The organism is Pseudomonas farsensis (genome assembly GCF_014268805.2).
Taxonomy (GTDB): Bacteria; Pseudomonadota; Gammaproteobacteria; order Pseudomonadales; family Pseudomonadaceae; genus Aquipseudomonas; species Aquipseudomonas farsensis.
This window is the reverse complement of sequence record NZ_JABWRF020000002.1, coordinates 683,331-739,245: the sequence shown is the minus strand read 5'-3', so window position 1 is coordinate 739,245 and position 55,915 is coordinate 683,331. Positions and strand designations below refer to the sequence as shown.

Here is a 55,915-nt window from a genome sequence, read left to right as displayed (position 1 = left end):
GCTTGAGCCGCAGTCGATGGGCATCGTCGCCAGCATCAGCGACCCGATCCCCACCGGTAACCGCCTTGAGCTGTTCCTGGGCGCGGCGATTGGGGCAATCACCTTCTCCGGCTCGGTCATCGCCTTTGGCAAGCTGTCGGGCAAGTACAAGTTCCGCCTGTTCCAAGGCGCACCGGTACAGTTTGCCGGCCAGCATAAGCTGAACCTGATCCTGGGCCTGGCCACTATCGCCTTGGGCTTGCTGTTCACCTTCACCGGCCACTACAGCGCCTTCACCCTGATGCTGGCCCTGGCCTTCGTCATGGGCGTGCTGATCATCATCCCCATCGGCGGGGCCGACATGCCGGTGGTGGTATCGATGCTCAACAGCTATTCGGGCTGGGCGGCAGCCGGTATCGGCTTCTCGCTGAACAACTCGATGCTGATCATTGCCGGCTCCCTGGTGGGCTCCAGCGGCGCGATCCTCTCGTACATCATGTGCAAGGCGATGAACCGTTCGTTCTTCAACGTGATCCTCGGCGGCTTCGGCGGCGACACCGAGGTGTCTGCCAATCAAGGTTCCAAGGAGCAGCGCCCGGTGAAGTCCGGTTCCGCCGACGACGCCACCTTCCTGCTGAGCAACGCCGACAGCGTGATCATCGTGCCTGGCTATGGCCTGGCCGTGGCCCGCGCCCAGCACGCGCTCAAGGAACTGACCGAGAAGCTGACCCACAACGGGGTGACCGTAAAGTATGCGATCCACCCGGTGGCAGGGCGCATGCCCGGGCACATGAACGTGCTGCTGGCTGAAGCCGAAGTGCCGTATGACCAGGTGTTCGAGATGGAAGACATCAATGCCGAGTTCGGCCAGGCCGATGTGGTGCTGGTGCTGGGCGCCAACGACGTGGTCAACCCGGCAGCGAAGAACGACCCCAAGTCGCCGATTGCCGGCATGCCGATCCTCGAAGCCTTCAAGGCCAAGACCATCATCGTCAACAAGCGCTCCATGGCCAGTGGCTATGCAGGGCTGGACAACGAACTGTTCTACCTGGACAAAACCATGATGGTGTTCGGTGACGCCAAGAAGGTCATCGAAGACATGGTCAAGGCCGTGGAATAACCGCGTCTCTATATATAGAAGCGCATAAAGCCCTCGGGGGTTATTCCCGGGGGCTTTTTCGTCTGCTTGATCCAGATCAACGGCTCTACATCCGGCCCTGGCCTACGACCATGGTCGCGGGACGCCACGGGGGTAAATCTCTAGACTGCGCTCCCAGTAGCTTCAGTAGCCTGAGATAACAATCCATGTACCGTGATCGTATCCGCTTGTCCTCCCTGCACAGCAAGGTAATGAGTGCGGCCGATGCCGCTGGCCTGATCGAGGACGGCATGACCGTCGGCATGAGCGGGTTCACCCGTGCCGGCGAAGCCAAGGCAGTGCCCCACGCACTGGCCGAGCGTGCCAAGCTTTCCCCCCTGAAGATCAGCCTGATGACCGGCGCAAGCCTGGGCAACGACCTCGACAAACAGCTGACCGAGGCCGGTGTACTGGCCCGCCGCATGCCGTTTCAGGTCGACAGCACCCTGCGCAAGGCCATCAACGAAGGCAAGGTGATGTTCATTGACCAGCACCTGTCCGAAACCGTCGAGCAACTGCGCAACAAACAGCTGACCCTGCCGGACATCGCTGTCATCGAAGCGGTGGCGATCACCGAACAAGGCCACATTGTGCCGACCACCTCGGTGGGCAACTCGGCAAGCTTCGCGATCTTCGCCAAGCAAGTCATCGTCGAGATCAACCTGTCGCACAACGCCAACCTCGAAGGCCTGCACGACATCTATATCCCGACCTACCGCCCAACCCGCACGCCGATCCCGCTGGTGAAGGTCGATGACCGCATCGGCAGCACCGCCATCCCGATCGACCCGGCCAAAATCGTCGGCATCGTCATCAGCGACCAGCCCGATTCGCCATCGACCGTACTGGCGCCGGACCACGAAACCCAAGGGATTGCCGACCACCTGATCACCTTCCTGAAAGGTGAAGTGCAGGCCGGGCGCATGACCAACAAGCTCGGCCCGCTGCAGGCCGGCATCGGCAACATCGCCAATGCGGTGATGTGCGGCCTGATTGACTCGCCGTTCGAAGACCTGACCATGTACTCCGAAGTGCTGCAGGACTCGACCTTCGACCTGATCGACGCCGGCAAGCTGAGCTTTGCCTCGGGCAGCTCGATCACCCTGTCGAGCCGGCGCAACGCCGACGTGTTCGGCAACCTTGAGCGCTACAAGGACAAACTGGTGCTGCGCCCGCAGGAAATCTCCAACCACCCGGAAGTGGTGCGGCGCCTGGGTATCATCGGCATCAACACTGCGCTTGAGTTCGACATCTACGGCAACGTCAACTCGACCCACGTGTGCGGCACGCGGATGATGAACGGCATCGGCGGCTCGGGCGACTTTGCCCGCAACGCCCACCTGGCCATCTTCGTCACCAAGTCGATTGCCAAGGCCGGCGCGATCTCCAGCGTGGTGCCGATGGTCAGCCACGTTGACCACACCGAGCACGACGTCGACATTCTTGTCACCGAGCAGGGCCTGGCCGACCTGCGCGGCCTGGCGCCCCGCGAGCGGGCCCGGGTGATCATCGACAACTGTGTGCACCCGGATTACCGCGCAGCGCTGAACGATTACTTCGAGCGTGCCTGCGAGCGCGGCGGGCATACCCCGCACATCCTGCGTGAGGCCTTGAGCTGGCACGAAAACCTGGAAGAAACCGGGCGCATGCTGGCCTGATCCAACCGTCGCCCCCATCGCGGGGCAAGCCCGCTCCCACGAAGCCTGGTCTGGCCTTGTGGGAGCGGGCTTCGTGGGAGCGGGCTTGCCCCGCGATGGATTAGAAGTCCCACCACCGCCTGAAAAACTGTACTACTGTACTGGTAAGCACCACCCTCCCGCCTGAACCCCGCCCCGCAAAAACGTCAAAACGCACCATTTAAGTGCGGACCAGTACAGTTGCGCTAATTTCGGGTGCAACAGTGCCGTTACACAGTTAACTGATCACTCACATTACTACTGAACTGTATCTACTGTTATGGACAGCAGGGGAGGAAGATGGGCACCAGTTAAATCACTATCTAATCCCGCCATAAGCGGAAGGACGACACATCATGGAACGTACACTCAGTTCCGGTCTGGTTTTCGAAAGCAACGCCCAAGCTTCCGGCACTTCGCTGCCACTGCGCGCTCTGTCCACCCTGCTGTTGTGGCAGCGCCGCATGTCCAGCCGCCGCCAACTGGCTCGCCTGGACGCGCGTCTGCTGGCCGACGCCGGTATCAGCGAGTCGCAGCGTTATGAAGAGCTCAGCAAGCCGTTCTGGCGCTAAGCTCCGGTAGCCGGCCCAAACCGGCACCGCGAATTCTCAAGAACCCGTCGCAGGCAACTGCGACGGGTTTTTTATGTCTGCGCCGCGCACTAGAGCGCCTGTGCCCACAAACCATAACAGTTTGACAGAATCGCAAAACAAATAGGTACAGTTACGAATTGTGATGCTTACCCGCTCCAGGCGGGCGAACCGAGGCGTGTTACGCTTGTCCTACACGCCTGGCAGATAAAGTAACGTGACGAGCCAAGCGAGCGTCCGATAACCAGAACCAACCCCGACCCTGTACAGGAGTGCAGCAAAATGTCCCGTTATCATCTGTTTGGCGCCGCGTTGCTGCTGTCGCTCGCCGGAGCCGCCCAAGCCACCAGCTTTGTAGTCACCACCGACGCCGTGGTGGGCGCAGTTGCCGCCTCCACCGACGCCACCTCCGATGTGTCCTCGTCGCTGCGCGACGACAAGATCGTCCAGGCCGCCCGTGACGACGCCGCAAGCTATGTCGGCAGCGAAGGCGCCATCCGCGGCGCCAAGCTTGAAAGCGCGTTCATGCATATCCGCCAGCAACAACCGGCGCTGCAAGCCAGCGACGACCAACTGGCCCGCGCCATCCTGGCGCTCTGATACACGCGTTCCGCCCCGGGTGCACTGGCCCAGGCCTGTGCATCCGCGGTAGCCTTCGCCGCCCGAAACCACTGCCACCCGAGAGCCCATGCGTTATTTGCCCTTGCTGTTCGCCCTCGCCGGTGTGGGAAGCGCCCATGCCATGGATGTCACCACCCAGAGCCTCGTCATCACCGGCTATGTCACAAGCCAGGTGACCACTGCGCCGTTCGACCGCAAGGTAGTCGCAGCAGCCCGGGACGACGCCGCCGCCTTCGTTGCCACTGATGGCCAGATACGCGGCGCGCGGTTGCAGGCTGCGCTGGTTTCGCTACGTGAAACACCCGCCTGCCATTCTGTCGGCGACCTTGAACTGGCCGAGGCGATTCTCGTCCAATGATCACTTCTGACTCCTTTGTATCTTCCGGAGATGCTCCATGCGTAAACCGCTGATCGCCGCTACCCTCGGCCTGCTGATGCTGGCCGACCTGGCCCAGGCCCACACCCTCGTGGCCACCAGCAACATCATCGTGCGTGCCTCGGGCCGTTCGATCGATTTCACCTCCGACACCACCACCTCGATTCGCGATTCGAAAGTGGTGCGTGATGCCCACGACGACGCTGCAAGCTTCGTGGCCAGCAACGGCGATATCCGTGGCGCCCAGCTTGAAGCCGCGTTCGGCGCCCTGCGCACTCAATTGCCAGAAGCGCGTGACGCCAGCGACCAGGCCTTGGCCGAAGCTATCCTCGCTCTGTGAAGCGCGCGCGTGCCTGGCTGCTCGGCTGCGTCCTGACGCTGCTGGGCACGCCCGCCCTGGCCGACCTGCAGCTGGTGCTGCAGGCGGACGGCCTTGACCCTTCACAACAGCAAGCCACCCAGGCCCTGCTCGACGAAGCCATGGCCAAGCTGCCACCGCGCTTCAAACAGCAGCTCGACCGCCAGGTGCTGGTGAGCTGGACCGACCAGATGCCCGAGGACGCCTATGGCCAGGCCTCGCCGGTATCGACCCTGGACCTCAACCGCCGCCTGTTGCCCGGGCTGGTAGACGGCAGCGCCGCTCGCGAAAAGACCAACCGCCCGCATGGCACGGTCCGCGAAGAGCTGCTGGCCACGGTCCTGCACGAAACCACCCATATTTACGACCGAGCCCGCCTGTGGCCCGCTGCCGAGCGCCAGCTGATTACCCGCTGCAAGCGCCAGCAGGGCGCACTGGGCAAGGTCGGCCTGCCCGAAGACTGCCGTGGCCAGGCCGAACGCCGTTTCACCCTCAGCGATGACCCGCGCCTGCTCGACCTGGCCGGCTGGGCGCAATACGTCGGCCGGCGCGGCGAGCGCGAGCAGCACAACGGCCAGCTGGTACGCAGCCCGGACAGCTACGAGCTGAGCAGCCCGAAGGAATTCATCGCGGTCAACATGGAGTATTTTCTCCTCGACCCCAGCTATGGCTGCCGCCGCCCGGCGCTGAACAACTACCTGCGCAAGCACTTCGGCTGGGCGCCGCAACAAAACGCCTGCGAAAAAAGCCTGCCGTTCCTCAACGCCGGCAATGACTTCGCCCGCCAGCCGCTGGGCGAAATCGACCCAGAGCGGGTCTATGAGGTTGACTACCTGTTGGCCGAAGCCAACCAGAACTGGGTCAGCCGCTGGGGCCACAGCATGCTGCGCCTGGTGATCTGCGCCCCCGGCCGACCACGTGGCCCGGACTGCCGCCTGGACCTCGACCAGAGCCTGGTTTTGTCGTACCGCGCCTTCGTCAACGACGTACAACTGTCGAGCTGGGACGGCCTGACCGGTGCCTACCCATCCCGCCTGTTCGTGCTGCCGCTGGGCCAGGTCATCGACGAGTACACCAAGACGGAACTGCGCAGCCTGGCCTCGGTGCCGCTCAAGCTCAGCCGCGACGAAATCGAAAACCTGGTGCGCCAGGCCGCCGAGATGCACTGGAGCTACGACGGTAACTATTACTTCCTGTCCAACAACTGTGCGGTGGAGTCGCTCAAACTACTGCGCAGCGGCACCGGCAACCCGCGCCTGAACGACCTCGACGCGATCATGCCCAATGGCTTGCTTGAGGTGCTCAAAGGCCGTGGGCTGGCCGACACCAGCGTGCTCGACGACCCGCGCGAGGCATTGCGCCTGGGCTACCGCTTCGATTCCTACCGCGACCGCTACCAAGCCATGTTCGATGTGCTGAAAAAGCAGTTGCCCATCCAGCAGGGTGCGGTGGAAGACTGGTTGTCGTTACCCGCCGAAGAGCGCCGCCCGTGGTTCGAGCGCGCCGACCTGCGCACCAGCGCCGCCTTGCTGCTGCTGGAGCAAGCCGGCCTGCGCCGCCAGCTGCTGCTGGCCCAGGACGAGGTCAAGCAGCGCTACCTGAACGAGCGTGCGGTGAAGGACGGCAGCTTCGACAAGGCCAACGAAACCTTGCAGGCGATGCTGGCCAACAGCGGCTTCCTCAGCCGCCCGGCCGAGTTGCTCGGCGCGGGCGGCTATGGCCTGCCGCAGCCCGAGGAGCGCAAGCAGCTGGAGCAGGCAAGCAGCGAGCGCCAGGCGCAAATGCTGAGCTTGAGCACCACGCTGGACCAGCAGGTGAGGGCGCTGCTGGGGCCTGAGCGCGGCAAGCAGATCAAGGCCGTGGAAGCCAACATCAAGCAGGTGGGCGAGCACCTGCGCAAACTGCACAAGGCCGCGGGCGGGTTGCAGTTGCCATAGCGCCCCGCCGATCACCGCCGAGTGTAGGAGCGGCCTTGTGCCGCGAAAGGGCTGCGCAGCAGCCCCGGCGATTTTTGCATGAAGCACGGATCTTGGGGCCGCTTTGCGGCCCTTTCGCGACACAAGGCCGCTCCTACAGTGCCCCGTGTAGCGGCATGCCACCTACAAGCACTCCTCATTTTCCTGCGCCAGCCCATCATCCACCGGTATCCACGGCAACCGGCTGCCTACCCAGATATGCCGATTGGGCTGCACCCGCCCTGGGTGATCAAGCGTCGCGACGGTCACATCGATGCTCTGCGGGCTGTGCTCGGTAACCAGCGCCACATGCGCACCGCATGCCCCGCAGAAATACCGGCTGCAACTGGCCGGCGCCACATAGCGCTGCGCCGAGCCCGCCAACCACTCGAACCCCTCCAACGGCAAGGTCAGCCAGGTGACCAACGTCCCGCCGCTGACCCGCCGGCAAATCGAGCAATGGCAATGCGCAACATCGCCCAAGTGCCCGCGCAAGCGGTAGCGCAGAGCGCCGCAATGGCACCCGCCTTCCATAATTTCAGACATCCCGATGACCTCCCGTCGCCTCGCCACAGCCGAAAGCTGGCTGAAAGCTTGCCCGCATAGGATAGCGCCACTACCGGCACAAGACCGGTCAGCCAGGGCCTGCGGATACGTCCGCGCCCGGCGCTATCAACAACTACAAAAACAATGGTGATCCAGATGTCTTCGTGTACCCGCCTTTTCGCAGCAGCCCCCCCTTTGCTCCTCGCGCAGCGCCCGACGCGCTGACCCGCCCGAATCGTCCCTACTTTCGCGCCACGCCTGGAGTACCGCCATGCTGACCTTCCTCGGCTTTGCCATGGTCATCACCTTCATGTACCTGATCATGACCAAGCGCCTGTCGGCCTTGATCGCGTTGATTCTGGTACCGATCCTGTTCGCCCTGTTCGGCGGCTTCTACAGCGACATCGGCCCGATGATGCTGCAAGGCATCAGCAAGCTCGCGCCCACCGGCGTCATGCTGATGTTCGCCATTCTGTATTTCGCCCTGATGATCGACTCCGGCCTGTTCGACCCGGCCGTGCGCAAGATCCTCAAGCTGGTCAAAGGCGACCCGCTGAAAGTCTCGGTAGGCACCGCCGTGCTGGCCCTGGTGGTCTCGCTCGACGGTGACGGCGCCACCACCTACATGATCTGCTGCGCGGCCATGTTGCCGATGTACAGCCGCCTGGGCATGAGCCCACGGATCATGGCCGGCCTGATCATCCTGGCTGGCGGGGTAATGAACATGACCCCGTGGGGCGGCCCGACCGCTCGCGCCGCCAGCGCCCTGCACGTCGACCCCTCGGACATCTTCGTGCCGATGATCCCGGCCATGGCCTTCGGCGTGCTGGCGATCCTCGCCATCGCCTACTGGTACGGCAAGCGTGAGCGCGCCCGCCTGGGTGAGCTGCACCTGCCCACCGATGACACCGACCACAGCGCGATCAGCGTCTCGCAGTTCCCTGAAGCCCGTCGCCCCAAACTGATCTGGTTCAACGGCGCCCTGACCGCCGCCCTGATGGTGGCGCTGATTGCCGGTGTACTGCCGCTGCCGGTGCTGTTCATGATCGCCTTCAGTATTGCCATGATCGTCAACTACCCCTGCCTGCAACAGCAGAAAGACCGCATCGCCGCCCACGCTTCCAGCGTGCTGGCCGTCAGCGGGCTGATCTTCGCCGCCGGCATCTTCACCGGCATCCTGTCTGGCACCGGCATGGTCGAGGCCATGTCCAAAAGCCTGCTGGCAGTGATCCCCGAGGCGTTTGGCCCGTACATGGCGGTCATCACCGCGCTGGTGAGCATGCCGTTCACCTTCTTCATGTCCAACGACGCCTTCTACTACGGCGTGCTGCCGGTGCTGGCCGACTTCGCCAGCCACTACGGCGTCACCCCGGTAGAAATGGCCCGCGCCTCGATCGTTGGCCAGCCGGTGCACCTGCTCAGCCCGCTGGTGCCCTCGACTTACCTGCTGGTTGCCCTGGCCGGCATTGAGTTCGGCGACCACCAGCGCTTCACCCTCAAATGGGCCGTGCTGGTGTGCCTGTGCATCATGGTTGCAGCACTGGTGCTGGGCACGTTCCCGCTGTTCAGCAGCCTCTGATACAGACGCATCACCCCACCGCCAGGCCCCCAGCGTGGGGAGCCTGGCCTTTAATCGTTCGAAGGAATACACATGGAATGGCTCACCAACCCGGAAATCTGGGTTGCCTTTTTCACCCTGACTGCCCTTGAGATCGTGCTCGGGATCGACAACATCATCATGATCTCGATCCTGGTCAGCCGCATGCCCAAGCACATGCAGCCGCGCACGCGGATATTCGGCCTGGCGCTGGCGATGGTCACGCGGATCATGCTGCTGCTGTCGATCACCTGGGTCATGCGCCTGACGGCCGACCTGTTCCAGGTCTTCGGCCAAGGCATTTCGGGCCGCGACCTGATTCTGTTCTTCGGCGGGCTGTTCCTGCTGTGGAAAAGCTCGCAGGAAATCTACCAAGGCCTGGAAGGCGAAGAAGAAGCCAGCGACGACCCGAAAGGGGCGGGCGGGCAGTTCCTGTACACCATCATCCAGATCGCCATCATCGACATCGTGTTCTCCCTGGACTCGGTGATCACAGCGGTCGGCATGGTGTCGCACGTACCCGTGATGGTCGCCGCGATCATCGTCGCGGTACTGGTGATGATGCTCTGCGCCGGCGCCATCAGCGACTTCATCGACAAGCACCCATCGCTGAAGATGCTCGCGCTTTCGTTCCTGATGGTCGTCGGTACGGTGCTGATCGCCGAAGCTTTCGATGTGCATGTGCCCAAGGGCTATGTGTACTTCGCCATGGCGTTCTCGCTGGCCGTCGAAGCCATCAACATCCGCATGCGCACCGCCCGTGCGCGCAAGGACGAGGCACAGCCCTAGGCCAATCGTGTAGGAGCGGCCTTGTGTCGCGAAGGGCTGCGCAGCAGCCCCGGCGATTTTGCATGAGGCCGAAATCCTGGGGCCGCTTCGCAGCCCTTTCGCGGCACAAGGCCGCTTCTACAGTTGCCCTATCAGCGTGCGGCCAATGTTTCAAATATGTGTCAGGCATGCCAAGCTGGCAGCAACCGCGTAAAGCAACTAAAGCTTCAATGAGCCCTGTAAAAAACCAAAGCCCACCCCCGGGCCAGGCTCACCGCGTGACCCATTGGCCCTGCACAGGGGCATAGCATCAGGGGGCCTGACCATGCTGACCTTGCTCAACCTGCTTTCCGCCGTGGCGCTGCTGGTGTGGGGTACGCACATCGTGCGTACCGGCATCTTGCGCGTGTACGGCTCCAACCTGCGCCGCGTGCTCAGCCAGAACATGGACAAGCGCCCGCTGGCGTTCCTCGCCGGTATCGTCGTTACCGCCGTGGTGCAAAGCAGCAACGCCACCGCCATGCTGGTCACCTCGTTCGTCGGCCAGGGCCTCATGGCCATGACCCCAGCCCTGGCGATCATGCTTGGCGCCGATGTCGGCACGGCGCTGATGGCCCGCGTGCTGACCTTCGACCTGTCGTGGCTGTCGCCGCTGCTGCTGTTCCTCGGGGTAATCTTCTTTCTTTCACGCAAGCAGACCCGCGTCGGCCAGATGGGCCGGGTGGCCATTGGCCTTGGGCTGATCATCCTGGCACTTGAGCTGATCGTGCAGGCAGCGGCGCCGATCACCCACGCCCAGGGCGTTAAAGTGCTGTTCGCCTCGCTGACCGGCGACATCCTGCTCGATGCCTTGGTCGGCGCGTTGTTTGCCATGATCACTTATTCAAGCCTGGCCGCCGTGCTGCTGACCGCCACCCTGGCCGGCGCCGAGGTCATCAGCTTGCCGGTGGCCATTGGCCTGGTGGTCGGCGCCAACATTGGCAGCGGCTTGCTGGCCTTCATCAGCACCAGCATGCAGAACACCGCCGGGCGCCGGGTGGCGCTGGGCAGCCTGCTGTACAAGCTGATCGGCCTGGTGCTGATCATCCCGGTGCTGCACCCGCTGGTGGCGTGGATGGACAGCCTGAACTTCAGCCCGCAAGAGCTGGTGATCGGCTTCCACCTGCTCTACAACACCCTGCGCTGCCTGATCATGCTGCCCACCGTTCGCTACATGGGCCGCCTGTGCAACACGCTGCTGCCCGAGCGCGACCACGGCAACGGCCAGATCAAGCCGCGCCACCTCGACCCCTCGGCGCTGACCACGCCAAGCCTGGCCTTGGCCAACGCCGCGCGCGAAACCCTGCGCCTGGGCGACATCATCGACAACCTGCTCGACGCCATGCTCGGTGCCTTGCGCGGTACGCAAACCGCGCTGCCGCAACAGGTGCGCACCTTGGTGGAAGATGCCGAAGCGCTGTACAGCGCGATCAAGCTGTACCTGGCGCAAATGCCCCGCGAAGACCTCAGCGAAGCCGAAAACCGGCGCTGGGCAGAAATCATCGAGCTGGCGATCAACCTCAAGCTGTCCAGCGACCTGATCGAGCGCATGCTGCGCAAGGTGCAGCAGCAAAAAACCTCGCAGCGGCGCAACTTCTCCGAAATCGGCCTCGAAGAATTGACCGGCCTGCAAGAGCAATTGTCGTCCAACCTGCGCCTGGGCCTGTCGGTGTTTCTCAGCGCCGACCCCGAAAGCGCACAGCTGCTGCTGCGCGAAAAACGCCGTTTCCGCGCCCAGGAACGGCGCATGGCCCATGCCCATGTCAGCCGTCTGCAACGCAAAGTGATGCAGAGTATCGAAACCAGTTCGCTACACTTGGAGCTGATCGCCGACATGAAGCGGTTGAACTCTTTGTTCTGTAGCAGTGCCTATGTGGTACTGGGCGGGACCGACACCGGAGGGCTGATGCTCGACAGCGTGCCGGACGAAGCCCGCCAGCCGTAACCCCACGCACCCGGAGACCGAAGCTCGCTTATGCGTTGCCTGATGTTCGTTTGCCTGCTGATCTGCAGCTTGCCCAGCCTTGCCCTCGACCGTTCGCGGGTGGAGGGCTACCTGTTGCCCAACGGCCTGCAGGTGATCCTCAAGTCCGGCTACGAGCGCGACCATGTGTCGATCCGCCTGGTGGTAGGCGTGGGCCTGGACGACTTCGGCTGCAGCCAGCGGGAGCTTCCGCACCTGCTCGAACACCTGATGTTCAGCGGCGTCGACGAAACCGGCGAAGGCGGCCTTGAAGAGCGCCTGCAAGCCCTGGGCGGCGAATGGAACGCCTTCACCAGCAGCGCCGACACCACGTTCGTGATCGAAGCCCCGGCGCGCAACCAGCGCAAAGTGCTCGACCTGCTGCTGGCCGTGCTGCGCGAGGCTCACATCGATGACAAGGCGCTGGCCAATGCCAAGCGCATCATCGAGCGCGAGGACGGCGGCCACTACGGCCACCTGCAACGTTGGCTGGACCGCCAGCAGGTCGGCCACCCGGCCAGCGACCAACTGGCCACCGAACTCGGCCTCAAGTGCAAGGAGCGCTCCGACCTCGACGACATGACCCTGGCCCAGGTGCAGCAGTTGCGCGAGCGCTGGTACGCCGCCAACAACATGACCCTGATCATGGTCGGCGGCCTCGACCGCCTGCTGCCGGCCTACCTTGAGCGCACCTATGGCGAGCTGCCGGCCAGCGAGCCCGAAGAGCGGCGCAACCTGGAGACCATCAGCCAGCAGGCCGAGCAACGTCGCGACCTCACCCGCGGCTGGCTGGGTGACAGCGTCAAGCTGCACTGGCTGTTCATCGAACCCACCCTCGAAGACGGTAACGACCAGACCCTCGAGCTGCTGTCGCGCTACCTGGACTGGGCGCTGTACGACCAGTTGCGCCTGCGCCACGGCCTGTCGTACGGCCCCTCGGTGCAGCGCGAGAGCTTTGGCGACAGCGGCCTGATGAGCCTGCATGCCGACCTTGAGCGCGATGACCTCGACAAGGCGGTGAAGGTGCTTGAAGACCTGTTCGAGCACCTGCGCAAGAACGGCCTCGACCCTGACACCTTCGCCCGCATCAAGGACGCCGCCGTCGCCCGCGAAAGCTGGACCACCCAGGGCAATACGGCACTTGCCGATTATTACTGGGGCGCACTCACCGACTACGACAACGGCCGCTTCACGGACCCGGCGCGCAAACTGCGCCAGGTCAGCCTCAAGCAGGCCGATGCGGCGCTGCAAGCGCTGCTCAAGGAGCCGGGCTACCTGCGCATCGAAAAACCCTTGCTGGGCTATGACGAGTTCTACGGGCTGGTGGCGCTGGGCTTGGGGCTGATTCTCGCCGTCGGGCTGATCGGCTGGCGGCGCAAGCCGGCTGCCAAGCCCAGCGGTGCTACACGCCAGCAGTGATTCGGCGGTATCCTGTGGGCCATTTGCCAAGCCCGCTCCCACGGTTAACCGGGGGCGGGCGACGCCAACTCAGCCCCTGTTGCAGACCCATGCCGCCTATTCCCACTTTTGTCCTGCGCGTAATCGAGCTTCTCAAGCGCTACCCCGGCGTGATCGCCCTGGGTGGCTTCCTGTCCGGTATCGGCAGCTTCATCCTGGTCGACCGCCAGGCCGGCCTTGCCAGCTGGATCGCCATCCTGATGCTGGTCAGCTGGGTGTGGCTGATGCTCGAAAACACCCTCACCGGGCTGTTTGCGCGCACCTTCAAGCGCGAGATCCCACAGCCGCTGCTGCGTTATGCCACGCAGATGATCCACCAGGAGAGCCTGTTCTTCGTCCTGCCGTTCTTCTTCATCACCACCACCTGGAACAGCGGGCAACTGGTGTTTACCGGCCTGCTGGCGGCGGCGGGGCTGGTGTCGATCGTTGACCCGCTGTACTACCGCTGGCTAGCACCTCGGCGCTGGCTATTCCTCGCCCTGCACACCCTGACCCTGTTCGCGGCGATGTTGACCGCGCTGCCGATCATCCTGCACCTGACCACCGCGCAAAGCTTCAAGCTGGCGCTGGTGGCGGCCATGGTGCTGTCGTTCCCAAGCCTTGCCAGCAGCTTCCCGATCCGCACCTGGCGGCGGGCTGTGGCGCTGGTGCTGGTGACGCTGGCGGTGGGCGGTGGCGGCTGGCTGCTGCGCTCGTGGGTGCCGCCGGCGACGCTGTGGCTGACCGATGTGGCGGTGAGCACCGAGGTGATCAACCGCAAGCCGGGCGAATCGCTGGACGAAATCTCCGCCAGCCGCATCCGCAGTGGCGGGCTGTATGCCTACACCGCAATCAACGCGCCACGCGGGCTGGATGAGCGCATCTACCATGTGTGGCAGTTCAACGGCAAAGAGGTCGACCGCATCGCCCTGGATATCCATGGCGGGCGCAAGGAAGGCTACCGGGCCTGGACCCGCAAGCAGAACTTCCCGCCCAACCCGGTGGGCAAGTGGCAGGTGCGGGTATTGACCGAAGATGGCCAGGTGATCGGCGTGCTGCGTTTCAAGGTGGTCGACGAACCCCCAGCCTCCGCGCAACCCCTGTAGGAGCGACCTTGTGTCGCGAAAGGGCTGCGCAGCAGCCCCGGCCATTTTGCATGAGGCCGAAATCCTGGGGCTGCTACGCCCTTTCGCGACACAAGGCCGCTCCTACAGAGGGGGCCAGTCTGCTGATCGAGCACATTTTCAACAAACCCCACCCACCCCGCTGCGCTATGATCAGCCTCTGTGCCCACCGTCAGATGCATGGAGCCTATGACCGCCCCGAGCGCAACCCTGGATCACCAGCAGCCCTCTAGCCTGCGCATTGCCGGCGACTGGACCCTGGCCCACTACGCCAGCCTCAAGCGCACCTGCGAGCAACTGCGCAACCAGTACTCGCCAGACACCGCAGTCGACCTCAGCCAGCTCGGCAGGCTCGATACGGCCGGCGCCTCGCTGCTGGCCGAGCTGCTCGGCGCCGAGCGCCTGGAACGCTGCACCAGCACCCTCAGCGAAGCCAACCGCGCCTTGCTGCAGACCGTCTACCGTTCGGTACAAAACTACTGCATACCGGTCAAACAACCCGAGCGCCCGGTGCTGATCCAGTTGCTCAGCCGCATCGGCCGTGCGGTGGATGCGCTTTGGCAGGACACCCTGCAAGTGCTCGGCTTCATCGGCCTGATCCTGCAAACCCTGCTGCTGCGCCTGTTCCAGCCCCAGCGCTGGCGCTTGACACCGCTGGTTGCCCACCTTGAGCAAACCGGCCTGGATGCCGCCCCCATCGTTGCCTTGCTGACATTTCTGGTCGGGGCCGTGGTGGCATTTCTCGGGGCCACGGTGCTGGCCGCCTTTGGCGCGACAATCTTTACCGTCGACCTGGTTGCCTTCTCGTTCCTGCGCGAATTTGCCGTGCTGCTGACCGCCATCCTCATGGCCGGGCGCACCGCCAGCGCCTTTACCGCGCAAATCGGCTCGATGAAGGCCAACGAAGAAATCGACGCCATCCGCACCCTGGGCCTGAACCCCATCGAACTGCTGGTGGTGCCGCGGGTGCTGGCGCTGTTGATCGCACTGCCGCTGCTGACCTTTGTCGCGATGATCTGCGGCATGGTCGGCGGGGCGGTGGTCTGCGCGTTGTCGCTGGGCATCTCCCCGGCGATGTTCCTGTCGCTGCTGCAAACCGATATCGGTGTGCAGCATTTTCTGGTGGGCCTGGCCAAGGCGCCGTTCTTCGCCTTCCTGATCGCGGCCATTGGCTGCCTTGAAGGCTTCAAAGTCAGCGGCAGCGCCGAATCGGTCGGTGCCCACACCACCTCGGCGGTGGTGCAATCGATCTTCGTGGTGATCGTGCTGGATGCGATCGCCGCGCTGTTCTTCATGGAGATGGGCTGGTGACGGAGGCGGTGATCCAAGCCCGGGGCCTGTGCAATCGCTTCGGCAGCCAGACGGTGCACGAGAACCTCGACCTGGACCTGTATCGCGGCGAGATCCTCGCCGTGGTCGGCGGCTCGGGCAGCGGCAAGTCGGTGCTGCTGCGCAGCATCATTGGCCTGCGCCAGGCCAACGAGGGCAGGGTGACGGTGTTCGGCCAGGACCTGGCCGGCCTCGATGAACGCCAACGCTCGCAGGTCGAGCGGCGCTTCGGCGTGTTGTTCCAGAAGGGCGCGCTGTTCTCGTCGCTGACGGTGACCGAAAACGTCGCCTTGCCACTGATCGAACACGCCGGCCTGTCACGCGCCGACGCCGAGCACTTGGCCGGAGTCAAGCTGGCGCTGGCCGGGCTGCCGATCAGCGCCGCCGACAAATACCCCGCCTCGCTGTCAGGCGGCATGATCAAGCGCGCAGCGCTGGCCCGCGCCCTGGCGCTGGACCCAGACATCCTGTTCCTCGACGAACCCACCGCCGGCCTCGACCCCATCGGCGCCGCCGACTTCGACCAACTCATCCTCACCCTGCGCGATGCCCTGGGGCTGTCGGTGTTTTTGATTACCCACGACCTCGACACGCTGTACACCATCACCGACCGCGTGGCGGTGCTGGCGCAGAAAAAGGTGCTGGTCGCCGGCCCGCTGAGCAGCGTGGCGCAGGCCGATGACCCGTGGATTCACGACTATTTTCACGGCCCGCGTGGCCGGGCGGCCGACGATGCCGCCCTGCGCGCCCGCCAGGAGCGCTGAACGATGGAAACCCGAGCTCATCATGTCCTGATCGGCCTGATCACCGTGCTGGTGGTGGCCGGCGCCATGCTGTTCGGCCTGTGGCTGACCAAGTCCAGCGTCGACGACGCCTTCAAGGACTACGAAGTGGTGTTCAACGAGGCGGTGTCGGGGCTGTCGCGCGGCAGCCCGGTGCAATACAACGGCATCAAGGTCGGCGATGTCAGCACCCTGCGCCTCGACCCGCAGGACCCGCGCCGGGTGCTGGCGCGGGTGCGCCTGAGCGGCGACACGCCGGTCAAGGAAGACACCCAGGCCAAGCTGACCCTGGCCGGGGTGACCGGTAATGCCTTCATCCAGCTCAGCGGCGGCACCCCGCAAAGCCCCGAACTCAAGGGCAAGGACGGCAAGCTGCCGATCATCATCGCCTCGCCCTCGCCCATTTCACGCCTGCTCAACGACAGCAGCGACCTGGTCACCAACATCAACCTGCTGCTGCACAACGCCAACCAGATGTTCTCCGAGCGCAACGTCGAGCATTTGAGCAACACCCTGGCCAACCTCGACCAGACCACCGGCGCCTTCGCCAGCAAAAAGGGCGGCATCGCCGACACCCTGGCCCAGCTTGCCGAAGTGGGCCGCCAGGCCAACGCCACCCTGGCCGAAACCCAGGCGCTGATGCGCAACGCCAACGGCCTGCTCGGCACCCAGGGCAAGCAAGCCATCGGCAGCGCCGAACAGGCCATGCAGTCGCTGGCCGAGACCAGCGCCACCCTCAACCGCCTGTTGCAGGACAACCGCCAGGCCATCGACGATGGCGCCCAGGGCCTGAACCAGGTTGCCCCGGCCATTCGCGAGCTGCGCGAGACCCTCAATTCGCTCAAAGGCATCTCCCGGCGCCTGGAAGCCGACCCCAGCGGCTACCTGCTGGGCCGCGACAACAACAAGGAGTTCCAGCCATGATCGCGTCGCTGCGCCTGCTCGCCCTCAGCGCTTCAATGAGCCTGCTCACCGCCTGCTCGATCCTGCCGCAGAGCGCGCCTGTGGATATCTACCGCTTGCCCGTTGGCCAAGGCAGCGCAAGCCCGGCAGCGCTGGGCTGGTCATTGCGGGTGAACAAGCCGCTGGCCAGCGAAACACTCTCGGGGCCGCGCATCGCGGTGATACCGCAGGGTGATGTGCTCAGCAGCTACAAGGGCGCCCGCTGGAGCGACCCGGTGCCGCTGCTGGTGCGCAACCGCCTGCTGGATGGTTTCCAGCGCGATGGCCGGGTGCAGCGCCTGAGCGCCGATGACAGCAACCTGCAGGCCGACTACGAGCTGGGCGGCGAGCTACAGGCGTTTCAGAGCGAATACCGCTACTGGCGCGTGGTGGAAGTGGTGATCCGCTATGACGCGCGGCTGATCGATGGGCGAACCCAACGTATTCTGGCCAGCAAACGCTTCGAAGTCCGCGAGCACCTCGACCACACCGATGTGCCGCGAGTGGTGCGCGGCTTCGGTACCGCCAGCGACCAGATGACGCGCCAGGTGATCGACTGGACCGTGGCTCAGGCGAAGAACCAGTAGCAGACGAAGATCGCCGCGACCACCCCGGAGAACTCGGCCAGCAGCGCACAGCCCACGGCGTGGCGCACACGCTGGATGCCCACCGCACCGAAGTACACCGCCAGCACGTAGAAGGTGGTTTCGGTGCTGCCCTGAATAGTCGCCGCCACCAGCGCCGGGAAGCTGTCGACACCGTGGGTCTGCATGGTCTCGATCAGCATGGCCCGCGCCGCGCTGCCGGAGAATGGCTTGACCAGCGCGGTCGGCAGGCCCTCGACAAAGCGGGTGTCCAGGCCCAGCCAACTGACGGCGTGGCGAATGCCGTCCAGGGCCAGCTCCAAGGCGCCTGAGGCGCGTAGCACGCCGACTGCCACCAGCATGGCGACCAGATACGGCAACAGCGCCTTGGCCACGTCAAAGCCTTCCTTGGCGCCCTCGACGAACGCCTCGTACACCTTCACGCGCTTGAGCGCGCCAACCAGCACGAACAGCATGATCACCCCGAACAGCGTGAGGTTGCCGAGGATCGACGAAAGCCCGGCCAGCGCCGCTGCCGACAAGGTGCCCAGAAACGCCATGAAGCACCCCAGCAGCAACGCACCGGGGATCAGGTAGGCGAGCACCACCGGGTCCCACAGGCGCAAGCGCTGCATCACCGCCACCGACAGCAGGCCGACCAGGGTCGACACGCTGGTGGCCAGCAGGATCGGCAGGAACACCAAGGTGGGGTCCATGGCCCCTTGCTGGGCGCGGTACATGAAGATGGTCACCGGCAGCAGCGTCAGCGACGAGGCGTTGAGCACCAGAAACAGGATCTGCGCATTGCTTGCCGTGGTGCTGCTGGGGTTGAGCTCCTGCAGCGCCCGCATGGCCTTGAGGCCGATGGGGGTGGCGGCGTTGTCCAGGCCCAGGCCGTTGGCGGCGAAGTTCATGGTGATCAGCCCCAGGGCCGGGTGCCCGCGTGGCACTTCCGGCATCAGCCGGGCGAACAGCGGCCCGAGGACCTTGGCCAGCCATTCGACGATGCCGGCTTTTTCGGCGATTTTGAGAAAGCCCAGCCACAGCGTCAGGGTGCCGAACAGCAGGACCATGACCTCCACCGAAAGCTTGGCCATGGCAAAGATGCTCTCGACCATGGCGGCGAAGATACCGGCGTTGCCGCCCACCAGCCATTGCGCCAGGGCGGAGATGGCCGCCACCACGAAGAAGCCAAGCCAAAGGCCGTTGAGCATCCCGGAATTCCCCTGTGTAAAATGCCCGAATGATAGCGCAATCGGCCTGTAGGAGCGGCCTTGCGTCGCGAAAGGGCTGCGAAGCAGCCCCGGCGGCCTTGCATGAAGCCGAGATCCTGGGGCCGCTGCGCGCCCCTTTCGCGACACAAGGCCGCTCCTACGCACCACACTGCGTCGCTTTGGCCACAAACACAAAAAAGCCCCGACGAGTCGGGGCTTTCTGGTTCAGCGCAAAGGCTTACTGGTTAACAGGCTCGCCTGCTACAACAGCGTCTTTCTTGCCTTTGGCAACCACCGAGTTGTAGTACGCCTCGCCTTTGGCGCTGTCGTACATACCCTGCCACTTGGCGATAACCACGGCGGCCAGGGCGTTGCCCACCACGTTCAGCGCGGTACGGGCCATGTCCATGATGCGGTCGACGCCAGCGATGAATGCCAGGCCTTCCAGCGGAATGCCAACGCTGCCCAAGGTAGCCAGCAGCACCACGAACGACACGCCCGGCACGCCGGCGATACCTTTGGATGTGACCATCAGGGTCAGCACCAGCATCAGCTGCTGGCCGATCGACAGGTCGATGCCGTACAGCTGGGCGATGAAGATAGCCGCGATGCTCTGGTACAGGGTCGAGCCGTCGAGGTTGAACGAGTAGCCGGTCGGCACCACGAACGAGCAGATCGACTTCGGCGCGCCGTACTTTTCCATCTTCTCGATCACGCGCGGCAGCACGGTTTCGGAGCTGGAGGTGGAGTAGGCGAGGATCAGCTCATCTTTCATGATGCGCATGATCTTGATCACCGAGAAGCCAAACACCCGTGCCACCAGGCCCAGCACCATGAAGGCGAAGAAGGCGATGGCGAAGTACACCAGCACGACCAGCTTGGCCAGCGGCAGCAGCGAGGCGAAGCCGAAGTTGGCCACGGTCACGGCGATCAGGGCGAATACGCCGATCGGGGCGTAGTTCATGATCATGTGGGTGACCTTGAACATGGTCTCCGACACGCCCTGGAACGTGCGCACCAGCGGCTCGCGCAGGTCGGCGTTGAGGGTCGAAAGGCCCATGCCGAACATCACCGAGAAGAAGATGATCGGCAGCATTTCGCCACGCATCAGCGCTGCGAAGATATTCGACGGGATCAGGTTGAGCAGGGTTTCGATGAACGCGTGCTCATGCTGCACCTCGGCGGCGGTCGCCTGGTACTTGGAGATATCGACGGTACCCAGGGTGCTCATGTCGATGCCGGCGCCCGGGTGGAAGACGTTGGCCAGCACCAGGCCGACGACGATGGCAATGGTGGTCACCACCTCGAAGTAGAGGATGGTCTTGAGGCCAATACTGCCAAGTTTCTTCGCATCGCCAACCCCGGCAATACCCACGATCAGCGACGAGATCACGATCGGGACAACGATCATCTTGATCAGACGAATGAAGATGTCGCCAGCGGGCTGGAGGATGTTGCTGATCCACCATGCCTTTTCTGCACTGAAATGATTCAGTAGCGCGCCGACTGCAACGCCCAGCAACAAACCGATCACGATTTGCCAGGCGAGGCTCAGTTTTGCCTTCTTCATGTCATTACCCTTTGTTGTAGTGGTCACAGGCATCCGGCGTCAAACCCGCGTTGCAGAGCTGTTTAAAGCATTGCTGCAACCCTTTGCTTGCGCCCGGCGACCCCATGAAAGGTCACCGCGAGCACGCCGAAGACGCACTCGGGCCGGGGAAAAAGGCGGCAACTATTGCGATGGTGAAGGTGCCAGTCTAATGCCGGAAACGACTACCCCATGCCGAATCGGCATGAGGCGAGACCCTCAAATCGGGCGTCGGCAAGCCCTTGATTTTCAACGTTCGGAAACCCGAACAAGACCGAACCGCCAGATTTCGGCAGATTTGGCGGCTAATGCAGAAGGATAGGAATGGCATGTTCGACAATCCGAATGGCTGAAATGCCACCTGACCTGACCGGTCGGACAGTCGAAAAAAAAGCGATGTACGGTCACGACAAAATGTGTCTTACAGACAAGCCGTGCCTATATAAGGAAGGAATGCTGCATCAGGCGCTTCGGAAGCCAGACCGGCCTGCGGCCGATCTGCAACTTCCGATGCCACCCTCTCCTGACCCGGCCCATAAAGGAGGTACTCCCTGTACCCCTAGGCCACTCCGATCCTGTAGCAATCAGAACAGCCCGGCCCCCTGGTCATGCGCTGCGTCTCATCGATGCGGCGCATCATAGAAGCCAGAACGATAGATGGGTTCAGCTTCTATTTCGTTACAGTGCGTGCCCTGATACAAAAAACCTCAGTACCAGTTGGGGTCACGCTTGAGCTGCTCCTGCAGCATGGCCTTCATGCCGTCATCGGGCTTGCCGAGCCAGCGGTAATCCGCGTGGCGGGTCGGCGACTTGTCCGCGGGCAAACCTTCGGGCACCTCCACGAGCATCCCGTAGGCATCGTCCTTGTCCCAGCTGAAAGCAACGATCAGCCGTTTGTGGGTGCAGTTGTTGTCGGACTCGCAAAGAGGGCCAACCAGATACTGGTCACCATCCTCGGTCACTGCCGACATCTGTAGCGGCGAGCTGCCGCTCAGGTTGATCACCCACTCGGGCAGGCGTTCCTCGCCCTTGATCGCGTCCTGCCAGGTTTCCCGGTATTCGGGGTCCGTGCTCAACACTTGGTTGGCACGCACCTGGCCGTCATTGGCCGCCATGGCCGTGGTGACGACGCCCAGTAGCAGGGCGCCGGCCAGCATCCTGTTCATGGGTCAGCCCCTGCGACGTCCGAAGATGAAGGACGCCACGAACAGCACCAGGAAGACAATGAACAGAATCTTCGCGATACCAGTAGCCGCGCCCGCGATACCACCGAAGCCCAGTACGGCAGCGACAATGGCGATGATCAGGAAAGTGATAGCCCAGCTCAGCATGATGTTTCTCCTTTCTTGTGCGTAATCGAGTGCGTAAAAAGCCCTGCCGAAGTGTCAGAACACCCAGCGTTCTTGCGGTTGAACCGTTTCAAGTACAGCAGGGGCAGCTGTGTCACTGACCGGCATTGGCTCGGCCGCTCGGACCAAGGTGCTGGCACGGGTCGCCTTCATCTGCGTCAACAGCGCGGTTTGCGCCGCTACCTGGTCGGCCAGGCGTGCGGTCTGCCAGCTGTAGTAGAACAGGCCGGCTGCCAAGGTGAGCAACACGGCCATGCCGAGAATCAACGCCTGGCGAACTGGCAAAACGGCGGATTGCGTGCGGTTGACGTTTGGGCGGTTCATGCCAGCTCCTCCTGCTTACTGCGTACTTGTTTTATGAAACCTGAACAAGACATTGCAGCCTGCATGCCAGCTTTTAGCCGATATAAAAATCCTTATAAATCAACTAGTTACGCAATTTCTCAAAAAGTTCAAGGACGTATCCTGCACGATGCACGCTGTGGCGCCGTGCGTTTTGCACGATTCAACCTTCGACCTTTCTGGCCACCTTGAGCAAATCGGCGTCCACGCCGCGCACGCCGACGATCTGCCGCGCCACGTCCACGGCAATGGTGCGCTGTTCGCTGCTGACCACCTCGCCAGACAACCGCACCATGCCGTCGGCACTGGCCACCTTGATATTCAGGCCGTCCAGGTTGCGGCTGAAGCGGTAGCTGGTCTGGATCTTGTCGATGATCCAGCTGTCGCTGGGCGCATCCACCGGTTTTTCCCGGGCCTTGGCCAGGGCAGTGCTGTCCAGGCTTACCAAATTGTTGACCAGGTGCACGCCGTCAGTGGTGCGTGCCAGCACCCCGGCCAGTTCCTTGGCCTCGGGGCTGTCGACCTTGCCGCGCAAGGTGACTACGCCATCGCGGCTTTGTACTTCGATGGGCGACTTCTCGGTGACCCGGCTCCACAGCAGGCGGGCGCGCACCACGGCGCCGAGGGTGGCGTCCTCCAGGCGTTGGGCATAGGCACGCGGCTCCAGCGGGTGTTCGATCAATGCCGGGTTGATACGCAACTGGTTGTCCACTTGTTCGATGCCACGGGTGGCCAACGCCACATGCTCGGCCAGGTCGCGCTCGACGGGGTTTTCCACTTCACCGCTCAGGCGCGCCTGCGCGCCGTCCACTTCAACCTTGATCGGGAAGGGGTTGAGCAGGCGGTTGAGGGACAACGCCGTCTGCAATGAGCCTTCCAGGCGGGCGTCCTGGACGGGGTCGGCCAGCGCGGCGGTCATAATTGGCAACAAACTGCAGGCCATCACCAGGGTTCGAAGGGGGAATCGCATCGTGTTTACCTCCTGACAGATACATCAACCTGTGACCGTCGCAACCGCCATGCCAGCCCACAGGCACTTAATAACTTCACTGTTTTCAACGACTTGGCCATCATGGCGGCTAAGAGCTAGCATGCATGGCGCGGAATCAATCAGAATCAACCATGCAACTTGCCCGATTTTTCCGACACTAACTGAGATCAATCCCAAAGGAGCGTAGGAAAATGGAGCCAGTCCAGGACAAGCAAGGCCGCATTCTGCTGGTGGATGACGAGTCCGCGATCCTGCGCACCTTCCGCTATTGCCTCGAAGACGAGGGCTATAGCGTCGCCACCGCCAACAGTGCCGCCCAGGCTGAGACCCTGCTGCAACGCCAGGTGTTCGACCTGTGCTTTCTCGATTTGCGCCTGGGCGAGGACAACGGCCTCGATGTGCTGGCCCAGATGCGCATCCAGGCACCCTGGATGCGCGTGGTCATCGTCACTGCCCACTCGGCGATCGACACCGCCGTAGACGCCATTCAGGCCGGCGCTGCCGATTACCTGGTCAAACCGTGCAGCCCCGACCAGTTGCGCCTGGCCACGGCCAAGCAACTGGAAGTGCGCCAGCTCTCGGCACGCCTTGAAGCCTTGGAAGGCGAGGTGCGCAAACCCAAGGACGGCCTGGATTCCCACAGCCCGGCCATGATGGTGGTGCTGGAAACGGCCCGCCAGGTGGCAACCACCGATGCCAACATCCTTATTCTGGGCGAGTCGGGCACCGGTAAAGGCGAGCTGGCCCGTGCCATCCACGGCTGGAGCAAGCGCGCGCGCAAGTCGTGCGTGACCATCAACTGCCCGTCGCTGAACGCCGAGCTGATGGAAAGCGAACTGTTCGGTCACACCCGCGGCGCCTTTACCGGTGCCAGCGAGAGCACCCTTGGGCGGGTTAGCCAGGCCGACGGCGGCACCCTGTTCCTCGACGAAATCGGCGACTTCCCGCTGAGCCTGCAGCCCAAGCTGCTGCGTTTTATCCAGGACAAGGAGTACGAGCGCGTCGGCGACCCAGTGACGCGCCGCGCCGATGTGCGGATTCTGGCCGCGACCAACCTCAACCTTGAGGAGATGGTCCGCGAAGGGCGGTTCCGTGAAGACCTGCTGTACCGCCTGAACGTGATCACCCTGCACCTGCCGCCGCTACGCGAACGCAGCGAGGACGTGCTGACCCTGGCCGACCGCTTCCTGGCCCGCTTCGTCAAAGAGTACTCGCGCCCCGCCCGTGGGTTCAGCGACGAAGCCCGCGCCGCGCTGCTCAACTACCGCTGGCCGGGCAACATCCGCGAGCTGCGCAACGTGGTGGAACGGGCCAGCATCATCTGCCCGCAGGAGCGTGTCGAGGTGACCCACCTGGGCATGGGCGAACAGCCCACCAGCAGCGCCCCGCGTGTTGGCGCGGCGCTGAGCCTGGATGAGCTGGAACGGGCGCACATCGGTGCGGTGCTGGCCGCCAGCGACACCCTCGACCAGGCCGCGAAAACCCTCGGCATCGATGCCTCGACGCTGTACCGCAAGCGCAAGCAGTACAACTTATGAAGTGGTCGATGAAGCTGCGCACGCGGCTCTTTCTAAGTATTTCGGCGCTGGTCACAGTCGCGTTGCTGGGCCTGCTGTTGGGGCTGTTCAGTGTGCTGCAGATGGCAACCATGCAGCAACGTTTGGTGCAGGACACTACGCACACGCTGTCGCTGGGCCTGCAATTGCGGCAGAACCTGGGCGAACAGCTGAACCTGATTCTGGACCCGGACACCGTCCCGGAAAACCTGCTGGCATTACAAAGCCGTTTTCAGACCTTGCTCAGCCAAGGCCTGGAGGAGGGCGTGCCCAACGCAGGCTTCAACCAGGCCAAAAGCAACTACCAGGCGTTTCTCGAGGCCTACCGGCAAAGCCCGGCGCCGTCGCGCAGCATGGGCATCGACCAACCGCTGGGGTCGGCCTTCAACCAGGTGCGCAATGACCTGATCGACTCGCACAAGCAAACCCTTGAGCAGATCATCCACGCCGAAGAGTATTCCCGCGACCGCGCACTGCTGATCAGCGGCATGCTCGGCATGATGGGGCTGACGGTACTGGTGCTGGGGTTCATGACCGCGCACAACATTGCCCGGCGCTTCGGCCAACCCATCGAGGCGCTGGCCAAGGCTGCCGACCAGGTAGGCCAAGGCAATTTCGATGTGACCTTGCCGGTGACCAAGGGCAGCGAACTGAGCTTGCTGACCCGCCGTTTCGGGCTGATGGCCGATGCCCTGCGCAAACACCAGGCCACGAATGTCGACGAACTGCTGGCCGGCCAGCAGCGCCTGCAAGCTGTGCTCGACAGCATCGACGATGGCTTGCTGATCATCGACCGCCAAGGCCGCCTGGAGCACCTCAACCCGGTGGCTCAGCGCCAATTGGGCTGGGACCCGAGCCGCATCGGCGTGAGCCTGGCCGAAGCCTTGCAACGCCCGGAGTTGGAACAGCAGATGCACCTGGTGCTGCGCGGCGGCAGCCTGGACCGCCCGCCAGAAGACCTGAGCCTGGAAGTGGACGACGAAACCCGCCTGCTGACCTACAGCCTGACCCCGGTCAGCCACCCGCAAGGGCCGATCCTGGGGGCGGTGATGGTGCTGCACGACGTGACCGAGCAGCGTGCCTTCGAGCGTGTGCGCAGCGAGTTCGTGCTGCGCGCCTCCCACGAGCTGCGCACCCCGGTCACCGGCATGCACATGGCATTTGGCCTGCTGCGTGAGCGCATCAGCTTCCCGCCCGAGGCGCGTGAGAACGACCTGCTCGACACCATCGGCGAAGAAATGCAGCGCCTGACGCAATTGATCAACGACCTGCTCAACTTCTCGCGCTACCAGAGCGGGCTGCAAAAGCTTGAACTGGCGCCGTGCGCCCTGGATGAACTGTTCGAGCGCGCCGTTGCGCGCTTTGCCGAGCAGGCTGCAGCCAAGCAGATAGAGCTGGTGTGTGAGTTGGAGCCGCCACTGCCACGCATCCAGGCGGACATCGCGCAGATCGAGCGGGTGCTCGACAATCTGCTGCACAATGCCATCCGCCATACCGCCAGCGGCGGGCGTATCCGCCTGCATGCGCGGCGCCATGCCGAACGGGTGATCATCAGCGTCGAAGACAACGGCGAAGGGATTGCCTACGGCCAGCAGGGGCGGATTTTCGAGCCGTTCGTACAGGTTGGCCGCAAGAAAGGCGGCGCCGGGCTGGGCTTGGCGTTGTGCAAGGAGATCGTGCAGTTGCACGGCGGGCGCATGGGTGTGTTTTCACGGCCGGGGCAGGGCACGCAGTTCTACATGGCGTTGCCGGTGTAATACGCGGCACTGGCTAGCGTGGGCCAACGGTTGTCGGGCTCACTGGTGTAGGAGCGGCCTTGTGTCGCGAAAGGGGTGCGCAGCACCCCCAGGAATTGTGCAGAACGCTGATATCCCTGGGGCTGCTTCGCAGCCCTTTCGCGGCACAAGGCCGCTCCTACAAGGGTCAGAACGCTGGTACTACGGCGCCTTTGTACTTCTCGGTGATGAACTGCTTCACCTCAGGCGAGTGCAGCGCAGCGGCCAGCTTTTTCATGGCGTCCGAGTCTTTGTTGTCCGGGCGGGCAACCAAGATGTTCACATAAGGCGAATCGCTGCCTTCGATGGCCAGCGCGTCTTTCTCTGGGTTGAGCTTGGCTTCCAGCGCGTAGTTGGTGTTGATCAGGGCGGCATCGACCTGGGTCAGCACGCGCGGAATGGTGGCCGCTTCCAGCTCACGGAACTTCACGTTTTTCGGGTTACCGGTAACGTCTTTCACGGTGGACAGGATGTTCTTGTTGTCCTTGAGCGTGATCACGCCAGCCTTGGCCAGCAGCAGCAGCGCGCGGCCGCCGTTGGTGGCATCGTTGGGGATGACCACGGTGGCGCCGGTAGGCAGCTCGTCGAGTTTCTTGATCTTGGACGAGTACACGCCCAGCGGCTCGATGTGCACGCCGGCAACGCTCACCAGGTGAGTGCCCTTGGCCTTGTTGAACTCATCCAGGTACGGCTGGTGTTGGAAGAAGTTGGCGTCCAGGCGCTTTTCGGCAACCTGTACGTTGGGCTGGATGTAGTCGGTGAATTCCTTGACCTTCAGTTCCACGCCTTCCTTGGCCAGTTGTGGCTTCACGAAGTTGAGGATCTCGGCGTGCGGCACCGGGGTGGCGGCAACGGTCAGGGTCTCGGCGTGGGCCGAGAAGGCCGCAACAGCGGCGACAACAGCAAGCAGCTTCTTCATTGATCACTCCTTGTGAGGGCCGCGACGGCCCCCGAACGGGTCGGCCAGGCCGACCCCATTGGGGTTACTTACGGGAAAAATGCACGACCAGTTTGTCGCCGACACTCTGCAGAACTTGAACCAGCAGCAACAGCAGCACCACGGTGACCACCATGACGTCGGTCTGGAAGCGCTGGTAGCCAAAGCGGATGGCCAGGTCGCCCAGCCCGCCTGCGCCGACCACACCGGCCATGGCGGTGTACGACACCAGGGTAATGGCGGTGACGGTAATGGCCGCGAAGATGCCCGGGCGGGCTTCTGGTAGCAGCGCGTTGGTGATGATCTGGCGGGTGGTCGCGCCCATCGACTGGGTGGCTTCGATGATGCCGCGGTCCACCTCACGCAGGGCGGTTTCGACCAGGCGGGCGAAGAACGGCGTAGCACCGACCACCAGCGGCGGAATGGCACCGGCCACGCCCAGCGAGGTGCCGGTGATCAGCACGGTAATCGGGATCATCACGATCAGCAGGATGATGAACGGCAGCGAGCGCAGCACGTTGACCACCAGCGACAGCAGCGCATACAGGCCTTTTTGCTCGAACATCTGCCGTGGCCCGCACAGGAACAGCAGCACGCCCAGCGGCAGGCCCAGCAGCACAGTGAAGAACAGCGAGCCGAACAGCATGATCATGGTGTCGATGGTGGCGAGCCAGATTTCGGCCCAGTCGACGTTGGCGAAGAAATTCAGGGCGTCCATCAACGCAGTACCTCCATATGTACATCAGCTGCCTTGAAGCGGGCGAACGCCGCGTCCATGTCGCCACCGATCAGGGCGAGGGTGAGCTGGCCATAGGGGACATCCTTGATACGGTCGATACGCCCGGCCAGGATGCTGTAGTCAACGCCGGTTTCGCGGGCCACGGTGCCCAGCAGCGGCGCGTAGGTGGCGTCGCCCTGGAAGGTCAGGCGCACGATGCGGCCTGGCACATGGGCAAAGTCGTCGCGCTGCTCGCCTTCGTTGACCTGCTCGTCTTCCTGGACAAAGCGCTTGGTGGTGGCGTGCTGCGGGTGCAGGAACACCTCGGCCACCGGGCCGTGCTCGACGATATGCCCGGCATCCATGACCGCAACACGGTCACAGACGCGGCGGATCACGTCCATTTCATGGGTGATCAGCACGATGGTCAGCTTCAGCTCGCGGTTGATCTCGGCCAGCAGTTGCAGCACCGATGCGGTGGTTTGCGGGTCGAGGGCGCTGGTGGCTTCGTCGCACAGCAGGATTTTCGGGTTGGTCGACAAGGCGCGGGCAATGCCGACGCGCTGCTTTTGCCCGCCCGACAACTGCGCCGGGTATTTTTTCGCGTGGTCGAGCAGGCCGACGCGGTGCAGCAGCTCCTTGACCCGGCCGTTGATCTGGTCGCGGGACAGTTCACCGGCCAGCACCAACGGCAACGCGACGTTGTCGGCCACGGTCTTGGACGCCAGCAGGTTGAAGTGCTGGAAGATCATCCCGACCTGCTGGCGGAAACGCCGCAGCTGGTAGGCATCGAACGCGGTGACGTCTTCGCCATCGACGATGATCTTGCCGCCGCTCGGCGCTTCGAGGCGGTTGATCAGGCGCAGCATGGTGCTCTTGCCGGCACCGGAGTGGCCAATCAGGCCGAACACCTGGCCATCTTCGATGGTCAGGCTGGTCGGGTTCAGGGCCGGTATATCCCTACCGGCGACGCGGTAGGTCTTGTGGACATTTTGAAACTCGATCACTGAGCGAACCTTGTGGGGCGCATGGAATATGGAGCCAGCGGTTGGCCGGGGTCGCGCATTTTAGCCTTTTCCATACGCTGTTCTTAGCATTTATTTCCTCGCCACCCTATCGAAAGGGCATAACGCGACAACCGGTAATCCTGATTGAACGCTCGGGCTCGCCCCCCAGTCACTACTTGAACAAGCCCAACGGGCAGCCTGAAGACTGATGAGGAGAGCCGCACATGGCCAGCAAGAAAGCGCCGGAACCACGGCAAAGCCAGCTCGCCGGTACCGATACCCCTGACCGCGCCAATACCAATGCCAAGCTGCAGAGCCTGGAGGCAGCGCGCAGCGATGCCACGGGCCAGGCGCTGCGCACCAACCAGGGGGTCAAGGTTGCCGACAATCAGAACAGCCTCAAGGCTGGCGCACGCGGGCCATCGCTGCTTGAAGACTTCATCATGCGCGAGAAGATCACCCACTTTGACCACGAGCGCATCCCGGAGCGGATCGTTCACGCCCGCGGCACCGGCGCCCATGGTTACTTCCAGAGCTACGGCAACCACGCCGAGCTGACCAAGGCCGGTTTCCTGCAAGACCCGGAAAAAATCACCCCGGTGTTCGTGCGTTTTTCAACCGTGCAGGGCCCGCGGGGTTCGGGCGACACCGTGCGCGATGTGCGCGGCTTTGCGGTCAAGTTCTACACCGACGAAGGCAACTTCGACTTGGTGGGCAACAACATGCCGGTGTTCTTCATTCAGGACGCGATCAAGTTCCCTGACTTTGTGCACGCCGTGAAGCCCGAGCCGCACAACGAGATCCCCACCGGGGGCTCGGCCCATGACACCTTCTGGGACTTCGTCTCGCTGGTACCGGAATCGGCGCACATGGTCATCTGGGCCATGTCCGACCGCGCCATCCCGCGCAGCCTGCGCATGATGGAAGGCTTTGGCGTGCATACCTTCCGCCTGATCAACGCCCAGGGCGTGGCCAGCTTCGTCAAATTCCACTGGAAACCGCGCCAAGGCGTGCACTCTGTGCTGTGGGACGAGGCGCAAAAGCTTGCAGGCAAAGACACCGACTACCATCGCCGCGACCTGTGGGAAGCCATCGAGACCGGGCACTACCCGGAATGGGAGCTGGGCGTACAGATCGTGCCGGAGGCCGACGAGCACAAGTTCGACTTCGACCTGCTCGACCCGACCAAGATCATCCCTGAAGAACTGGTGCCGGTAACGCCGCTGGGCAAGATGGTGCTCAACCGCAACCCGGACAACTTCTTCGCCGAAGTGGAGCAGGTCGCCTTCTGCCCAGGGCATATCGTGCCGGGCATCGACTTCACCAATGACCCCCTGCTGCAGGGCCGGCTGTTCTCCTACACCGACACGCAGATCAGCCGCCTGGGTGGGCCGAACTTCCATGAAATCCCGATCAACCGCCCGGTGGCGCCCAACCACAACGGCCAACGCGACGGCATGCACCGCATGACCATCGACCGTGGCCGCGCCGCCTACGAGCCCAACTCGATTGACGGCGGCTGGCCCAAAGAAACCCCACCGGCAGCGCAGGATGGCGGCTTCGAGAGCTATCAGGAACGCATCGAGGCGCACAAGGTTCGCGAGCGCAGCGAGTCGTTCGGCGACCACTTCTCCCAGGCGCGGCTGTTCTTTCACAGCATGAGCCCGAACGAGCAGCAGCACATCATCAAGGCCTACAGCTTCGAGCTGGGCAAGGTCGAGCGCGAGGCCATCCGGGCGCGGCAAGTGAACGAAATCCTCGCCAACATCGACCTCAAGCTGGCCGCCGCAGTGGCCGCCAACCTTGGCCTGCCGGCGCCCAAGGCGGGCACGGTGCAGGTCAAAGGCAGCCAACTGGCGCAGTCGCCAGCGCTGAGCCAGATGAACCACCCCGGCACCATTGGCATCAGTGGGCGCAAGATCGCCATTCTGCTGGCCGATGGCGTGGATGCAGGCAGTGTCGACAAGGTGGTCAAGGCGCTCGAAGCGCAGAGCGCACGGCCAATGCTGCTGGGGCCGACCTCGGCACCGGTGAAAGCGGCGGACGGCACGGCGCTGGCGGTGGATGCCTCGATGGAGGGCATGCCTTCAGTGATGTTCGATGGGCTGTGGGTGCCGGCGGGCAAGGCGTCGCTGGAAGCGCTGGAAGGTAGCGGGGTGGCCAAGCACTTCCTGCTCGAAGCCTACAAGCATCTGAAACCCATGGGCCTGAGCGTCGAGGCCAAGCTGCTGCTGAACAAGCTGGGCCTCAAGGAGGATGCTGGTTTGCTGCTGGGCGATGATCAGAAAGCGTTCGATGCGTTCTTCAAGGCAGTGCAAGGGCATCGGGTGTGGGCACGTGAAGCGGCCGCTGAGGCGATTCCCGCCTGAAGCATCGCGGGGCAAGCCCGCTCCCACAGGATCCTGCGCCAGGCCTCGATTACGGCTGTGCGCAACCCTGTGGGAGCGGGCTTGCCCCGCGATTTGGTCCGGTCAGCGCTGATGCGGAACCAACACCACCTGCGCCGGCAGCGCACGCTGAATCTGGTGTTTCTGCTTCAACTCAAAACCACTGTCGAGCTTGTGCACACGCTTGTGCAGCAAGGTCTTGAGCCAAGGCGCATCCTGCGTACGCGGCACCTGGAACACCACCTCGCAGTTGTAACTCACCACATCGGCAGCAATGTCATCGAGCTGGCGACGCAGCGCGCGGCTGTCAGTGGTCTTGAGCGCAATCACCGTGCTCGGCGCCGACGGGTCGATCACCCGCGCCTGCGGCTTGGCTTCAGCTGCCTTCAATGCCGCCTCGGCCTTTTCAAGCTCGGCCTTGCGGGCATGGGCCATGGTGTCGCCGCCAGTCACGGCAGGGGCCTGTGGCATCAGCGCGCGGGCGCGGGCCAAGGCCGTGGCCGCTGCATTGACGTCGCCCTTCTGCAGCACGATCTGGCTGCGTTGCAGGTAGGCTTCGGCCAACTGCCGCTGGTGGGGCTCGACACGCGGGTCATCCGGCGTCTGGGCTTGCAGGGCGGTCAGTTGGTCTTCAGCGGTGGCCAGCTCATTGCTGGCGATGCTTTGTTCCAACTGCTGCCAGGGATCTGCCTGGGCAGGCGCAGCCGGCTGTTCGACCGGCGCGCTGGAACACGCGGCCAGGCACAGCGAAAACGCGGCAACAAGCAGATAACGGGGGGCGAACAGCTTCATTCCTGCGACTCTCTATTTGCGCAAAAAGCGAGCAAGTCTACACCCAGGTGCGCACGCTCGAAAACAGGTCTTACAGACCCTTTACCCTGGAAATGGTTGCGTGGCACCGCGTTTTTTCAGCGTTTTGGCAGCGCCAGGCTCAACAAGAATAGCACTGCCGCGCAGACCACGATCGACGGGCCGGCGGGCGTATCCTTGAACCACGACATGGCCAGGCCCGCACAGACGGCAAGCACACCCAGCAGGCTGGCGCCCAGTGCCATCTGCTCTGGCGAGCGGGCATGACGCTGCGCCGCAGCCGCCGGGATGATCAGCAGCGAGGTGATCAACAACACGCCGACGATCTTCATCGCCACCGCAATCACCACGGCAATCAGCAGCATCAGCGCCAGGCGCAGGCCGGCCACTGGCAGGCCTTCGACCCGCGCCAGCTCTTCATGCACGGTCACCGCCAGCAGCGGCCGCCAGAACACTGCCAGCAGCACCAGCACCAGCGCGCTGCCGCCCAGAATCCAGGCAAGGTCGCTGGGGCTGATCGCCAGCAGGTCGCCGAACAGATACGCCATCAGGTCGATGCGCACGTCATGCATGAAGCTCAGCACCACCAGACCCAGCGACAGCGTGCTGGGCGCGAGGATGCCGAGCAGCGTGTCCGAGGCCAGCGGCTGGCGCTGTTGCAGGGTCACCAGCAGGATCGCCAGCAGCAGGCAGCCGACGGTCACCGCCAATGCCGGGCTGACATCCAGGACGAAGCCCAGCGCCACGCCAAGCAAGGCTGCGTGCGACAAGGTGTCGCCGAAATAAGCCATGCGCCGCCACACCACGAACGAACCCAGGGGGCCTGCAACCACCGCCAACGACAGGCCAGCAAGCAAGGCGTAAAGAAGAAAATCAGCCATGCTTGCAGTGCTCTCCGTGAACATGGGCGCCAGGGGCGACGACCGAGCCGTGCAGGTCGTGGCTGTGGTCGTGGTGATGGTGGTAAACCGCAAGGCTTGGGGCGTTCTGGCCGAACAGCTCGACGAACGCCGGGTCGTTGCTGACCTGCTCGGGGTGGCCGGAGCAACACACATGGCGGTTCAGGCAGACCACCTGGTCGGTCGCGCTCATTACCAGGTGCAGGTCGTGGCTGACCATAAGCACGCCGCAGCCATGGCGGTCGCGCAGGCGGGTAATGAGGTTGTACAGCTCGGTCTGGCCGACCACATCGACCCCTTGCACCGGCTCGTCGAGCACCAGCAGTTCAGGGGCGCGCAGCAGGGCGCGGGCCAGCAGCACGCGCTGCATTTCACCGCCCGATACAGTCTGGATAGGGCTGTCGATGACCTGTTCGGCGCCCACTTCCTGCAATGCTGCCAAGGCTGCCGGGCGGTCTACACCGGGCACCAGGCGCAAAAAGCGCAGCACCGACAGCGGCAACGTCGGGTCGACCTGGATTTTTTGCGGCATGTAGCCGATGCGCAGCTTGGGCTTGCGCCACACCGTGCCTTGGTGCGGCTTGAGCAAGCCCAGCACGGCGCGCACCAAAGTGGTCTTGCCGGCGCCGTTGGGGCCGATCAGCGTGACGATCTGGCGCGGCGCCACGGCCAGGTCGATGCTGTCGAGCACCGCTTCGCCGCCAAAGCTGACGCCCACTTGCTGAAGACGGATCAGCGCATCGCTCATGCCTTGCCCCGGCAGTTGCCGCACAGCCCGACCACTTCGACGGTTTGCGTCTCGACCGTAAAGCTGACCGCCTTGGCGCTGCTGACAATGGCGTCGCTGATGCTGGCCTGTTCCAGCTCGATGGCCACATGGCACTCGCGGCAGATGAGGAACTGGCCCTGGTGCACGTGCTCGGGGTGGCTGCAGCCGATGAAGGCGTTGAGCGAGGCGATGCGGTGCACCAGACCATTGTCGAGGAGGAAATCCAAGGCGCGATACACAGTCGGCGGCGCGGCGCGGCGGCCGTCCTGCTCGCTGAGCACGGCGAGGATGTCGTAGGCGCCCAGTGGCTTGTGGCTTTGCCACACCAGCTCCAGCACACGCCGGCGCAAGGCCGTCAGGCGCAGGCCTTGGCGGGTGCACAGCGCGTCAGCCTCAGCCAGCGCGCTATGGACGCAATGGGAGTGATCGTGGGGACGGTGGGCCAGCAGCGTGATGGACATGGGCAGCGACGGTTCTGGATGGAGACGTTATTATGTTACCTGTTTCTGACGAGCCGAGTAGCCACCGTGTCCCGATTCCTTGCTCTCTTTGTCGCTTTCATCGCCTGTTCGGCGCACGCCGAGGTGCGTGTGCTGACCAGCATCAAGCCCCTGCAACAAATTGCCGCTGCGGTGCAGGACGGTGTCGGCAGCCCCGACGTACTGCTGCCGCCTGGCGCTTCGCCGCACCATTACGCGCTACGCCCCTCTGACGTGCGCAAAGTGGGCGATGCCGACCTGCTGTACTGGATCGGCCCGGACATGGAGAACTTCCTGCCCCGCGTGCTCGGCGCGCGCAGCAAGCCGAGCGTGGCAGTGCAGTCGCTGGCCGGCATGCAACTGCGCCATTTCGGCGAGGACAGCCACTCCCATGACGAAGCCGGGCACGACGACGACCACGACGAGCATGACCACGATCACCGCCCAGGCAGCCTTGATGCGCACCTGTGGCTGTCTTCGGTCAATGCCCGGGTGATCGCAGCGAAGATGGCCGCAGACCTCGCCGCTGCCGACCCGGCCAACGCCGCCCGCTACCAGGGCAACCTCAAGGCTTTCGTCGGCCGCCTGGACGCCTTGGATGCACGGCTCAAGCAGCGCGTGGCGGGCATCGCCGGCAAGCCTTACTTCGTGTTCCACGAGGCCTTCGATTATTTCGAGGCGGCCTATGGCCTGAAGCACACCGGCGTGTTCAGCGTCGCCTCTGAGGTGCAGCCTGGCGCGCAGCATGTGGCCGCCATGCGCAAGCGCTTGCAGGAAGTGGGCAAAACCTGTGTATTCAGCGAGCCACCGCTGCGCCCGCGCCTGGCCGAAACCCTGACCGCCGGCCTGCCGGTGCGGCTGGCCGAGCTGGATGCGCTTGGCGGCAACGACCCGGTGGACAGCAAAGGCTATGAGCGCCTGCTGGAGAAGCTGGGCGGCGAGCTGGTGGGCTGTCTGGAGCAGTTGTAGCAGCTAGATTCTGTGGTTTCGTGCAGGCTTGCGGTGGCCTCATCGCAGGCTATCGCCAGCTCCCACAGGATCTCGCTCAAACCTCGCCATCACGGCCCGACGCGGTACTTGTGGGAGATTCTATAGTTTTGTACAAGCCTGTTCTCGCCAGACACATCTCCTTGTGGCGAGCGGGCTTGCCCCGCGTTGGGCTGCGCAGCAGCCCCTGAAAGCCCAAGGGTAAACCTCAGGACTGCTGCGCAGCCCAACGCGGGACAAGCCCGCTCGCCACAACTGTCCATCATTTCCCACAGGATTGGGTCCAACCAGCAATGTTGCGGTTGAGCACGGTCACTGTGGGAGCTGGCGCCAGCCTGCGATGAGGCCGGTGCAGGGGGCAAGCCCGCCCCACGTCACAAGGCAAACGGCAACTTCAACGCCACCTGCTGACGCTGCGCCAACCGCACTTCGAACTCGCTCGGGTCATGGATCATCACATCCATCCCGGCGAACGCCTGGGCGGCGATCAGGCGCGACAGCCAGAAGCGCACGCAGCCAACCCGCAACATCACCGGCCACAGCTCGGCCTCGGCGGCAGTGAACGGCCGCAGCGCCGCATAGGCACCCAGCAGCGCCTGCGCGCGGGGCAGGTCGATGCCATCGTGCTCATCGAGGCACCAATCGTTCACGGTAATGGCGATGTCATACAGCATCGGCCCGGAACAGGCGTTGTAGAAGTCGATCAGCCCGGTCAGGTGGGCCCCTTCGAACATCACGTTGTCGCGGAACAGGTCGGCATGCAGGTTGGCCTGGGGCAGGGCGAGGATCTGCGCCTTGTGCGCGCTGATCTCGGCCAGCGCCGGGGTCAGCAGCGCCGCCTGCTCGGCAGTCAGGCCCGGCAGCAGCTCCGCGCCAGACTGCAGCATCCAGTCGATCCCCCGGTCGGTGCGGCGCTCGATGATGCGCTCGCGGGTGGCCAGGTGAATGTGCGCCAGCAACTCGCCGACCTGCGCGCAATGGGTCTTGTTCGGCGCCTTGATGTGCTTGCCAGAAAGCCGCGGCTGCAACAGCGCCGGCTTGCCGCACAGTTCGCGCAGGCCATGGCCGTTGCGGTCGCGCACCGCGTAGGGCACGGGCATGTCGGCGTCATGCAGCACGTCGAGCAGGTCGATGAAGAACGGCATGTCCTCAGCCGGCCCACGCTCGATCAGCGTCAGCACGAACTCCCCCTGTTCGAGGCTTACGAAGAAATTGCTGTTCTCGGTACCGGCGGCAATGCCTTGGAAATCGAGCAAACGGCCCAGCTGGTAGGGCGCCAGAAAGGTTTCCAGCTCAGGCCGGGACACAGGGGTGAAAACTGACATGGTGAAAAAATGCCCATACGGGCACTTCCGCCGGGAAGTGCCTGGTTGATATGAACGGTACGCGCCGCTACTTCCACTCGAAGATTTTCCAGGACGGAATCAACATGTCCGGCTGGTCGGAACGAATGAAGTTGGCGTCGGTGCCATCGGCACGTACCAGGAAATATGGCTTGCCACCTTTCGGGGTGACCTTGATTGCATACAGGAAGCCGTTCTGACGGTATTCCTGAATGGTTTTATCGCCTTCCGTGCGAATGGTGACATCGGGATCGGCCGATGGCGCGTCGTCCGCCGCCTGGGAGACAACCGGCATGGTGGCCAGCAGACCGAGCAGTAACAGGCGATTGAGTGTACGCATGATAACCTAGTCCTTTTGTCGTCATTGATCCGGCTATTCTAGCGCCGGACCCGCCGAAAAGGTTGATTCTCCTCATGAGCCAAGCACCCCTCGTCCTGGTGGACGGTTCGTCCTACCTCTACCGCGCCTTCCACGCGCTGCCACCGCTGACCACCTCCAAAGGCATGCCCACCGGTGCGGTCAAGGGCGTGCTGAACATGCTCAAGAGCCTGCGCAAGCAATACCCGGACAGCCTGTTCGCAGTGGTCTTCGATGCCAAGGGCGGCACCTTCCGCGATGCCATGTTCGCCGAGTACAAAGCCAACCGGCCAAGCATGCCCGACGACCTGCGGGTGCAGGTCGAGCCGCTGCACGCCAGCGTTCGCGCCCTGGGCTACCCGTTGCTGTGCGTCGAAGGCGTCGAGGCGGACGATGTGATCGGCACCCTGGCGCGCAGCAGCGCGACCGCCGGTCGCCCAGTCATCATCTCGACCGGCGACAAGGACATGGCCCAATTGGTCGACGGCCACGTCACCTTGGTCAACACCATGACCGGCAGCGTGATGGACGTTGCTGGCGTGCACGAAAAATTCGGCGTAGGCCCGGAACACATCATCGACTTCCTGGCCCTCATGGGCGACAAGGTCGATAACATTCCCGGCGTGCCGGGCGTGGGCGAGAAAACCGCTGTGGGCCTGCTGACCGGTATCGGCGGTGGCCTGCACGACCTGTACGAGAACCTCGACAAGGTCCCAGGCCTTGCCATCCGTGGCGCCAAGACCTTACCTGCCAAGCTGCTGGAACACCGCGACTCGGCGTTCCTGTCCTACGAGCTGGCCACCATCAAGTGCGACGTGCCGCTGGATGTCGAGGTGGACGCCCTGGTGTGCGGCGAGCCGGACCGCGAAGCGCTGCTGGCGCTGTACGCCGAGATGGAGTTCAAAAGCTGGGTTGCCGACGTGCAACGCGAGGCGCCCCGCGCTGTCGCCGCCGCAGCAGCAGTGGCCCAGGCCGCGCCGCCTGCGGCCGCCGTAGAGGCGCAGTACGAAACCATCCTCGACCAGGCGCGTTTTGACGTGTGGCTGGCAAAACTGCGCCAGGCGCCATTGTTTGCCTTCGACACCGAAACCACCGGCCTGGATGCGCAAAAAGCCCAGCTGGTCGGCGTGTCCTTTGCCGTCACGCCCCATGAAGCCGCCTATGTGCCGCTGGCCCATGACTATGAAGGCGCCCCGGTGCAGCTCGACCGCGAAGCCGTGCTGCTGGCGCTGAAGCCGCTGCTCGAAGACCCGGCCAAGGGCAAGATCGGCCAGAACGCCAAGTACGACATCAACATCCTGGCCAATGCCACACCCGCCATCGAGCTGCGCGGGGTTGCCTACGACACCATGCTCGAGTCCTACGTATTCAACTCCACCGGCAGCCGTCATGACATGGACAGCCTGGCGCAGAAATACCTGGACCACACCACCATCGCCTTCGAAGACATCGCCGGCAAAGGCGCAAAACAGCTGACCTTCAACCAGATCCCGCTGGACAAGGCCGGCCCCTACGCCGCCGAAGACGCCGACATCACCCTGCGCCTGCACCACGCCCTGCAGGCACGCCTGGCCGAGACGCCGAGCGTGCAGAGCGTGCTGATGGACATCGAAATGCCACTGGTGCCGGTGCTGGCGCGCATCGAGCGCCAAGGCGCGCTGGTCGACGCCAAGCTGCTGGGTGTGCAGAGCGGTGAACTGGGGGCCAAGATGGTCGAGCTGGAACGCGAGGCCATCGAACTGGCTGGCGAGCCCTTCAACCTCGGCTCACCCAAACAGCTCGGGGTGATCCTCTACGACAAACTGGGCATGCCGGTGCTGAGCAAGACCGCCAAGGGCCAGCCTTCCACGGCGGAAGCGGTGCTCGACGAGCTTGCCGAGCAAGGCTACCCGCTGCCCAAGGTGCTGATGCAGTACCGCACCTTGAGCAAGCTCAAGAGCACCTACACCGACAAGCTGCCGGGGCAGATCAACCCGCGCACCGGCCGCGTGCATACCTCCTACCAGCAGGCCGTGGCCGCCACCGGGCGCCTGTCGTCCAGCGACCCGAACCTGCAGAACATCCCGATCCGCAGCGCCGAAGGCCGGCGTATCCGCCAGGCGTTCATCGCCAGCCCCGGCTACAAGCTGATGGCGGCGGACTATTCGCAGATCGAGCTGCGCATCATGGCCCACCTGGCCAAGGACGAAGGCCTGCTGCACGCGTTTCGCAACAACCTCGATGTGCACCGTGCCACGGCCGCCGAAGTGTTCGGCGTGGCCCTGGAAGCGGTCACTACCGACCAGCGGCGCAGCGCCAAGGCGATCAACTTCGGGTTGATCTATGGTATGAGCGCGTTTGGCCTGGCCAAGCAGATTGGCGTCGACCGCAAGCAGTCGCAGGACTACATCGACCGCTATTTCGCCCGCTACCCCGGCGTGCTGGCCTATATGGAACGCACCCGCACCCAGGCGGCCGAGCAGGGCTTCGTCGAAACGCTGTTCGGCCGGCGGCTGTACCTGCCGGACATCAACGCCAAGAACCCGGCCCTGCGCAAAGGCGCCGAACGCACGGCGATCAACGCGCCGATGCAGGGCACCGCGGCGGATATCGTCAAGCGGGCCATGGTGACGGTGGATAACTGGCTGAGCGACAGCGGGCTGGATGCACGGGTCATTCTGCAGGTGCACGACGAACTGGTGCTGGAGGTGCGCGAAGACCTGATCGAGCAGGTCAAGGAGCAAGTGCGCGTGCACATGAGCGGCGCAGCGCAGCTGGATGTTCCGCTGCTGGTGGAAGTGGGGGTTGGGGCGAATTGGGATGAAGCCCACTGAGGGAGGGGGCTGACAGGTGTCCGCAGGCGCTAGAGGACTTTCGGCGAAAACCCGGTTGCCCCCTTAGATTCAGCCCTTCATGAAACTATGCCAATTAGTTTTCAAGGCGCTGGAACTAAACCGGTGAAGCGCTACTCAGAGTACCTGAATGGCTGGTGAAGCCCTTCGATGCTCCTATGTTGTGTTAAGTGTTGGCAGATACCTGGACTGCGCCCTAGCGGTCCGGACTTGAACCCCGAACTTCCCCCTCCCCATATGAAGTCCGGGGTTTTTTTTGCCTGCGATTTGGCGCGCAGGGTGCCCCCATGGCGCGCTATCGCCCAGACAACCAGGTAGCGTGGGAGCCTTCAATAGCGTGGGAGCGGGCTTGCCCCGCGATGGCCCTATCGCGGGGCAAGCCCGCTCCCACAAGCTGCTGCCACAACCCCGGCTACATCCAATCGCCGCTTCACACCACCGGCTTGTCTTCCAGTTCCATCCAACCCGCCAGCACCCGGTAGGCCTCTTCCAGCCCTTGGCGCTTGGGCGCCGAGAACAGCTGGATGCTTGCTGCATCACCCCAGCCCTTACGGATTTCCGCCTGCACCTTGAGCAAAGTGTTCTTGCCGGCGCCGTGGGTCAGTTTGTCGGCCTTGGTCAGCAGGATGTGCATGGCCATGCCGCTGGCCTTGGCCCAGTCGAGCATCATTTTGTCGAAGTCGGTCATCGGGTGGCGCACGTCCATCATCAGGATTACGCCGCGCAGGCATTCACGCCCGCCCAGATACGCTTCGAGGTGGCGCTGCCAGTGCTGTTTGAGCGGGATTGGCACTTTTGCGTAACCGTAGCCCGGCAGGTCGACCAAACGCCGATCGTCGTCCAGACTGAAGAAATTCAGCAGCTGCGTGCGGCCTGGGGTCTTCGAAGTCCGCGCAAGGCTGGCGTGAGTCAGGGTGTTGAGGGCGCTGGACTTGCCCGCGTTAGAGCGGCCGGCAAACGCCACCTCGTAACCCTGATCATCGGGGCATTGGTCGACCTTGGCGGCGCTAAGGGCGAAGGTGGCTTTCTGGCAGAGGCCGAGGATGGGGTTCTTGACTTGCATGGGATTTCCGATGTGGGTGTTGCCAAGGCCTGGGCCGGCAAGCGGTGTCGTTTCCGTTTGGATGGCGGAAGTATATAATGCCCCAGTTTTTGTGTGCTCATTCTCCCAACGAAGGGGAACGGGCATGGGGTGCCGAACAATAGCTCGCGCAACAGAACGCAGCGCGGCCCCCAACCCTGGTAGGTCGTTTCGCCTGGCGAAATGGCTGCTTGCTGTCGGTATGTTCCTGCCGTTTTTCAGCGCACAGGCTACACAGGATCCCGAGGCGTTGTACAACCGCACGTGTGCGGCCTGTCACGCCGGACAGTTGCCACAGGCCCCAAAACGGGGTGACCGGGCAGCATGGGAGCCCAGGCTGGCGCAAGGCATGGCGCAACTGGTGGTGCATGTTACACAGGGTTTCAAGGCTATGCCGCCGCGTGGATTGTGCATGGACTGCAGTGCCGAGGACTACCAATTGGTCATCCTTTGGATGAGTGGCAGTCCCGATACATAACATTTCACCCTTAGCCGTGTTGGATTAGCTGATGAACAAACTATTCGTGAGTCTGCTGTTGACCATGGGGGTCGCTGGTGCGGCAAGTGCTGCAGACCCCATCAAAGGCGATGCTGCCGCGGGTCAGGCGAAAACAGCCGTCTGTGGGGCCTGCCACAACCCTGACGGCAATAGCCTGGCACCGAACTTCCCGAAACTCGCCGGCCAAGGCGAGCGCTACCTCGAAAAACAACTGCACGACATCAAGTCCGGCAAGCGTACCGTGCTTGAGATGACCGGCATGCTGGCCGGTTTCAATGACCAGGACCTGGCCGACATCGCCGCCTACTTCGCCAGCCAGAAAGGCAGCGTAGGCGCTGCCGACCCGAAACTGGTCGAACGTGGCCGTGCGCTGTTCAACGGTGGCGACCTCGAAAAAGGCATGCCCGCCTGCACCGGCTGCCACTCCCCCAACGGCGCGGGCATCGCCCTGGCCGGCTTCCCGCACCTGGGCGGGCAGCATGCGCAGTATGTCAGCAAGCAGCTGACCGACTTCCGCGAAGGCAACCGCACAAACGACGGCGACGCCATGACCATGCGCACCATTGCCGGCAAACTCAGCAACCACGACATCGAAGCCATTTCCAGCTACATCCAGGGGCTTCATTGAGGCCGCATGCGTTAACGCTCGGTTAATGCGTCAGCGCCAAAGATGAAAAGGGCAGCCAAGGCTTGATAGCGAGCCAAGGCTGCCCTTTTTTCCATCCGTAGCCGTTACACTACAGAACTCACGCCCCGTTCGGCCGGTCCTAGACACAGGCCGCGTCGTGGCGACCAAAGACTGCTCAGGAGTTAAGCATGCGTAAACTGATTCTCAGCGCCGCGCTGGTCGCCGCCAGCGTGTTCGGTATGACCGCCGTGCAGGCCGCAGAACCTGCCGCCGACGGCAATAAATACATCGAGCTGAGCAACCCTGTCCCGGTGTCCGTGCCTGGCAAGATCGAAGTGGTCGAGCTGTTCTGGTACGGCTGCCCGCATTGCTACCACTTCGAGCCGGTCATCAACCCTTGGGTCGACAAACTGCCCAAGGACGTCAACTTCAAGCGCATTCCGGCCATGTTCGGCGGCCCATGGGATGCCCACGGCCAGATGTTCCTGACCCTCGAAGCCATGGGCGTCGAGCACAAGGTTCACGCCGCGGTGTTCGATGCCATCCAGAACCAACGCAAACGCCTGACCGACCCGAAAGACATGGCTGAATTCCTGGCCACCCAAGGCGTCGACCCAGACAAGTTCCTGGCCACCTTCAACTCCTTCGCCATCAAAGGCCAGGTGAACCAGGCCAAGGAATTGGCGAAGAAGTACGAAATCACCGGCGTGCCAAGCATGGTGGTCAACGGCAAGTACCGCTTCGACCTGGGCACTGCCGAAGGTCCGCAAGGCGTGCTCGATGTCGCCGACCAGCTGATCGCCAAGGAGCGCGCCGCTAAGTAAGCGGCGCTGCCATGGGACGCTTTCGCACCTCGCGTCTTGTCGGCCTGCACCAGCCGCAGGTCAACGAGCATCACTTGCAGGCCACCGGCCTGCCGGAAGATGGTCGCCTGCGGCTGCTCAGCTTCAACATCCAGGTGGGTATCAGCACCGAGCGCTATCACCACTACCTGACCCGCAGTTGGCAGCATCTGTTGCCGCACACCGGGCGCGCCAGCAACCTGCAGAAGATCGGCGACCTGCTGGGCGATTTCGACCTGGTGGCATTGCAGGAAGCCGATGGCGGCAGCTTGCGCTCAGGCTTCGTCAACCAGGTGCAGCACCTGGCCCAGCTCGGTGGCTTCCCCTATTGGTACCAGCAACTCAACCGCAACCTGGGGCGCTTTGCCCAGCACAGCAATGGCGTGTTGAGCCGCCTGCGCCCGCAGCAGCTTGAAGACCACCCGCTGCCAGGCCCTGCCGGGCGCGGCGCGATTCTGGTGCGCTTCGGCGAGGGCGAGGATGCGCTGATCGTGGTGATGATGCACCTGGCCCTCGGCGCCAAGACCCGCGCCCGCCAGTTGGCCTACATTCGCGAGCTGATCGGCGGCTACCGCCACCAGATCCTCATGGGTGACATGAACACCCACGCCAACGACCTGCTCGACCATTCGCCCCTGCGCGACCTGGGCCTGGTCGCCCCGCAAGTCGAGGCTACCTTCCCCAGCTGGCGCCCGCAGCGCTGCCTTGATCATATTTTGCTCAGCCCTACGCTCACCCTGGAGCGTGTACAGGTGCTGGCGCAGCCAATTTCCGACCACCTTCCGGTTGCCGTCGAGATCCGATTGCCTGACGCCCTGACTGTGGATACGCTGCCGGTCCTGACCTAGGCTCTGCCCTCAAGTGTTTGGTGTTCGCGCCGAAACCGAGTCATTACAGAACTAGCTCCATAACCGGATGCGGATCCAGGCATGACCGAAGAAGCCGAGCGCTGGAAAGAGAAATACCTCAAGAGCATCGAAAAGCAGGAAAAGCTCGAACGGCGCTGGGAAGCCCGGCTCGACTTGCTGCGTCGTGGCCTGGTGCGCAGCACCCTGGCGGCCGAGGGTAGCGACAAGATCGTCGACCAGTGCATGAAGGAAATGCGCGAGGTCATCCGCAGCGACAACATGGACGCGGGCCTGGCCGGGCTGATTCCGCGCCTGGAAAAGGCCGTACTCGACTCCGAGCAGCGCCGCGAAACCCGCATGAACCAGGTGGGCGACGCACTGACTGCGCTGGTCACCCAACTGCAGGCCTTGCCGCTGCCTGGCGACGTTGCGCGGCCGCTGAAAAAACTGGCGAAGAAGCTCGACGGCGGCGTCGCTCAATCGCGCGACCTGCCGCCCCTGCTGGGCGAACTCAGCGGTTTGCAGGGCCGAGCCCTCAACGCGGTACAAAAAACCGAGGACGAAGCCCGCCCCGGCTTGTTGCAACGCCTGTTCGGCACCCGCGAAGACGCCCCCGAACACACCGAGGCTGCACCAGCACCAAAAGAACCTGACGTGCCCGCGCCCGCCGAGCCCACCCCGCCCCCCGTGGGAGCGGGCTTGCCCCGCGAAGAAGCCCCCACGCCGCCGGAGCCACCCTCGCTCCCCGCGCCCAAGGAAGCCAAGGAGCCCGAGCCCGAGCACGAGCCCTCACAACCAGACACCCAACCAGACGCCGACGAGCTGCATCCGCTGTCGCCTCCAGAAGCCCCCCAGCCAGCGCCAGCAGATCCAGCAGATCCAGCCCCCACTCCTGAAACCGAGCCTGAAGCCAAGCCCGAATCAGAACCAGAGCCCGACCCCTTCGAAGGCGAAGACGGCCCCTACGCCCTGCCCGACGCCGTAGAGCCCCCTTACAGCCAGGTCGCCGCCCATATCGAGCAAACCCTGCTCGGCCTGCTCGACGACCTGAGCCTGCCCGAACGCCACAAGGCCCAAGCCCTGGAAATGCGCGAGCGGGTAGCCCGTGGCCTGAACTGGTACGAGCTGATCCCGGTGCTGGACGACCTCGCCGTGCTGATGCTGGCCATCACCGACAGCGGCCAGCACGAATTCGAAACCTACCTGCAACAGCTCAACGAGCGCCTGGAAACCTTCCAGAGCCACCTGCAGGACGCCAGCACCGGCCACGCCGACAACACCAGCGTGGCCCGCGAACTGGATAATCAACTGCGCGAACAGGTCGACGGCCTGCAGAACAGCGTGCAGGGCGCCGCCGACGTCGACAGCCTCAAGCACATCCTGGAAAACCGCCTCGAAGGCTTGCTGGTGACCATGGACGACCACCAGCAAGTGCGCGATCGCCGTGAACAGGAGCTGGCCGGGCGCCTGCAAGGCCTCGCCGAACGCGTCGCCAGCATGGAACAGGAAGCCCTCGGCTACCGCGAGCACCTCGAAGTCCAACGCCAGAAGGCCCTGATCGACCCGCTGACCGGCTTGCCCAACCGCGCCGCCTGGTCCGAACGCGTCGAGCGTGAGGTGCAGGACTGGCAAGAAAGCGGCGGCCACCTGGCCATGGCCATCCTCGACCTTGACCACTTCAAGCGCATCAACGACGGCTACGGCCACCTGGCCGGCGACAAGGTGCTGAAAATCGTCGCCGAGCAGTTGCGCAAGCGCCTGCGCGGGCGTGACTTCATTGCCCGCTTTGGCGGCGAGGAATTCGTCGTGCTGCTGCCGCAAACCTCACCCCCCGCCGCCGCGCAGGTGGCCGAAGCCATGCGTGCGGCCATCGAAGCGTGCCCGTTCCATTTCAAGGGCGAGCGCGTGGTGATCACCACCTCGATCGGCATCAGTGCCTTCCGCTCAGGCGAGCGCGCCGACCAGGTGCTCAAACGCGCCGACGAAGCGCTCTACCGAGCCAAGGACACAGGCCGCAACCGGGTAGAGCAAGCCTGATGCGGTAGCCGGGTATCGCACGGGGCATCGAGCAACACCTGAAACTGGGGACTGCCCGCTGATCATCAGCGCAGCGCAAATCCCCAATGACGGAGCCCTCGACATGAAACTCATCAAAACCATCATGGTTTGCTCGTGCACCTTGCTCATCCACGCCAATGCCTCAGCGGCAGACGCGTTCTACACAGCGCATATCGACGCCTCCGGCAAGATACTCAGCCAGTCCCCGAAGTGGGTCACTCATGTGACCAAAGAAGCGCAGGCTGATTACTTCAGCCAATACAAACTGACCCTCGACCCCAAGGCCGTTAAAAAAGACCCAGCGTTCTGTAGTGTTTCGCCAATTGATGCCAGCAACTACGACCGCATGTTGCACGGCCAGGCAAAAGTGATCGGCCTGCCGCTCGCCCGCAACGTCACCGTACAAACGCAGTTGGTGGATGTGCGCGGAGCGAGCGGCGACAACTCGCTCGAATTCCTGATCATGTGTACGCGCTGAAGCACTTCAGCCGCGTGGGGCCAAATGCCCAGGAGCACGTTATACTGTTGCGCTGTTGTCGGCTCTCCATGACGTGCTCCCCATGAAAACACTGCTCACTGCCTTGCTCCTGATGACTCTGGCCGGTTGCTCCAGCGGGCTGCGTATCGACCGCAGCCACCCGTCGGCCAACCAGGACAACCGTATCCAGTTCGTCGTGGTGCATTACACCAATGCATCGCTTGAGCGCTCGCTGGCGCTGCTCACCCACGGCGAGGTCAGCAGCCACTACCTGATCGGCGACGGCCCGGCCAAGGTTTACCAGCTGGTCGACGAAAACCGCCGTGCCTGGCATGCCGGCGAAAGCCAGTGGGAAGGCCGCACCTGGCTGAACTCCACCTCGATCGGCATCGAAATCGTCAACCCAGGCTTTACCGACACCCCCAACGGCCGCATCTGGTACCCCTACAGCGAGGCCCAGGTGCAGGCGCTGATCGCCTTGCTCAAGGACATCGTCAAACGCAACGGCATCAACCCGCGCCACGTCATCGGCCACAGCGACATCGCGCCGCTGCGCAAGCTTGACCCCGGCCCGCTGTTCCCCTGGAAGCGCCTGGCCGACGCCGGCCTGAGCGTCTGGCCCGAGGCCAACGCAGTCGCCCGCCAACAAATGTTCTTTGCCGCTAACCCACCGAGTATTGCCTGGTACCAGCAGCAACTGGCGCGCTTCGGCTATGCCATTGAACAGACCGGCGAGCTGGACGTTGCCACCCGCCACGTCATCGCCGCCTTCCAGATGCGCTTCCGCCCGCAGCGCTTCGACGGCACCCCCGATGCGCAAACTGCGGCAATGTTGCAGGTTCTCAACAGCCAGCGCTAAACGCGCCGCCCAACGGCCAAGCCAGCACGGCATTCAGTTGCTATACCTTGTGTATTCAACCGGATGCCGCGCATGCGTGACCTGTTTGCTCCACTGCGCCAATTTTTCCACCATCCCTGGCTACTGGCCGTGCTCGCGGCTCTGGCTAGCGCCGTACTGTTGCTGGCCGCCAGCGTCGGGCTGACGCTGCAGCAGATGAAACAAAGCGAGAGCGCGCAGATGAACGCCCGTGGCGAGCGCTTTCTCGACCGCCTGGAGCAAGTGTTCGGCCAACTGCGCGAGGGTGTCGACCAGTTGCAAGCCCAGCCACTGCGCGGCTGCGGCCCGGACATGCAGGCGCAGTTGCAGCAGGTGGCACTGGAATCACGCTTCATCTACGAAGCCGCCTACGTAGACGCCCAGGCAGCCTGTTCCAACCGTGGCGGCGAGCGGGTGATCGAGCCCCTGCGCGGCCCGGATATCCAAGGCCCCACCTACAGCTACTGGCTCAACACCACCACCGAACCCAACGACAACCTCGCCGCGCTGATGCTGGGGCGCGGTAATTTCCTCGTGTCGACCTCACGCGGGCACCTCACCGATGTGGTCGACCTGCCGCCCGGCGGCAGCCTGTTGGTGGTGCTCGACCACGGCACCCGGGCAATACCGGTGCTGGGCCCGGCGCAGGACTGGCCGCCTACCGCCGACTGGCCGGCGCCTTCGCACAAGGCGCTGCTGGAGCTGCCCGACCGGCTGGTGTACCGCATGGCCACCAAGTCGCCGGATTACCAACTGGTGCTGATCGCCCCGCGCGCCAGCCTGCCTTGGCGGCTCAACGGCTTGCTCTGGTTGCTGTATCCGGGGAGCCTGCTGCTGGCGTGCGTGGTTGGCTGGCTGGTGCTGCAACTGATCCAGCAACGGCGCTCGATGACCTCCGAACTGCAACAGGCGCTGCGCCGGGGCGAGCTGCAAGTACTTTATCAGCCGATTTTCGAGCTCGACAGCCGGCGCTGCGTCGGTGCCGAGGCGCTGGTGCGCTGGCGGCGCCCGGATGGCAGCCTGACCAGCCCGGACTTGTTCATTCCGCTGGCCGAGAATACCGGGCAAATCCGCCAGATCACCGATTTCGTCCTGCAGCGGGTGCTGGAGCAACTGGGCCAGTTGCTACGCGCCAACCGCCACCTGTACATCTCGGTCAACCTGGCCGCCTGCGATGTAATGGAGCCGCGTATTGGCGAAGTATCGGCACGGCTTCTGGCCCAGCACCGGGTCACCCCTGGGCAGATTGCCTTCGAGGTCACCGAGCGCGGGCTGATCGATGTGGTGGTGGCACGGGAGAACCTGCAAACGCTACGCACGGCAGGCCACCAAGTGCTGATCGACGACTTCGGCACCGGCTATTGCAGCCTGGCCTACCTGCAAACCCTGCCGGTGGACTGCCTGAAGATCGACAAGGCGTTCATCGACGCCCTGGGCCATGACGCGGCCAGCAGCGGGGTGGCGCCGCACATCATCCGCATGGCCCACGACCTGCACCTGCGGGTAATCGCCGAAGGCATCGAAAGCGAGGAGCAGGCGCAGTTGCTCAGCAGCGAAGGGGTGAAATACGGCCAAGGCTGGCTGTTCGCTCACCCACTCAGTGCCCGGCAGTTCGCCGAGCTGATCACCCGCGGCCGGCGCGTGGCCGGGCGGCGCATCGACGACGAACCCTGAACCGTTTCAGTCGCGCTTGACCAGCCCCGGCAACTGAGCGGCCAGTTTCTGGTTGTTGAATGGCGCGCGGATGAACCCACGCTGACGCCCGTCCGGGCCGACAATCGCCAGGTTGCCGCTGTGGTCGACGGTGTAGCCGGGCTTGCTGGTATCAGCCGGGATGAACGGTATGCTCAGACCATTGGCCAGTTTTTGCGTGTCTTCGATGCTGCCCGCCACACCGACGAAATCCTTGTCGAAATAGCCCAGGTACTGCTTGAGCTGGTTCGGCGTATCGCGGTTCGGGTCGACGCTCACCAGCACCACCTGGAGGCGCTCGAGGGCGTCCTTGGGCAGCTCGCTCTTGACCTGGCGCAGTTGGGCGAGGGTGGTGGGGCAGATGTCCGGGCAGTAGGTGTAGCCGAAGAACAGCAGCGACCACTTGCCCTTGAGCTGGTCCAGTGCCAGCGCCTGGCCGTTCTGGTCGGTCATCTGCACCGCAGGCACCGTGCGGCTTTGCGGCAGCAAAATGATGCCGGCGTCGATCAGCTCTGCCGGGTTGGCCTGGCCACGCTCGCTAAGCACCTTGTTGACGGTCAGGCCGAGGATCAGCGCGACCACGGCAACGAGGATGAAAACGGTTTTCTGATTTCGAGTCATAGGCTCAGCAACAGGTAGTGGTCAACGAACAACGCGATGAACAGCGCGCCCAGGTAGCCGATAGCGTACTTGAACAGGCCGATTGCCGCGTGCGGCCGGCTGTCACGGTACAACAGCCAGGCGGGGGCAGGAAGCGCAACGGCTAGAAGCGGCGCCACGCGTCATGCCTGACCAACTGCGAAACCCCCATCTGCGCAATGGGCCGCAAGCGCCAGCCCAGGCCCACCCGCACCTTGTCGACCACGCGGATGCGGTAGTTGACCAGCACCATGGTCAGCAGCAGCAGGGCGCCACCGGCGTTGTGCGCCACTGCCACCGCCAGCGGCAAGTGCAGCAGGACATTGCTGATGCCCAGGCCAACCTGCAGCGCCAGCGCCAACAGCACCAGCCGCGCCAGGGTTTTCAGGCCGTGGCGGTGCAGCTTCCAGCCCAGCAGCAGCAACACCACCGTGACCGCCAGCGCACCCAAACGGTGGCTCATGTGGATTGCCGTGCGCGCATCGCTGTCCAGTTGCCCGCCGAGGTAATTGGGGCCGACGTGCTGGGTCAGGTGAAAGCCGTTGCTGAAGTCCGCCGCAGGCCACCACTGGCCATGGCAGGTGGGCAAATCGATGCAGGCGACAGCGGCATAGTTGGCACTGACCCAACCGCCCAGGGCGATCTGCCCAGTCACCACCAGCAAGGCCAGCGCTGCCAGCCGGCGCAGGCTCAACGGCAGCTTTGGCAACGGCGCAAACGCCCGTGACAGACGCAGTGATAGCAGCAGCAACAGGCTCAACGTAGTGAACCCACCGAGCAGGTGTGCGGTGACCACCTGCGGCCAGAGTTTCAGCGTGACCGTCCACATGCCAAAGGCCGCCTGCGCCAGCACCACCGCCAGCAGCAACACCGGCAGACGGTACGGCCGGCCATCGCGGGCATGCCCACGCAGCGCCTGGAACGCCAGCAGCGCGATAACCAGCGCGAGGGTGCCGGCAAAGTAGCGATGGACCATTTCGGCCCACCCCTTGGCGGCCTCCACCGGGTGCTCGGGGTAGTGCAACTCGGCATGGGCCAACTGCGCATCGCTCTTCGGCACGCTGATAAAGCCGTAGCAACCGGGCCAGTCCGGGCAACCAAGGCCTGCGTGGGTCAGGCGGGTGTAGGCGCCAAGCAGCACCACCACCAGCGCCAGCACGGTGGCGAACACAGCGAGGCGAAATCCGGGTCTGGCCATGGCGGGCTCCTAGCCGATGTTGGACAGCTTGAGCAGGTGGCGCAGGTCATCGAGCACCTGCTTGCCCTTGACCTTGGCGTCGTAGCGCAGCACCAGGTTGCCGTGCGGGTCGACGATCCACAGCTGCGCACCGGGCTCGCTGACCTGCTGGTGGTAGCGGCCGCTATCCAGGGGGTAGCGCTGCAATTGCGGGTACTCACGGCCAAGCTGCGCCTGATAGCCCGGCGCCAGCGGTTGCGCAGCGGCCAGCGCGTGGCTGGCGCGGCTGGCATCGCGGCCCAGGCCGATCTGGATCTGCCGGGCCAGGTAGACCAGTTGCTGGCAGTCCTCGGCGCAGCCCTGGGGCGCGCTCACCAGCAGTTGCCAGCGCTCATCGTGGCCGTCGATACCGATATCGGCGCGGCTCTGGCCGTTGCCGATCATCACGCCGTGGTAGCTGCGCCCATCCGGCACCCAGAAACCGAGCTTGTACATGCAGGTGGCGAGCACCATCGGCCCCAGCACCACCAGCAGGATCAGCAACAGTTGCAGGCGCCCGCGGGCCTTGCGGCCTTCAGGCACGTTCAGCGGGGTGGCGGCGGTGGCCATGGCGGTTCTCCTTGGGGTGTCGGTGCCAGCCGAAATACAGGTAGAGCAGCACCAGCGTGGTGGCCAGGGCAAACCACTGGGTGGCGTAGCCCACGTGTTTTTCCGGCCCCATGGCCACCACCGGCCAGTCCAGCCGGTAGCTTGCCGGGCCTGCTTGCAGGCGCAATTCGTGGCCGAAGCCGTCGCGGCCCAGTTGCTGCCAGAGGCTTGCCGCGTCGATGGCGGTCAGCAGGTGCGGCCACGGGCCGCCAGGCGGGTCGGGGTGTAGTTGGAAGGCCTTGCCCGGCGCCACGTAGACGCTGGCCTCAAGCGCCACGGCGGCCTCGGGGGTGGCGAACTGCACCGGCACACGGCGGTCGGGCCAAGGCAGCCAACCGCGGTTGACCAGCAGCCACTGACCGCTGGCCTGGTCATGAAACGGTTGAAGCAGTTCGACCCCGGCCTTGCCGTCACGCATCTGGTTGTCCAGCAGCAGGCTGTGCCGGCTGTCGAAGCGGCCATACAGGTGCACCGGGTAGAACGCAGGGTCGGCCAGTTGCGGCAACTGCGCGGCCATCACCGGCGCTGCGAGCTGGCGTTCGCTGTAGTTGGCCATCAGCGCGCGCTTTTGCTCGGCGCGGTCAAGCTGCCAGCAGCCGAGTGCGATCAGCCCCGGCAGCAGCGCGAGCACCACCAGGGTCGGCACCAGGCCGGGGCGGAACGGCTTCACCGAGGCCACGCCGGGGCGAACGCTATACTGGCTGTCATCACCGTACCCCCTTTGGAGTTACGCCATGCTCAAGGCCGCGATTGTCCTGCTGTTGCTGGCAACCATCGCCAGCCTGTTCAGTGGCCTGGTGTTTCTGGTCAAGGACGATGACCCGTCCACCCGTTTGCTCAAAGCCCTGACCCTACGGGTGATCCTCGCCACCCTGACAGTCGGGCTGGTGGCCTGGGGCCTGATCAGCGGCCAACTGGTGTCCCATGCGCCGTTCTGAGCCCCCAGGGAGCGCTTTGCGCTCCATCGCAGGCTGTCGCCAGCTCCCACAGGGACCGCGTCGCCGTTGATTTTGTGGGAGCTGGCGACAGCCTGCGATGGGCTGCAAAGCAGCCCCTGGCTTTCACAGCACATACACGAAGATAAACAGCCCCACCCACACCACATCGACAAAGTGCCAATACCAGGTCGCCGCCTCGAAGCCGAAATGCTTGTCCGGCTGGAAATGCCCGCGCATCACCCGGCACAGCATCACGATCAGAATCAGCGTGCCCAAGGTCACATGCGCCCCGTGGAACCCGGTCAGCATGAAGAACGTCGCGCCGTAGATACCCGAACCCAAGGTCAGGCCCAGTTCGGTGTAGGCCTCGTGATACTCGTAGGCCTGCAACGCCAGAAAGCCCAGCGCCAGCACAATGGTCAGCCCCAGCCACACCTTCAGCGCCCCGCGATGGCCCTTGCGCAGCGCGTGGTGGGCGAGGGTCACGGTCACGCTGGAAGTCACCAGCAAAATGGTGTTGATCAGCGGCAGGTGCCACGGGTCGATCACTTCGCGTGGCGGTGGGAACAGTTTCGGGTCGGGCGTGTTGAGCAGCGGCCAGGCGAACTCGAAACTCGGCCATAGCATGTGCGCCACGCCCTTGTGGCCCTCGCCCCCCAGCCATGGGCCAGCCAGCACGCGCACATAGAACAGCGCGCCAAAGAAGGCCATGAAGAACATCACCTCCGAGAAGATGAACCAGCTCATGCCCCAGCGGAACGAGCGGTCCATCTGCGCGCTGTACAGCCCGGCATGGCTCTCCTTGACCACCGCGCCGAACCAGCCGAACAGCATGTACGCCAGAAACAGCCCGCCAAGGGCGAACAGCCATGGCCCGTGGGATTGCGGGTGGCCGGCCTTGAGGTCGTTGAACCAGGTGGCCAGGCCGTACACGGTGATGAACAAGCCGATCGTGGCAATGATCGGCCACTTGCTCTGCGCCGGAACGTAGTAGTGCTCGTGGCTTGCCATGGCGTTTCTCCTTCCCTCAACGGGCGGCCTGGGTCGCGGCAGGGGCGACCGGCGGGTGGCGAGCGGTGATGTCGAACAAGGTGTAGGCCAGCGTCAGGTGCTTCACCGAGCCCGGCAGGTCGCGGTCGACAATGAAGCGCACCGGCATCTCGATGCGCTCGCCGGGCTGCAACACCTGCTGGGTAAAGCAGAAGCACTCGGTCTTGTGAAAGTACGCCGCCGCCTCGGCCGGGGTGATGCTGGGCACAGCCTGGGCGCTCATCGGTTTGCTGGTCGGGTTGCGGGCCACGAACACCATCTGGTTTACAGCACCCGGATTGACCTCGATCTGGTCGGCAGTGGCGTGGAACTCCCAGCTCATGTCACCGGCATTGGTCGACATGAACTGCACCCGCACCGCACGGCTGGGGTCGCTGACCTGGCTGCCCTCATACTGCCCGCCGGTCTTGCCGTTGATGCCAAAGGCGCGGCACATCACGTCGTAGATCGGCACCAGGGCAAAGCCGAAGGCGAACATCACCGCTGTCAGCAGTAACAGCCGGGTGACCAGGCGGTTCAGCGCCATCGGCGGCCTCCTACTTCACATCCGGCGGGGTCTGGAAGGTGTGGTAGGGCGCCGGCGAAGGCACCGTCCACTCCAGCCCGTCGGCGCCATCCCAGGGCTTGGCCGGTGCCGGCTCGCCGCCGCGGATGCACTTGATGACAATGAACAGGAAAAACACCTGGGTGGCGCCGAACATGAAGGCGCCCACCGACGACACCATGTTGAAGTCGGCAAACTGCAGGTTGTAGTCCGGGATACGCCGGGGCATGCCGGCAAGGCCGACGAAGTGCATGGGGAAGAAGGCCAGGTTCATGCCGATGAACGACAGCCAAAAGTGCAGCTTGGCCAAGGTTTCGTCGTACATGTGCCCGGTCCATTTCGGCAGCCAGTAATAGGCCGAGGCAAAGATGCCGAAGATCGCCCCCGGCACCAGCACGTAATGGAAATGCGCCACCACGAAGTAGGTGTCGTGGTACTGGAAGTCCGCAGGCGCAATAGCCAGCATCAGCCCGGAGAACCCGCCGATGGTGAACAGGATGACAAAGGCGATGGCAAACAGCATGGGCGCTTCAAAGGTCAGCGAACCTTCCCACATGGTGCTGACCCAGTTGAACACTTTCACCCCGGTGGGCACCGCAATCAGCATGGTGGCGTACATGAAGAACAGCTCGCCGACCACCGGGATGCCCACCACGAACATGTGGTGCGCCCACACAATGAACGACAGGAACGCAATGGCGCCGGTGGCGTACACCATCGAGGTGTAGCCGAACAGCGGCTTGCGCGAGAACGCCGGGATGATCGAACTGACCGCGCCGAATGCCGGCAGGATCATGATGTACACCTCGGGGTGGCCGAAGAACCAGAACACATGCTGGAACAACACCGGGTCGCCGCCGCCGGCGGCGCTGAAGAAGCTGGTGCCGAAATGGATATCCATCAGCATCATGGTTACCACACCGGCCAGCACCGGCATGACCGCAATCAGCAGAAACGCGGTAATCAGCCAGGTCCAGACGAAAAGCGGCATTTTCATCAGGGTCATGCCCGGCGCACGCAGGTTCAGAATGGTAGCGATGACGTTGATCGCGCCCATGATCGAACTGATGCCCATCAGGTGAATGGCAAAAATGAAGAACGTCACGCTGGCCGGCGCGTAGGTGGTCGACAGCGGCGCATAGAAGGTCCAGCCGAAGTTCGGCCCGCCGCCTGGGCTGAACAAGGTCGACACCAGCAACAGAAACGCCGCCGGCAGCAGCCAGAAGCTGAAGTTGTTCATGCGCGGCAGGGCCATGTCTGGGGCACCGATCATCAGTGGGATCATCCAGTTGGCCAGGCCGACAAAGGCCGGCATCACCGCCCCGAACACCATGATCAGCCCATGCATGGTGGTCATCTGGTTGAAGAACGCAGGCTCCACGATCTGCAGGCCGGGCTGGAACAGCTCGGCGCGAATCACCATGGCGAACGAGCCGCCCAGCAGGAACATGCAGAACGCGAACCACAGGTACATAGTGCCGATGTCTTTGTGGTTGGTGGTCAGCACCCAGCGCATCAGGCCCTTGGCCGGGCCGTGGGCGTGCGCATGGCCGTGGTCATCGATCACTGCACTCATGTCCTATCTCCTGCACTCTGGCCGCGGTTCATTGCGCTTGCCCCTGTTTCAGTGCCAGCACATCCTTGGGCGTCACCATGTCACCCTTGTTGTTGCCCCACGCATTGCGCTCGTAGGTCACCACGGCGGCGATGTCGACTTCCGACAGTTGCTTGCCGAACGCGGCCATGGCGGTGCCGGGCTTGCCGTGGAAGAC

Annotated in this window: 55 protein-coding genes and 1 pseudogene (2 of these 56 only partly in view); 30 read left to right on the top strand and 26 right to left on the bottom strand. The window is 63.8% G+C overall.

Annotated features, from left to right (window positions below; translation table 11 throughout):
- The 7 genes from HU719_RS12745 to HU719_RS12715 all read left to right on the top strand — a co-directional run.
- Positions 1-1,099 carry the 3' portion of an NAD(P)(+) transhydrogenase (Re/Si-specific) subunit beta gene (locus HU719_RS12745; protein ID WP_186520369.1) on the top strand. It extends 338 nt beyond the left edge of the window, so 1,099 of the gene's 1,437 nt are visible here — the last part of the coding sequence; its start codon lies beyond the left edge, outside the window; the stop codon is at positions 1,097-1,099.
- Between the two features lie 185 nt (positions 1,100-1,284).
- Positions 1,285-2,775 carry a succinyl-CoA:acetate CoA-transferase ScpC gene (gene scpC / locus HU719_RS12740; protein WP_186520370.1) on the top strand — a complete coding sequence of 497 codons (1,491 nt, stop codon included), beginning with the start codon at positions 1,285-1,287 and terminating at the stop codon, positions 2,773-2,775.
- A 374-nt stretch (positions 2,776-3,149) separates the two neighbouring features.
- The gene (locus HU719_RS12735; RefSeq protein WP_186520371.1) at positions 3,150-3,365 is read left to right on the top strand and encodes a DUF1127 domain-containing protein; all 216 of its coding nucleotides are present in this window, start codon (positions 3,150-3,152) and stop codon (positions 3,363-3,365) included.
- 300 nt (positions 3,366-3,665) lie between these two features.
- Positions 3,666-3,983, top strand: a complete 318-nt coding sequence (locus HU719_RS12730) for a DUF2388 domain-containing protein (protein WP_186520372.1) — start codon at positions 3,666-3,668, stop codon at positions 3,981-3,983.
- An 88-nt stretch (positions 3,984-4,071) separates the two neighbouring features.
- Positions 4,072-4,362 carry a DUF2388 domain-containing protein gene (locus tag HU719_RS12725; RefSeq protein WP_186520373.1) on the top strand — a complete coding sequence of 97 codons (291 nt, stop codon included), beginning with the start codon at positions 4,072-4,074 and terminating at the stop codon, positions 4,360-4,362.
- 37 nt (positions 4,363-4,399) lie between these two features.
- A complete protein-coding gene (locus HU719_RS12720) occupies positions 4,400-4,720 on the top strand; it encodes a DUF2388 domain-containing protein (protein WP_186520374.1) in 321 nt (106 codons plus the stop codon).
- Entirely contained in the window at positions 4,717-6,675 is a 1,959-nt protein-coding gene (locus HU719_RS12715) for a DUF7844 domain-containing protein (RefSeq protein WP_186536464.1), read from the top strand. The genes HU719_RS12720 and HU719_RS12715 overlap by 4 nt, the downstream gene beginning before the upstream one ends.
- Before the next feature lie 162 nt (positions 6,676-6,837).
- Here HU719_RS12715 and HU719_RS12710 read toward each other — a convergent pair whose 3' ends face one another.
- Positions 6,838-7,239 (bottom strand): GFA family protein, encoded by a 402-nt coding sequence (locus HU719_RS12710; protein WP_186536465.1) that lies wholly within the window; start codon positions 7,237-7,239, stop codon positions 6,838-6,840.
- Between the two features lie 271 nt (positions 7,240-7,510).
- On the opposite strand from HU719_RS12710, the gene HU719_RS12705 reads away from it, so the two are divergent.
- The 9 genes from HU719_RS12705 (at position 7,511) to HU719_RS12665 (ending at position 17,807) form a co-directional block, all read left to right on the top strand.
- The gene (locus tag HU719_RS12705) at positions 7,511-8,818 is read left to right on the top strand and encodes a CitMHS family transporter (protein ID WP_186520377.1); all 1,308 of its coding nucleotides are present in this window, start codon (positions 7,511-7,513) and stop codon (positions 8,816-8,818) included.
- A gap of 72 nt (positions 8,819-8,890) precedes the next feature.
- Positions 8,891-9,625: a TerC family protein gene (locus HU719_RS12700; protein WP_186520378.1), complete on the top strand. Its 735-nt coding sequence runs from the start codon at positions 8,891-8,893 to the stop codon at positions 9,623-9,625.
- A 304-nt stretch (positions 9,626-9,929) separates the two neighbouring features.
- Entirely contained in the window at positions 9,930-11,588 is a 1,659-nt protein-coding gene (locus HU719_RS12695) for a Na/Pi cotransporter family protein (protein ID WP_186536466.1), read from the top strand.
- A gap of 30 nt (positions 11,589-11,618) precedes the next feature.
- A complete protein-coding gene (locus HU719_RS12690; protein WP_186536467.1) occupies positions 11,619-13,025 on the top strand; it encodes a M16 family metallopeptidase in 1,407 nt (468 codons plus the stop codon).
- Positions 13,026-13,114: 89 nt separating this feature from the next.
- A complete protein-coding gene (locus HU719_RS12685; protein ID WP_186520381.1) occupies positions 13,115-14,149 on the top strand; it encodes a DUF5924 family protein in 1,035 nt (344 codons plus the stop codon).
- A gap of 198 nt (positions 14,150-14,347) precedes the next feature.
- Positions 14,348-15,478 (top strand): ABC transporter permease, encoded by a 1,131-nt coding sequence (locus HU719_RS12680; RefSeq protein WP_186536469.1) that lies wholly within the window; start codon positions 14,348-14,350, stop codon positions 15,476-15,478.
- Positions 15,475-16,260: an ABC transporter ATP-binding protein gene (locus HU719_RS12675; RefSeq protein ID WP_367616442.1), complete on the top strand. Its 786-nt coding sequence runs from the start codon at positions 15,475-15,477 to the stop codon at positions 16,258-16,260. Before HU719_RS12680 ends, HU719_RS12675 begins: the two co-directional genes overlap by 4 nt.
- A gap of 3 nt (positions 16,261-16,263) precedes the next feature.
- A complete protein-coding gene (locus HU719_RS12670; RefSeq protein WP_186520383.1) occupies positions 16,264-17,202 on the top strand; it encodes an MlaD family protein in 939 nt (312 codons plus the stop codon).
- Positions 17,199-17,807 (top strand): ABC-type transport auxiliary lipoprotein family protein, encoded by a 609-nt coding sequence (locus HU719_RS12665; RefSeq protein ID WP_186536471.1) that lies wholly within the window; start codon positions 17,199-17,201, stop codon positions 17,805-17,807. The genes HU719_RS12670 and HU719_RS12665 overlap by 4 nt, the downstream gene beginning before the upstream one ends.
- On the opposite strand, the gene HU719_RS12660 is transcribed toward HU719_RS12665, so the two are convergent.
- From HU719_RS12660 to HU719_RS12635, 6 genes are all read right to left on the bottom strand, one after another.
- Complete coding sequence (locus HU719_RS12660) at positions 17,789-19,018, bottom strand: nucleoside recognition domain-containing protein (protein WP_186520385.1); 1,230 nt, start codon at positions 19,016-19,018, stop codon at positions 17,789-17,791. The genes HU719_RS12665 and HU719_RS12660 overlap by 19 nt on opposite strands.
- Before the next feature lie 238 nt (positions 19,019-19,256).
- On the bottom strand, positions 19,257-20,588 hold the full coding sequence (gene gltP / locus HU719_RS12655; RefSeq protein ID WP_186520386.1) for a glutamate/aspartate:proton symporter GltP: 1,332 nt from the start codon (positions 20,586-20,588) through the stop codon (positions 19,257-19,259).
- A 725-nt stretch (positions 20,589-21,313) separates the two neighbouring features.
- Complete coding sequence (locus HU719_RS12650; protein ID WP_186520387.1) at positions 21,314-21,772, bottom strand: inhibitor of vertebrate lysozyme family protein; 459 nt, start codon at positions 21,770-21,772, stop codon at positions 21,314-21,316.
- Between the two features lie 3 nt (positions 21,773-21,775).
- On the bottom strand, positions 21,776-21,937 hold the full coding sequence (locus tag HU719_RS12645; RefSeq protein ID WP_186520388.1) for a DUF1328 domain-containing protein: 162 nt from the start codon (positions 21,935-21,937) through the stop codon (positions 21,776-21,778).
- A gap of 54 nt (positions 21,938-21,991) precedes the next feature.
- Positions 21,992-22,279, bottom strand: coding sequence for a hypothetical protein (locus tag HU719_RS12640; RefSeq protein WP_186536473.1), 288 nt, complete (start codon positions 22,277-22,279; stop codon positions 21,992-21,994).
- 181 nt (positions 22,280-22,460) lie between these two features.
- A complete protein-coding gene (locus HU719_RS12635; RefSeq protein WP_186536475.1) occupies positions 22,461-23,267 on the bottom strand; it encodes a BON domain-containing protein in 807 nt (268 codons plus the stop codon).
- A gap of 212 nt (positions 23,268-23,479) precedes the next feature.
- Between HU719_RS12635 and algB the strand changes: the two genes are divergently transcribed.
- Positions 23,480-24,826, top strand: a complete 1,347-nt coding sequence (gene algB / locus HU719_RS12630; protein WP_186520391.1) for a sigma-54-dependent response regulator transcription factor AlgB — start codon at positions 23,480-23,482, stop codon at positions 24,824-24,826.
- Positions 24,823-26,601, top strand: a complete 1,779-nt coding sequence (locus tag HU719_RS12625) for a KinB sensor domain-containing domain (RefSeq protein WP_186536477.1) — start codon at positions 24,823-24,825, stop codon at positions 26,599-26,601. The genes algB and HU719_RS12625 overlap by 4 nt, the downstream gene beginning before the upstream one ends.
- Positions 26,602-26,767: 166 nt before the next feature.
- Here the strand turns inward: HU719_RS12625 and HU719_RS12620 are convergent, their stop codons facing one another.
- The 3 genes from HU719_RS12620 to HU719_RS12610 all read right to left on the bottom strand — a co-directional run bounded on the left by HU719_RS12620 (position 26,768) and on the right by HU719_RS12610 (position 29,281).
- A complete protein-coding gene (locus tag HU719_RS12620; RefSeq protein WP_186520393.1) occupies positions 26,768-27,538 on the bottom strand; it encodes a MetQ/NlpA family ABC transporter substrate-binding protein in 771 nt (256 codons plus the stop codon).
- Between the two features lie 64 nt (positions 27,539-27,602).
- Positions 27,603-28,274 (bottom strand): methionine ABC transporter permease, encoded by a 672-nt coding sequence (locus HU719_RS12615; RefSeq protein ID WP_186520394.1) that lies wholly within the window; start codon positions 28,272-28,274, stop codon positions 27,603-27,605.
- Entirely contained in the window at positions 28,274-29,281 is a 1,008-nt protein-coding gene (locus HU719_RS12610) for an ATP-binding cassette domain-containing protein (protein WP_186520395.1), read from the bottom strand. Before HU719_RS12610 ends, HU719_RS12615 begins: the two co-directional genes overlap by 1 nt.
- Before the next feature lie 224 nt (positions 29,282-29,505).
- Between HU719_RS12610 and katE the strand changes: the two genes are divergently transcribed.
- Complete coding sequence (gene katE, locus HU719_RS12605) at positions 29,506-31,650, top strand: catalase HPII (protein WP_186536479.1); 2,145 nt, start codon at positions 29,506-29,508, stop codon at positions 31,648-31,650.
- A gap of 102 nt (positions 31,651-31,752) precedes the next feature.
- Here katE and HU719_RS12600 read toward each other — a convergent pair whose 3' ends face one another.
- The 4 genes from HU719_RS12600 to zur all read right to left on the bottom strand — a co-directional run bounded on the left by HU719_RS12600 (position 31,753) and on the right by zur (position 34,607).
- Positions 31,753-32,460 (bottom strand): PA5502 family lipoprotein, encoded by a 708-nt coding sequence (locus tag HU719_RS12600; protein ID WP_186520397.1) that lies wholly within the window; start codon positions 32,458-32,460, stop codon positions 31,753-31,755.
- Between the two features lie 116 nt (positions 32,461-32,576).
- The gene (gene znuB / locus HU719_RS12595) at positions 32,577-33,359 is read right to left on the bottom strand and encodes a zinc ABC transporter permease subunit ZnuB (RefSeq protein WP_186520398.1); all 783 of its coding nucleotides are present in this window, start codon (positions 33,357-33,359) and stop codon (positions 32,577-32,579) included.
- The gene (znuC, locus tag HU719_RS12590; RefSeq protein WP_186520399.1) at positions 33,352-34,125 is read right to left on the bottom strand and encodes a zinc ABC transporter ATP-binding protein ZnuC; all 774 of its coding nucleotides are present in this window, start codon (positions 34,123-34,125) and stop codon (positions 33,352-33,354) included. Before znuC ends, znuB begins: the two co-directional genes overlap by 8 nt.
- Complete coding sequence (gene zur, locus HU719_RS12585; protein ID WP_186520400.1) at positions 34,122-34,607, bottom strand: zinc uptake transcriptional repressor Zur; 486 nt, start codon at positions 34,605-34,607, stop codon at positions 34,122-34,124. The genes znuC and zur overlap by 4 nt, the downstream gene beginning before the upstream one ends.
- An 18-nt stretch (positions 34,608-34,625) precedes the next feature.
- On the opposite strand from zur, the gene HU719_RS12580 reads away from it, so the two are divergent.
- Positions 34,626-35,594 (top strand): zinc ABC transporter substrate-binding protein, encoded by a 969-nt coding sequence (locus HU719_RS12580; RefSeq protein ID WP_186520401.1) that lies wholly within the window; start codon positions 34,626-34,628, stop codon positions 35,592-35,594.
- A gap of 392 nt (positions 35,595-35,986) precedes the next feature.
- On the opposite strand, the gene HU719_RS12575 is transcribed toward HU719_RS12580, so the two are convergent.
- A complete protein-coding gene (locus HU719_RS12575; protein WP_186537116.1) occupies positions 35,987-36,937 on the bottom strand; it encodes a homoserine kinase in 951 nt (316 codons plus the stop codon).
- 67 nt (positions 36,938-37,004) lie between these two features.
- Positions 37,005-37,295, bottom strand: coding sequence for a DUF2782 domain-containing protein (locus HU719_RS12570; RefSeq protein ID WP_186521875.1), 291 nt, complete (start codon positions 37,293-37,295; stop codon positions 37,005-37,007).
- Positions 37,296-37,369: 74 nt separating this feature from the next.
- Here HU719_RS12570 and polA point away from each other — a divergent pair, with 74 nt between their 5' ends.
- Positions 37,370-40,126, top strand: a complete 2,757-nt coding sequence (gene polA, locus HU719_RS12565) for a DNA polymerase I (RefSeq protein WP_186537117.1) — start codon at positions 37,370-37,372, stop codon at positions 40,124-40,126.
- Between the two features lie 448 nt (positions 40,127-40,574).
- Here the strand turns inward: polA and yihA are convergent, their stop codons facing one another.
- On the bottom strand, positions 40,575-41,207 hold the full coding sequence (gene yihA / locus HU719_RS12560; protein ID WP_186521879.1) for a ribosome biogenesis GTP-binding protein YihA/YsxC: 633 nt from the start codon (positions 41,205-41,207) through the stop codon (positions 40,575-40,577).
- Positions 41,208-41,400: 193 nt separating this feature from the next.
- Here yihA and HU719_RS12555 point away from each other — a divergent pair, with 193 nt between their 5' ends.
- The 8 genes from HU719_RS12555 to HU719_RS12520 all read left to right on the top strand — a co-directional run bounded on the left by HU719_RS12555 (position 41,401) and on the right by HU719_RS12520 (position 49,129).
- Complete coding sequence (locus HU719_RS12555) at positions 41,401-41,703, top strand: c-type cytochrome (protein WP_186521915.1); 303 nt, start codon at positions 41,401-41,403, stop codon at positions 41,701-41,703.
- Positions 41,704-41,734: 31 nt separating this feature from the next.
- The gene (locus HU719_RS12550) at positions 41,735-42,352 is read left to right on the top strand and encodes a c-type cytochrome (protein ID WP_186521882.1); all 618 of its coding nucleotides are present in this window, start codon (positions 41,735-41,737) and stop codon (positions 42,350-42,352) included.
- Between the two features lie 188 nt (positions 42,353-42,540).
- The gene (gene dsbA, locus HU719_RS12545; protein ID WP_186521884.1) at positions 42,541-43,176 is read left to right on the top strand and encodes a thiol:disulfide interchange protein DsbA; all 636 of its coding nucleotides are present in this window, start codon (positions 42,541-42,543) and stop codon (positions 43,174-43,176) included.
- A gap of 11 nt (positions 43,177-43,187) precedes the next feature.
- Positions 43,188-44,042 (top strand): endonuclease/exonuclease/phosphatase family protein, encoded by an 855-nt coding sequence (locus HU719_RS12540; protein WP_186521889.1) that lies wholly within the window; start codon positions 43,188-43,190, stop codon positions 44,040-44,042.
- 81 nt (positions 44,043-44,123) lie between these two features.
- Positions 44,124-46,079 carry a diguanylate cyclase gene (locus HU719_RS12535; protein ID WP_186537118.1) on the top strand — a complete coding sequence of 652 codons (1,956 nt, stop codon included), beginning with the start codon at positions 44,124-44,126 and terminating at the stop codon, positions 46,077-46,079.
- Between the two features lie 103 nt (positions 46,080-46,182).
- On the top strand, positions 46,183-46,578 hold the full coding sequence (locus HU719_RS12530) for a hypothetical protein (RefSeq protein ID WP_186521891.1): 396 nt from the start codon (positions 46,183-46,185) through the stop codon (positions 46,576-46,578).
- An 82-nt stretch (positions 46,579-46,660) separates the two neighbouring features.
- Entirely contained in the window at positions 46,661-47,437 is a 777-nt protein-coding gene (locus HU719_RS12525) for an N-acetylmuramoyl-L-alanine amidase (RefSeq protein WP_186521892.1), read from the top strand.
- Positions 47,438-47,509: 72 nt separating this feature from the next.
- The gene (locus HU719_RS12520; RefSeq protein WP_437179667.1) at positions 47,510-49,129 is read left to right on the top strand and encodes an EAL domain-containing protein; all 1,620 of its coding nucleotides are present in this window, start codon (positions 47,510-47,512) and stop codon (positions 49,127-49,129) included.
- 6 nt (positions 49,130-49,135) lie between these two features.
- Here HU719_RS12520 and HU719_RS12515 read toward each other — a convergent pair whose 3' ends face one another.
- From HU719_RS12515 to HU719_RS12495, 5 genes and pseudogenes are all read right to left on the bottom strand, one after another.
- The gene (locus tag HU719_RS12515) at positions 49,136-49,768 is read right to left on the bottom strand and encodes an SCO family protein (RefSeq protein WP_186537119.1); all 633 of its coding nucleotides are present in this window, start codon (positions 49,766-49,768) and stop codon (positions 49,136-49,138) included.
- A pseudogene (locus tag HU719_RS12510) lies at positions 49,765-49,890 on the bottom strand (heme o synthase); the annotation flags it as partial. The pseudogene HU719_RS12510 and the gene HU719_RS12515, both read right to left, overlap by 4 nt.
- A 20-nt stretch (positions 49,891-49,910) precedes the next feature.
- The gene (locus HU719_RS12505; protein ID WP_186521898.1) at positions 49,911-50,984 is read right to left on the bottom strand and encodes a COX15/CtaA family protein; all 1,074 of its coding nucleotides are present in this window, start codon (positions 50,982-50,984) and stop codon (positions 49,911-49,913) included.
- A 9-nt stretch (positions 50,985-50,993) separates the two neighbouring features.
- Positions 50,994-51,572 (bottom strand): PA_0111/PP_0108 family redox-active disulfide protein, encoded by a 579-nt coding sequence (locus HU719_RS12500; RefSeq protein WP_186537120.1) that lies wholly within the window; start codon positions 51,570-51,572, stop codon positions 50,994-50,996.
- The gene (locus HU719_RS12495) at positions 51,538-52,281 is read right to left on the bottom strand and encodes an SURF1 family protein (protein ID WP_186537121.1); all 744 of its coding nucleotides are present in this window, start codon (positions 52,279-52,281) and stop codon (positions 51,538-51,540) included. The genes HU719_RS12500 and HU719_RS12495 overlap by 35 nt, the downstream gene beginning before the upstream one ends.
- 64 nt (positions 52,282-52,345) lie before the next feature.
- Between HU719_RS12495 and HU719_RS12490 the strand changes: the two genes are divergently transcribed.
- Positions 52,346-52,549, top strand: a complete 204-nt coding sequence (locus HU719_RS12490; protein WP_186521904.1) for a twin transmembrane helix small protein — start codon at positions 52,346-52,348, stop codon at positions 52,547-52,549.
- Positions 52,550-52,672: 123 nt separating this feature from the next.
- Here the strand turns inward: HU719_RS12490 and HU719_RS12485 are convergent, their stop codons facing one another.
- The 4 genes in view from HU719_RS12485 to coxB are tightly spaced (at most 28 nt apart) and all read right to left on the bottom strand, a layout consistent with a single transcriptional unit that may run on beyond the window.
- Positions 52,673-53,560, bottom strand: coding sequence for a cytochrome c oxidase subunit 3 (locus HU719_RS12485; protein WP_186521906.1), 888 nt, complete (start codon positions 53,558-53,560; stop codon positions 52,673-52,675).
- Between the two features lie 16 nt (positions 53,561-53,576).
- Positions 53,577-54,125: a cytochrome c oxidase assembly protein gene (locus HU719_RS12480; RefSeq protein ID WP_186521908.1), complete on the bottom strand. Its 549-nt coding sequence runs from the start codon at positions 54,123-54,125 to the stop codon at positions 53,577-53,579.
- 10 nt (positions 54,126-54,135) lie between these two features.
- Positions 54,136-55,719 carry a cytochrome c oxidase subunit I gene (gene ctaD, locus HU719_RS12475; protein ID WP_186537122.1) on the bottom strand — a complete coding sequence of 528 codons (1,584 nt, stop codon included), beginning with the start codon at positions 55,717-55,719 and terminating at the stop codon, positions 54,136-54,138.
- A gap of 28 nt (positions 55,720-55,747) precedes the next feature.
- Positions 55,748-55,915, bottom strand: the 3' portion of a protein-coding gene (gene coxB / locus HU719_RS12470; protein WP_186537123.1) for a cytochrome c oxidase subunit II. The gene runs 960 nt beyond the window's last position; 168 of the gene's 1,128 nt are visible here — the last part of the coding sequence; the start codon falls outside the window, past its right edge; its stop codon occupies positions 55,748-55,750.

What these genes read in the sequence shown, in the direction of transcription:
- HU719_RS12490 (WP_186521904.1), top strand. Translation starts at nt 52,346, where the DNA reads ATGCTCAAGGCCGCGATTGTCCTGCTGTTGCTGGCAACCATCGCCAGC.
- HU719_RS12615 (WP_186520394.1), bottom strand. Translation starts at nt 28,274, where the DNA reads ATGGACGCCCTGAATTTCTTCGCCAACGTCGACTGGGCCGAAATCTGG.
- HU719_RS12525 (WP_186521892.1), top strand. Translation starts at nt 46,661, where the DNA reads ATGAAAACACTGCTCACTGCCTTGCTCCTGATGACTCTGGCCGGTTGC.
- znuB (WP_186520398.1), bottom strand. Translation starts at nt 33,359, where the DNA reads ATGGCTGATTTTCTTCTTTACGCCTTGCTTGCTGGCCTGTCGTTGGCG.
- HU719_RS12635 (WP_186536475.1), bottom strand. Translation starts at nt 23,267, where the DNA reads ATGCGATTCCCCCTTCGAACCCTGGTGATGGCCTGCAGTTTGTTGCCA.
- HU719_RS12665 (WP_186536471.1), top strand. Translation starts at nt 17,199, where the DNA reads ATGATCGCGTCGCTGCGCCTGCTCGCCCTCAGCGCTTCAATGAGCCTG.
- HU719_RS12695 (WP_186536466.1), top strand. Translation starts at nt 9,930, where the DNA reads ATGCTGACCTTGCTCAACCTGCTTTCCGCCGTGGCGCTGCTGGTGTGG.
- HU719_RS12535 (WP_186537118.1), top strand. Translation starts at nt 44,124, where the DNA reads ATGACCGAAGAAGCCGAGCGCTGGAAAGAGAAATACCTCAAGAGCATC.
- HU719_RS12660 (WP_186520385.1), bottom strand. Translation starts at nt 19,018, where the DNA reads ATGCTCAACGGCCTTTGGCTTGGCTTCTTCGTGGTGGCGGCCATCTCC.
- HU719_RS12670 (WP_186520383.1), top strand. Translation starts at nt 16,264, where the DNA reads ATGGAAACCCGAGCTCATCATGTCCTGATCGGCCTGATCACCGTGCTG.
- HU719_RS12530 (WP_186521891.1), top strand. Translation starts at nt 46,183, where the DNA reads ATGAAACTCATCAAAACCATCATGGTTTGCTCGTGCACCTTGCTCATC.
- HU719_RS12685 (WP_186520381.1), top strand. Translation starts at nt 13,115, where the DNA reads ATGCCGCCTATTCCCACTTTTGTCCTGCGCGTAATCGAGCTTCTCAAG.
- algB (WP_186520391.1), top strand. Translation starts at nt 23,480, where the DNA reads ATGGAGCCAGTCCAGGACAAGCAAGGCCGCATTCTGCTGGTGGATGAC.
- dsbA (WP_186521884.1), top strand. Translation starts at nt 42,541, where the DNA reads ATGCGTAAACTGATTCTCAGCGCCGCGCTGGTCGCCGCCAGCGTGTTC.
- HU719_RS12500 (WP_186537120.1), bottom strand. Translation starts at nt 51,572, where the DNA reads ATGGCCACCGCCGCCACCCCGCTGAACGTGCCTGAAGGCCGCAAGGCC.
- HU719_RS12735 (WP_186520371.1), top strand. Translation starts at nt 3,150, where the DNA reads ATGGAACGTACACTCAGTTCCGGTCTGGTTTTCGAAAGCAACGCCCAA.
- HU719_RS12680 (WP_186536469.1), top strand. Translation starts at nt 14,348, where the DNA reads ATGGAGCCTATGACCGCCCCGAGCGCAACCCTGGATCACCAGCAGCCC.
- ctaD (WP_186537122.1), bottom strand. Translation starts at nt 55,719, where the DNA reads ATGAGTGCAGTGATCGATGACCACGGCCATGCGCACGCCCACGGCCCG.
- HU719_RS12650 (WP_186520387.1), bottom strand. Translation starts at nt 21,772, where the DNA reads ATGAACAGGATGCTGGCCGGCGCCCTGCTACTGGGCGTCGTCACCACG.
- HU719_RS12625 (WP_186536477.1), top strand. Translation starts at nt 24,823, where the DNA reads ATGAAGTGGTCGATGAAGCTGCGCACGCGGCTCTTTCTAAGTATTTCG.
- HU719_RS12520 (WP_437179667.1), top strand. Translation starts at nt 47,510, where the DNA reads ATGCGTGACCTGTTTGCTCCACTGCGCCAATTTTTCCACCATCCCTGG.
- HU719_RS12480 (WP_186521908.1), bottom strand. Translation starts at nt 54,125, where the DNA reads ATGGCGCTGAACCGCCTGGTCACCCGGCTGTTACTGCTGACAGCGGTG.
- HU719_RS12700 (WP_186520378.1), top strand. Translation starts at nt 8,891, where the DNA reads ATGGAATGGCTCACCAACCCGGAAATCTGGGTTGCCTTTTTCACCCTG.
- HU719_RS12725 (WP_186520373.1), top strand. Translation starts at nt 4,072, where the DNA reads ATGCGTTATTTGCCCTTGCTGTTCGCCCTCGCCGGTGTGGGAAGCGCC.
- HU719_RS12620 (WP_186520393.1), bottom strand. Translation starts at nt 27,538, where the DNA reads ATGAAGAAGCTGCTTGCTGTTGTCGCCGCTGTTGCGGCCTTCTCGGCC.
- katE (WP_186536479.1), top strand. Translation starts at nt 29,506, where the DNA reads ATGGCCAGCAAGAAAGCGCCGGAACCACGGCAAAGCCAGCTCGCCGGT.
- HU719_RS12505 (WP_186521898.1), bottom strand. Translation starts at nt 50,984, where the DNA reads ATGGCCAGACCCGGATTTCGCCTCGCTGTGTTCGCCACCGTGCTGGCG.
- HU719_RS12720 (WP_186520374.1), top strand. Translation starts at nt 4,400, where the DNA reads ATGCGTAAACCGCTGATCGCCGCTACCCTCGGCCTGCTGATGCTGGCC.
- HU719_RS12730 (WP_186520372.1), top strand. Translation starts at nt 3,666, where the DNA reads ATGTCCCGTTATCATCTGTTTGGCGCCGCGTTGCTGCTGTCGCTCGCC.
- HU719_RS12705 (WP_186520377.1), top strand. Translation starts at nt 7,511, where the DNA reads ATGCTGACCTTCCTCGGCTTTGCCATGGTCATCACCTTCATGTACCTG.
- znuC (WP_186520399.1), bottom strand. Translation starts at nt 34,125, where the DNA reads ATGAGCGATGCGCTGATCCGTCTTCAGCAAGTGGGCGTCAGCTTTGGC.
- HU719_RS12515 (WP_186537119.1), bottom strand. Translation starts at nt 49,768, where the DNA reads ATGACTCGAAATCAGAAAACCGTTTTCATCCTCGTTGCCGTGGTCGCG.
- HU719_RS12485 (WP_186521906.1), bottom strand. Translation starts at nt 53,560, where the DNA reads ATGGCAAGCCACGAGCACTACTACGTTCCGGCGCAGAGCAAGTGGCCG.
- HU719_RS12550 (WP_186521882.1), top strand. Translation starts at nt 41,735, where the DNA reads ATGAACAAACTATTCGTGAGTCTGCTGTTGACCATGGGGGTCGCTGGT.
- gltP (WP_186520386.1), bottom strand. Translation starts at nt 20,588, where the DNA reads ATGAAGAAGGCAAAACTGAGCCTCGCCTGGCAAATCGTGATCGGTTTG.
- HU719_RS12580 (WP_186520401.1), top strand. Translation starts at nt 34,626, where the DNA reads ATGGAGACGTTATTATGTTACCTGTTTCTGACGAGCCGAGTAGCCACC.
- HU719_RS12600 (WP_186520397.1), bottom strand. Translation starts at nt 32,460, where the DNA reads ATGAAGCTGTTCGCCCCCCGTTATCTGCTTGTTGCCGCGTTTTCGCTG.
- HU719_RS12640 (WP_186536473.1), bottom strand. Translation starts at nt 22,279, where the DNA reads ATGAACCGCCCAAACGTCAACCGCACGCAATCCGCCGTTTTGCCAGTT.
- HU719_RS12645 (WP_186520388.1), bottom strand. Translation starts at nt 21,937, where the DNA reads ATGCTGAGCTGGGCTATCACTTTCCTGATCATCGCCATTGTCGCTGCC.
- yihA (WP_186521879.1), bottom strand. Translation starts at nt 41,207, where the DNA reads ATGCAAGTCAAGAACCCCATCCTCGGCCTCTGCCAGAAAGCCACCTTC.
- HU719_RS12575 (WP_186537116.1), bottom strand. Translation starts at nt 36,937, where the DNA reads ATGTCAGTTTTCACCCCTGTGTCCCGGCCTGAGCTGGAAACCTTTCTG.
- HU719_RS12540 (WP_186521889.1), top strand. Translation starts at nt 43,188, where the DNA reads ATGGGACGCTTTCGCACCTCGCGTCTTGTCGGCCTGCACCAGCCGCAG.
- zur (WP_186520400.1), bottom strand. Translation starts at nt 34,607, where the DNA reads ATGTCCATCACGCTGCTGGCCCACCGTCCCCACGATCACTCCCATTGC.
- scpC (WP_186520370.1), top strand. Translation starts at nt 1,285, where the DNA reads ATGTACCGTGATCGTATCCGCTTGTCCTCCCTGCACAGCAAGGTAATG.
- HU719_RS12710 (WP_186536465.1), bottom strand. Translation starts at nt 7,239, where the DNA reads ATGTCTGAAATTATGGAAGGCGGGTGCCATTGCGGCGCTCTGCGCTAC.
- HU719_RS12690 (WP_186536467.1), top strand. Translation starts at nt 11,619, where the DNA reads ATGCGTTGCCTGATGTTCGTTTGCCTGCTGATCTGCAGCTTGCCCAGC.
- polA (WP_186537117.1), top strand. Translation starts at nt 37,370, where the DNA reads ATGAGCCAAGCACCCCTCGTCCTGGTGGACGGTTCGTCCTACCTCTAC.
- HU719_RS12570 (WP_186521875.1), bottom strand. Translation starts at nt 37,295, where the DNA reads ATGCGTACACTCAATCGCCTGTTACTGCTCGGTCTGCTGGCCACCATG.